56 protein-coding genes (2 of these 56 only partly in view) are annotated in these 56033 nt (G+C 61.4%); 30 read left to right on the top strand and 26 right to left on the bottom strand.

Annotation, left to right across the window (positions count from 1 at the left end):
• The 3 genes from QLQ16_RS05645 to QLQ16_RS05635 form a co-directional block, all read left to right on the top strand.
• Nucleotides 1–56, top strand: partial view of a BaiN/RdsA family NAD(P)/FAD-dependent oxidoreductase gene (locus QLQ16_RS05645; RefSeq protein ID WP_283223717.1) — the end only. 1162 nt of this gene lie to the left of the window's left edge; the window shows 56 of its 1218 coding nt (coding positions 1163–1218); the start codon falls outside the window, past its left edge; the stop codon is at nucleotides 54–56.
• A 162-nt stretch (nucleotides 57–218) separates the two neighbouring features.
• Entirely contained in the window at nucleotides 219–431 is a 213-nt protein-coding gene (rpsU, locus tag QLQ16_RS05640) for a 30S ribosomal protein S21 (RefSeq protein ID WP_092756237.1), read from the top strand.
• A 110-nt stretch (nucleotides 432–541) separates the two neighbouring features.
• Entirely contained in the window at nucleotides 542–988 is a 447-nt protein-coding gene (locus tag QLQ16_RS05635; protein ID WP_283223716.1) for a GatB/YqeY domain-containing protein, read from the top strand.
• 69 nt (nucleotides 989–1057) lie between these two features.
• Here QLQ16_RS05635 and pmbA read toward each other — a convergent pair whose 3' ends face one another.
• A complete protein-coding gene (gene pmbA, locus QLQ16_RS05630) occupies nucleotides 1058–2455 on the bottom strand; it encodes a metalloprotease PmbA (RefSeq protein ID WP_431310383.1) in 1398 nt (465 codons plus the stop codon).
• A 103-nt stretch (nucleotides 2456–2558) separates the two neighbouring features.
• Between pmbA and yjgA the strand changes: the two genes are divergently transcribed.
• The 3 genes from yjgA (at nucleotide 2559) to rpoD (ending at nucleotide 6658) form a co-directional block, all read left to right on the top strand.
• A complete protein-coding gene (gene yjgA / locus QLQ16_RS05625) occupies nucleotides 2559–3215 on the top strand; it encodes a ribosome biogenesis factor YjgA (RefSeq protein WP_283223714.1) in 657 nt (218 codons plus the stop codon).
• Nucleotides 3208–3804 (top strand): molybdopterin adenylyltransferase, encoded by a 597-nt coding sequence (mog, locus tag QLQ16_RS05620; protein ID WP_283223713.1) that lies wholly within the window; start codon nucleotides 3208–3210, stop codon nucleotides 3802–3804. Before yjgA ends, mog begins: the two co-directional genes overlap by 8 nt.
• Before the next feature lie 409 nt (nucleotides 3805–4213).
• Nucleotides 4214–6658, top strand: coding sequence for an RNA polymerase sigma factor RpoD (rpoD, locus tag QLQ16_RS05615; protein WP_283223712.1), 2445 nt, complete (start codon nucleotides 4214–4216; stop codon nucleotides 6656–6658).
• 60 nt (nucleotides 6659–6718) lie between these two features.
• Here rpoD and QLQ16_RS05610 read toward each other — a convergent pair whose 3' ends face one another.
• The 4 genes from QLQ16_RS05610 to paaZ are packed head-to-tail and all read right to left on the bottom strand — an operon-like array spanning nucleotide 6719 to nucleotide 10861.
• On the bottom strand, nucleotides 6719–7123 hold the full coding sequence (locus QLQ16_RS05610; RefSeq protein WP_283223711.1) for a YkgJ family cysteine cluster protein: 405 nt from the start codon (nucleotides 7121–7123) through the stop codon (nucleotides 6719–6721).
• An 8-nt stretch (nucleotides 7124–7131) separates the two neighbouring features.
• Nucleotides 7132–8166, bottom strand: a complete 1035-nt coding sequence (locus QLQ16_RS05605; RefSeq protein WP_283223710.1) for a zinc-binding dehydrogenase — start codon at nucleotides 8164–8166, stop codon at nucleotides 7132–7134.
• Nucleotides 8167–8183: 17 nt separating this feature from the next.
• Nucleotides 8184–8798, bottom strand: a complete 615-nt coding sequence (locus QLQ16_RS05600; protein WP_283223709.1) for a class I SAM-dependent methyltransferase — start codon at nucleotides 8796–8798, stop codon at nucleotides 8184–8186.
• 17 nt (nucleotides 8799–8815) lie between these two features.
• Nucleotides 8816–10861 (bottom strand): phenylacetic acid degradation bifunctional protein PaaZ, encoded by a 2046-nt coding sequence (gene paaZ, locus QLQ16_RS05595; RefSeq protein WP_283223708.1) that lies wholly within the window; start codon nucleotides 10859–10861, stop codon nucleotides 8816–8818.
• 484 nt (nucleotides 10862–11345) lie between these two features.
• Between paaZ and QLQ16_RS05590 the strand changes: the two genes are divergently transcribed.
• The 5 genes from QLQ16_RS05590 to QLQ16_RS05570 all read left to right on the top strand — a co-directional run bounded on the left by QLQ16_RS05590 (nucleotide 11346) and on the right by QLQ16_RS05570 (nucleotide 15408).
• Nucleotides 11346–12557 carry a 3-hydroxybenzoate 6-monooxygenase gene (locus tag QLQ16_RS05590; RefSeq protein ID WP_283223707.1) on the top strand — a complete coding sequence of 404 codons (1212 nt, stop codon included), beginning with the start codon at nucleotides 11346–11348 and terminating at the stop codon, nucleotides 12555–12557.
• Nucleotides 12558–12575: 18 nt separating this feature from the next.
• A complete protein-coding gene (locus QLQ16_RS05585) occupies nucleotides 12576–13613 on the top strand; it encodes a cupin domain-containing protein (protein WP_283223706.1) in 1038 nt (345 codons plus the stop codon).
• Nucleotides 13614–13636: 23 nt separating this feature from the next.
• Complete coding sequence (locus QLQ16_RS05580) at nucleotides 13637–14338, top strand: fumarylacetoacetate hydrolase family protein (protein ID WP_283223705.1); 702 nt, start codon at nucleotides 13637–13639, stop codon at nucleotides 14336–14338.
• A 61-nt stretch (nucleotides 14339–14399) separates the two neighbouring features.
• Nucleotides 14400–15038, top strand: a complete 639-nt coding sequence (gene maiA / locus QLQ16_RS05575) for a maleylacetoacetate isomerase (RefSeq protein WP_283223704.1) — start codon at nucleotides 14400–14402, stop codon at nucleotides 15036–15038.
• Nucleotides 15039–15138: 100 nt separating this feature from the next.
• On the top strand, nucleotides 15139–15408 hold the full coding sequence (locus QLQ16_RS05570) for a BLUF domain-containing protein (protein WP_283223703.1): 270 nt from the start codon (nucleotides 15139–15141) through the stop codon (nucleotides 15406–15408).
• A gap of 115 nt (nucleotides 15409–15523) precedes the next feature.
• On the opposite strand, the gene QLQ16_RS05565 is transcribed toward QLQ16_RS05570, so the two are convergent.
• Nucleotides 15524–16525, bottom strand: coding sequence for an aldo/keto reductase (locus QLQ16_RS05565; protein ID WP_283223702.1), 1002 nt, complete (start codon nucleotides 16523–16525; stop codon nucleotides 15524–15526).
• A gap of 108 nt (nucleotides 16526–16633) precedes the next feature.
• Here QLQ16_RS05565 and QLQ16_RS05560 point away from each other — a divergent pair, with 108 nt between their 5' ends.
• Entirely contained in the window at nucleotides 16634–17410 is a 777-nt protein-coding gene (locus QLQ16_RS05560; protein ID WP_283223701.1) for an IclR family transcriptional regulator domain-containing protein, read from the top strand.
• A 15-nt stretch (nucleotides 17411–17425) separates the two neighbouring features.
• Here QLQ16_RS05560 and QLQ16_RS05555 read toward each other — a convergent pair whose 3' ends face one another.
• A complete protein-coding gene (locus tag QLQ16_RS05555) occupies nucleotides 17426–18787 on the bottom strand; it encodes a helix-turn-helix domain-containing protein (RefSeq protein WP_283223700.1) in 1362 nt (453 codons plus the stop codon).
• Between the two features lie 242 nt (nucleotides 18788–19029).
• Between QLQ16_RS05555 and QLQ16_RS05550 the strand changes: the two genes are divergently transcribed.
• Entirely contained in the window at nucleotides 19030–19779 is a 750-nt protein-coding gene (locus QLQ16_RS05550; protein ID WP_283223699.1) for a class II glutamine amidotransferase domain-containing protein, read from the top strand.
• A gap of 43 nt (nucleotides 19780–19822) precedes the next feature.
• Here QLQ16_RS05550 and QLQ16_RS05545 read toward each other — a convergent pair whose 3' ends face one another.
• The 7 genes from QLQ16_RS05545 to QLQ16_RS05515 form a co-directional block, all read right to left on the bottom strand.
• Nucleotides 19823–20572, bottom strand: coding sequence for an ABC transporter ATP-binding protein (locus QLQ16_RS05545; RefSeq protein WP_283223698.1), 750 nt, complete (start codon nucleotides 20570–20572; stop codon nucleotides 19823–19825).
• Between the two features lies 1 nt (nucleotide 20573).
• The gene (locus QLQ16_RS05540; RefSeq protein WP_283223697.1) at nucleotides 20574–21320 is read right to left on the bottom strand and encodes an ABC transporter ATP-binding protein; all 747 of its coding nucleotides are present in this window, start codon (nucleotides 21318–21320) and stop codon (nucleotides 20574–20576) included.
• Nucleotides 21317–22291: a branched-chain amino acid ABC transporter permease gene (locus tag QLQ16_RS05535; protein ID WP_283223696.1), complete on the bottom strand. Its 975-nt coding sequence runs from the start codon at nucleotides 22289–22291 to the stop codon at nucleotides 21317–21319. The genes QLQ16_RS05540 and QLQ16_RS05535 overlap by 4 nt, the downstream gene beginning before the upstream one ends.
• On the bottom strand, nucleotides 22288–23163 hold the full coding sequence (locus tag QLQ16_RS05530; RefSeq protein WP_283223695.1) for a branched-chain amino acid ABC transporter permease: 876 nt from the start codon (nucleotides 23161–23163) through the stop codon (nucleotides 22288–22290). Before QLQ16_RS05530 ends, QLQ16_RS05535 begins: the two co-directional genes overlap by 4 nt.
• Nucleotides 23164–23283: 120 nt before the next feature.
• Nucleotides 23284–24414 carry an ABC transporter substrate-binding protein gene (locus QLQ16_RS05525; RefSeq protein ID WP_283223694.1) on the bottom strand — a complete coding sequence of 377 codons (1131 nt, stop codon included), beginning with the start codon at nucleotides 24412–24414 and terminating at the stop codon, nucleotides 23284–23286.
• Nucleotides 24415–24586: 172 nt separating this feature from the next.
• Nucleotides 24587–26326, bottom strand: coding sequence for an FAD-dependent oxidoreductase (locus QLQ16_RS05520; RefSeq protein ID WP_283223693.1), 1740 nt, complete (start codon nucleotides 26324–26326; stop codon nucleotides 24587–24589).
• A gap of 1 nt (nucleotide 26327) precedes the next feature.
• Nucleotides 26328–27134, bottom strand: a complete 807-nt coding sequence (locus QLQ16_RS05515; protein WP_283223692.1) for a shikimate dehydrogenase family protein — start codon at nucleotides 27132–27134, stop codon at nucleotides 26328–26330.
• Nucleotides 27135–27242: 108 nt separating this feature from the next.
• Between QLQ16_RS05515 and QLQ16_RS05510 the strand changes: the two genes are divergently transcribed.
• The 6 genes from QLQ16_RS05510 (at nucleotide 27243) to QLQ16_RS05485 (ending at nucleotide 35513) form a co-directional block, all read left to right on the top strand.
• Nucleotides 27243–28304, top strand: a complete 1062-nt coding sequence (locus QLQ16_RS05510) for a Gfo/Idh/MocA family protein (protein ID WP_283223691.1) — start codon at nucleotides 27243–27245, stop codon at nucleotides 28302–28304.
• The gene (locus QLQ16_RS05505; protein ID WP_283223690.1) at nucleotides 28301–29134 is read left to right on the top strand and encodes an IclR family transcriptional regulator; all 834 of its coding nucleotides are present in this window, start codon (nucleotides 28301–28303) and stop codon (nucleotides 29132–29134) included. Before QLQ16_RS05510 ends, QLQ16_RS05505 begins: the two co-directional genes overlap by 4 nt.
• Nucleotides 29135–29147: 13 nt before the next feature.
• The gene (locus tag QLQ16_RS05500) at nucleotides 29148–31583 is read left to right on the top strand and encodes an FAD-dependent oxidoreductase (protein ID WP_431310386.1); all 2436 of its coding nucleotides are present in this window, start codon (nucleotides 29148–29150) and stop codon (nucleotides 31581–31583) included.
• A 5-nt stretch (nucleotides 31584–31588) separates the two neighbouring features.
• Nucleotides 31589–32398, top strand: a complete 810-nt coding sequence (locus QLQ16_RS05495; RefSeq protein WP_283223688.1) for a sugar phosphate isomerase/epimerase family protein — start codon at nucleotides 31589–31591, stop codon at nucleotides 32396–32398.
• A 26-nt stretch (nucleotides 32399–32424) separates the two neighbouring features.
• Nucleotides 32425–33585: an acyl-CoA dehydrogenase family protein gene (locus tag QLQ16_RS05490; RefSeq protein ID WP_283223687.1), complete on the top strand. Its 1161-nt coding sequence runs from the start codon at nucleotides 32425–32427 to the stop codon at nucleotides 33583–33585.
• A 353-nt stretch (nucleotides 33586–33938) separates the two neighbouring features.
• The gene (locus QLQ16_RS05485; RefSeq protein ID WP_283223686.1) at nucleotides 33939–35513 is read left to right on the top strand and encodes an acyl CoA:acetate/3-ketoacid CoA transferase; all 1575 of its coding nucleotides are present in this window, start codon (nucleotides 33939–33941) and stop codon (nucleotides 35511–35513) included.
• Nucleotides 35514–35541: 28 nt separating this feature from the next.
• On the opposite strand, the gene QLQ16_RS05480 is transcribed toward QLQ16_RS05485, so the two are convergent.
• Together QLQ16_RS05480 and QLQ16_RS05475 are read right to left on the bottom strand one after the other, a co-directional pair.
• Nucleotides 35542–35799 (bottom strand): ATP-binding protein, encoded by a 258-nt coding sequence (locus QLQ16_RS05480; RefSeq protein WP_283223685.1) that lies wholly within the window; start codon nucleotides 35797–35799, stop codon nucleotides 35542–35544.
• A 2-nt stretch (nucleotides 35800–35801) separates the two neighbouring features.
• Nucleotides 35802–36554 (bottom strand): TOBE domain-containing protein, encoded by a 753-nt coding sequence (locus tag QLQ16_RS05475; protein ID WP_283223684.1) that lies wholly within the window; start codon nucleotides 36552–36554, stop codon nucleotides 35802–35804.
• Nucleotides 36555–36652: 98 nt separating this feature from the next.
• Here QLQ16_RS05475 and modA point away from each other — a divergent pair, with 98 nt between their 5' ends.
• Genes modA through modC form a run of 3 tightly spaced genes read left to right on the top strand, consistent with a single transcriptional unit; the run spans nucleotide 36653 to nucleotide 39153 of the window.
• The gene (gene modA, locus QLQ16_RS05470) at nucleotides 36653–37396 is read left to right on the top strand and encodes a molybdate ABC transporter substrate-binding protein (RefSeq protein ID WP_283223683.1); all 744 of its coding nucleotides are present in this window, start codon (nucleotides 36653–36655) and stop codon (nucleotides 37394–37396) included.
• 3 nt (nucleotides 37397–37399) lie between these two features.
• Nucleotides 37400–38077, top strand: coding sequence for a molybdate ABC transporter permease subunit (gene modB / locus QLQ16_RS05465; protein ID WP_283223682.1), 678 nt, complete (start codon nucleotides 37400–37402; stop codon nucleotides 38075–38077).
• The gene (gene modC / locus QLQ16_RS05460) at nucleotides 38074–39153 is read left to right on the top strand and encodes a molybdenum ABC transporter ATP-binding protein (protein ID WP_283223681.1); all 1080 of its coding nucleotides are present in this window, start codon (nucleotides 38074–38076) and stop codon (nucleotides 39151–39153) included. The genes modB and modC overlap by 4 nt, the downstream gene beginning before the upstream one ends.
• On the opposite strand, the gene QLQ16_RS05455 is transcribed toward modC, so the two are convergent.
• The 9 genes from QLQ16_RS05455 to QLQ16_RS05415 form a co-directional block, all read right to left on the bottom strand.
• Entirely contained in the window at nucleotides 39147–40031 is an 885-nt protein-coding gene (locus QLQ16_RS05455) for a sugar phosphate isomerase/epimerase family protein (protein WP_283223680.1), read from the bottom strand. The two genes, modC and QLQ16_RS05455, sit on opposite strands and share 7 nt — an antisense overlap.
• An 8-nt stretch (nucleotides 40032–40039) precedes the next feature.
• A complete protein-coding gene (locus tag QLQ16_RS05450; RefSeq protein WP_283223679.1) occupies nucleotides 40040–40915 on the bottom strand; it encodes a 4-hydroxyphenylpyruvate dioxygenase in 876 nt (291 codons plus the stop codon).
• Between the two features lie 31 nt (nucleotides 40916–40946).
• On the bottom strand, nucleotides 40947–41780 hold the full coding sequence (locus tag QLQ16_RS05445; protein WP_283223678.1) for a shikimate dehydrogenase family protein: 834 nt from the start codon (nucleotides 41778–41780) through the stop codon (nucleotides 40947–40949).
• 173 nt (nucleotides 41781–41953) lie between these two features.
• A complete protein-coding gene (aroQ, locus tag QLQ16_RS05440) occupies nucleotides 41954–42397 on the bottom strand; it encodes a type II 3-dehydroquinate dehydratase (RefSeq protein ID WP_283223677.1) in 444 nt (147 codons plus the stop codon).
• A gap of 60 nt (nucleotides 42398–42457) precedes the next feature.
• Nucleotides 42458–43489: a TRAP transporter substrate-binding protein gene (locus QLQ16_RS05435; protein ID WP_283223676.1), complete on the bottom strand. Its 1032-nt coding sequence runs from the start codon at nucleotides 43487–43489 to the stop codon at nucleotides 42458–42460.
• Between the two features lie 87 nt (nucleotides 43490–43576).
• Nucleotides 43577–44854, bottom strand: a complete 1278-nt coding sequence (locus tag QLQ16_RS05430; protein ID WP_283223675.1) for a TRAP transporter large permease subunit — start codon at nucleotides 44852–44854, stop codon at nucleotides 43577–43579.
• Nucleotides 44855–44871: 17 nt separating this feature from the next.
• Entirely contained in the window at nucleotides 44872–45405 is a 534-nt protein-coding gene (locus QLQ16_RS05425) for a TRAP transporter small permease (protein ID WP_283223674.1), read from the bottom strand.
• A gap of 99 nt (nucleotides 45406–45504) precedes the next feature.
• The gene (locus tag QLQ16_RS05420; protein WP_283223673.1) at nucleotides 45505–46197 is read right to left on the bottom strand and encodes a TetR/AcrR family transcriptional regulator; all 693 of its coding nucleotides are present in this window, start codon (nucleotides 46195–46197) and stop codon (nucleotides 45505–45507) included.
• Nucleotides 46198–46245: 48 nt separating this feature from the next.
• The gene (locus tag QLQ16_RS05415) at nucleotides 46246–46743 is read right to left on the bottom strand and encodes a MarR family winged helix-turn-helix transcriptional regulator (protein ID WP_431310382.1); all 498 of its coding nucleotides are present in this window, start codon (nucleotides 46741–46743) and stop codon (nucleotides 46246–46248) included.
• A gap of 133 nt (nucleotides 46744–46876) precedes the next feature.
• On the opposite strand from QLQ16_RS05415, the gene badH reads away from it, so the two are divergent.
• From badH to QLQ16_RS05390, 5 genes are read left to right on the top strand one after another with little or no spacing between them, the layout of a single operon-like run.
• Complete coding sequence (gene badH / locus QLQ16_RS05410) at nucleotides 46877–47644, top strand: 2-hydroxycyclohexanecarboxyl-CoA dehydrogenase (protein ID WP_283223672.1); 768 nt, start codon at nucleotides 46877–46879, stop codon at nucleotides 47642–47644.
• 32 nt (nucleotides 47645–47676) lie between these two features.
• Nucleotides 47677–48459, top strand: coding sequence for a 2-ketocyclohexanecarboxyl-CoA hydrolase (badI, locus tag QLQ16_RS05405; protein ID WP_283223671.1), 783 nt, complete (start codon nucleotides 47677–47679; stop codon nucleotides 48457–48459).
• Nucleotides 48460–48481: 22 nt separating this feature from the next.
• Nucleotides 48482–49639: a cyclohexanecarboxyl-CoA dehydrogenase gene (gene aliB, locus QLQ16_RS05400; RefSeq protein WP_283223670.1), complete on the top strand. Its 1158-nt coding sequence runs from the start codon at nucleotides 48482–48484 to the stop codon at nucleotides 49637–49639.
• 45 nt (nucleotides 49640–49684) lie between these two features.
• Nucleotides 49685–51340 carry a cyclohexanecarboxylate-CoA ligase gene (aliA, locus tag QLQ16_RS05395; RefSeq protein ID WP_283223669.1) on the top strand — a complete coding sequence of 552 codons (1656 nt, stop codon included), beginning with the start codon at nucleotides 49685–49687 and terminating at the stop codon, nucleotides 51338–51340.
• A 19-nt stretch (nucleotides 51341–51359) separates the two neighbouring features.
• On the top strand, nucleotides 51360–52157 hold the full coding sequence (locus tag QLQ16_RS05390) for an enoyl-CoA hydratase (protein WP_431310381.1): 798 nt from the start codon (nucleotides 51360–51362) through the stop codon (nucleotides 52155–52157).
• 180 nt (nucleotides 52158–52337) lie between these two features.
• On the opposite strand, the gene QLQ16_RS05385 is transcribed toward QLQ16_RS05390, so the two are convergent.
• A complete protein-coding gene (locus QLQ16_RS05385) occupies nucleotides 52338–53264 on the bottom strand; it encodes a helix-turn-helix domain-containing protein (RefSeq protein ID WP_283223668.1) in 927 nt (308 codons plus the stop codon).
• 111 nt (nucleotides 53265–53375) lie between these two features.
• On the opposite strand from QLQ16_RS05385, the gene QLQ16_RS05380 reads away from it, so the two are divergent.
• The 3 genes in view from QLQ16_RS05380 to QLQ16_RS05370 are tightly spaced (at most 10 nt apart) and all read left to right on the top strand, a layout consistent with a single transcriptional unit that may run on beyond the window.
• The gene (locus QLQ16_RS05380) at nucleotides 53376–54188 is read left to right on the top strand and encodes an SDR family NAD(P)-dependent oxidoreductase (protein WP_283223667.1); all 813 of its coding nucleotides are present in this window, start codon (nucleotides 53376–53378) and stop codon (nucleotides 54186–54188) included.
• A gap of 10 nt (nucleotides 54189–54198) precedes the next feature.
• The gene (locus QLQ16_RS05375; RefSeq protein ID WP_283223666.1) at nucleotides 54199–55899 is read left to right on the top strand and encodes an FAD-dependent oxidoreductase; all 1701 of its coding nucleotides are present in this window, start codon (nucleotides 54199–54201) and stop codon (nucleotides 55897–55899) included.
• Between the two features lies 1 nt (nucleotide 55900).
• Nucleotides 55901–56033 carry the beginning of an NIPSNAP family protein gene (locus QLQ16_RS05370; RefSeq protein WP_283223665.1) on the top strand. Its footprint extends 206 nt past the window's final position, so only the first 133 of its 339 coding nucleotides appear in the window; its start codon is at nucleotides 55901–55903; its stop codon lies beyond the right edge, outside the window.

Raw genomic sequence — 56033 nt, 5'->3', positions numbered from 1 at the left:
GGGCCAGCGCACATGCATGCGCTCAGGCCTTACCCGTTCCCTCAAATACGGCTTAAAAAGGGCCAAAAAGCATGGTTTTCATGGCTATAATGATGGTCTTTGCTGGCAAACCCCCGTCTGCCAAATACTAGTTCGTGACGGGGAACCGCTGGTATCGGCTTACAAGGCGCGATCTTCCTTGTAAAAGCGACCGGCACACATTTTGGAAATTTGATTCAATGACCACCATCCGCGTGAAAGAAAACGAGCCGTTTGACGTCGCACTGCGTCGCTTCAAGCGCACCATCGAAAAACTCGGCCTGCTGACAGACCTGCGTGCCCGCGAGTTTTACGAGAAGCCCACAACCGAGCGCAAGCGCAAGAAGTCTGCTGCCGTCAAACGCCACTACAAGCGCGTTCGCAGCATGCAATTGCCCAAGAAGCTGTACTAAGCACTTCTTTTGTTGACCCGAAAGGGTCCGCAAACAAGCCCGCAAGAGGACGCTCAGGCGGGCTTTGTTGTTTCTACACCCCTCTTTTTGCCACACTCCAGGAGCCTCTCATGAGCCTGAAAGACCAGATCACCGAAGACATGAAAACCGCGATGCGCGCCAAAGACAGCGAGCGTCTGGGCACCATCCGTTTGCTGTTGGCCGCCATGAAGCAAAAAGAAGTCGATGAGCGCGTGGTGCTCGACGATGTGGCCGTCGTGGCGATCGTGGACAAATTGATCAAGCAACGCAAAGACTCGATTGCGGCGTTTGAGCAAGCCGCTCGGCAAGACTTGGCAGACAAAGAAAAAGCCGAAATGGCCGTGTTGCTGGCTTACCTGCCCGAGCGCATGTCGGCCCACGAAGTGACTGCCGCCGTGCAAGCCATCGTGGCCGAGCTGGGTGCCAAGGGCCCCGGCGACATGGGCAAAGTCATGGGCGCAGTCAAAGCCCAATTGGCAGGCAAGGCCGACATGGGCCAGGTGTCTGCCGCTGTGAAAGCGGCCTTGGCTGGCTGAACACGGCCATCCCTGCAAAAGCAAAACGGGAAGCCTGAGGCTTCCCGTTTTGCTTTGTGCAGCACCTGCTCAGCTGCCCGCAACCTTCATGCGGTTGACCAGCACCGAGCCGATGCTCTTGGCCCCCATGTTGTAGACATCCGAGCCAATCGCCTCGATGCCCATGAACATGTCTTTGAGGTTGCCCGCGATGGTGATTTCATGGACCGGGTAAGCGATCTGGCCGTTTTCGACCCAAAAGCCACTGGCGCCGCGCGAATAATCACCGGTGACGTAGTTCACGCCCTGCCCCATCAGCTCGATCACAAACAGGCCTGTGCCCAACTTTTGCAGCATGGCCTCCAGATCATCGCCTGGCTGCGTCAAGCGCGAGGTCATCGACAAATTGTGCGAGCCACCGGCGTTGCCGGTGGTCTTCATGCCGAGTTTGCGGGCCGAATAGCTCGACAGGAAATAGCCTTCGACGCGGCCACCCTTGACCACTTGACGCGCCGCCGATCGCACGCCTTCATCGTCAAAGGGTGAGCTGCCTTTGCCGCGCAAAACAAAAGGGTCTTCATGGACATCGATGTGCTTGGGAAACACTTTCTTGCCCAGGGAGTCCAGCAAAAAGCTGCTCTTGCGGTACAGCGCCCCGCCGCTGACGGCCTGCACAAAGCCCCCCAACAAGCCTGCTGCCGCAGGCGACTCGAACAGCACCGGGCATTCGGTTGTGGGGATCTTGCGTGCGCCCAAGCGCGACAAGGCCCTCTCTGCGGCATAACGGCCCACCGCCTCGGGCGAGGCCAATTCGTCGGCCGAACGCATGGAGCTGTACCAAGCGTCGCGCTGCATTTCGGCGTTGCGGCCAGGCAGTTTGGCAATCGGCGCGACCGAGATGCTGTGGCGTGAGCTGGCATAACCACCGCGAAAACCATGCGTGTGGGCACTGAAGAAATGGCTTTGCTGCGCGGACACGGCCGCGCCATCACTGTTGGTGATGCGGCGGCTGGTTTTGAGGGCTGCCGCTTCGCATTGCAAGGCCAGCTTGGCCGCTTCTTCGCTGTTGATGGTCCAGGGGTGGAACAGGTCCAGCTCGCGGTATTGGGTCTCGATGTCCGCTTCATCGGGCAAACCGGCCGTGGGGTCTTCGGCGGTGAAGCGGGCAATGTCAAACGCGGCTTGCACGGTGCGCTCAATGGCGGCTTTGGAAAAGTCCGAGGTGCTGGCATTGCCACGGCGATGCCCCACATAGACCGTCACCCCGAGCGATTTGTCGCGGTTGCGCTCCACGTTTTCCAGCTCGCCTTTGCGCACACTGACCGACAGGCCGCATCCTTCTGAAGCTTCGGCGCCTGCATTGGTCGCCCCCAGTTTTTTGGCATGACGCAAGGCGGTGTCAACCAAGGACTCGAAGTGGTCGCGCGAGTAGCTGAAGCCGTCGTGGGGTTCGGAAGTGGAAGCTTTGGCGGGTGCGTTTGGGTTCACGGCATAAGTCTCAAAACAGAGGGTGGACGCGAAGCCCACAGTGGCCGCTATGATACTTGCCACCCAGCACCTGCGCTGCCCTTGAGAACGAGTTCCCCCAGTCATGTCCCGTAAACCCAAAAAAGGCTATTTCGTCCGTGGTCAATTTGTTGCCGAAGGCAGCGAACTGGACCTGGAGTTCAAACGCGAACTCAAGTTTGGACTGGAAGGCCCCAGCCGCACCGAACTCAAGCGCGAGAGCACCGAACTGCAAGAGCTGGGCACGCAGCTGCTGACGCTGCGCGCCGACCTGATGGCCGATCTGCCGCTGACCGACAAGCTCAAAGACGCCCTGGCCGAGGCCAAACGCATCACCAACTTTGAAGGCAAGCGCCGCCAGATGCAGTTCATCGGCAAACAAATGCGCCTGCAAGAGCCCGAAGTGCTGCAAGCCGTGCGCGATGCGCTGGAAATCCAGCGTTTGGGCAGCGCCAAGGACACGCAAGCCCTGCACTTGGCCGAAGCCTGGCGCGACCGCCTGATCGCCGACGACAACGCCGTGGGCGAGTGGATCGCCCAATACCCGCAAACCGATACACAGCAGCTGCGCGCCTTGGTGCGCCAGGCCCGCAAGGACGCGGTGCCCGTGTCCAATGCGGCCGTCTCGCAAGGCCTGGCGCCACGCCAAAGCCGGGCTTACCGCGAAATGTTCAAACTGGTGCGCAGCATTTTGAGTGGCAGCCAAAGCGATGACCGTTCCGAGGAATCCGACGATGAGTGAAACCAGCCATGACGCCGTGAAGATCGGCATCGTCTCCATCAGCGACCGCGCCAGCACCGGTGTTTACGAAGACAAGGGCTTGCCTGCATTGCAAGAGTGGCTCTCACGGGCATTGCTCAACCCCGTCACTTTCGAGCCCCGTCTGATCCCCGACGAAAAAGAGCGCATCAGCGCCACCTTGATCGAGTTGGTCGAAGCAGGCTGCAGCTTGGTGCTGACGACCGGCGGCACCGGCCCAGCCCTGCGCGATGTGACCCCTGAAGCCACCCTGGCCGTGGCCGACAAGGAAATGCCCGGCTTTGGCGAGCAGATGCGTCAAATCAGCTTGAAATTCGTGCCTACAGCCATTTTGTCGCGCCAAGTGGCCGTCATTCGTGGGCAAAGTCTGATCATCAACCTGCCCGGCCAGCCCAAGTCGATTGCGGAAACCCTGGAAGGGCTCAAGGACACCGAAGGCAAGCCCGTGGTGCATGGCATTTTTGCGGCGGTGCCCTATTGCGTGGACCTGATTGGCGGCCCCTACATGGAAACCAACGACGCGGTTTGCAAAGCCTTCCGGCCTAAAACTGCTGTTCGGCCTGCACGCTGAGACCTCTTTGGGTCGGCCACCAACGATCAAAGCAGTGCCCCCGCAGGTCAGCAGTTTCAACTGCGACGCTCTGGGTCCCGGCGCAGGCCTCATGTCGGGACTGAAGCTACCGAGTTACAACCGGGCCCTCAACAGAGGCTCGCCCTCTGTCTTTAGGTATAATCCATTTTTCTCGGCAAGAGCGACAGCAGCACCTCCGGCTAGACCACCGCCATCAGCGCGAAGCCCCCTTTGGGTCGGTCACCGTTCCGCAAGGACTGCATTCCAAATGTTCGCCCCTCCATCTTGCCATTGCAGTTTTGACGCCCATATAGGGCGTTGACGCTGTGTCTTAACAAGCCCGCGCCGGGATGTATTTGGCGCTGACTGTGTCTGTTTCCTTGTCTGTTTTGAAGTCTTGAGGTTGTTCATGCCCGCTCAAAAGCCGAAGAAGCCTGCCCAGGCCCCCGCCAAATCGAAAACCGTGGCCAAAGCCGCACCTGCCCCCAAAGCCCCAGCGCCCGTCGCCAAGGCCAAGGCCAGTGCCAAAGTGACTGTCAAAGCACCGGCCAAGCCGGCCGCCAAAGCAGCCACTCCAGCGGTCAAATCCACGAAGACCCCGGCCACACCTGCCAAGAAAGCCGCCTCCGTGCCTGCCAAGAAATCTGAAGTGACCGAAAAGAAGACGCCTGCCAAGGCCAAAGCCGCCGAAGCCGAAGTGGCGGTGAAGAAGACCAAAGCCGCCAAAGCGGCTGACGTGACCGAAGTACCCGCCAAAAAACCTGCGGCCAAAAAAGCCGTGACCGGTGCCAAGCGTGGCCCCAAGAAAAAAGGCAGCATCGCCGAGCCTTCATTCGATGACGAAATCATCGACATTGAAGAGGAAGTCGAAGCCGAACCCGTCTCGGACACCGCCGAGAAGGTCAAACCCCTGCGCATGAAGATCAGCAAGGCGAAAGAACGCGCCTTGATGAAAGAATTTGGCCTGGACGAAACCGTCCTGACCGAAGCCGAAATGAAGCAACGCCGCGATCGCCTCAAAGCCCTGATCAAACTGGGCAAGACGCGCGGCTACCTCACCAACGGCGAAATCAGCGACCACTTGCCCGACAAGCTGGTCGATGCCGAAACCCTGGAAGTGGTCATCGCCACGCTGAACGATCTGGGTGTGGCGGTGTACGAGCAAACGCCTGACGCCGAAAGCCTGATCATCACGGACAACGCGCCCACAGGCTCGACCGAAGAAGAAGCCGAAGAAGCCGCTGAGGCCGCACTGTCCACCGTGGACAGCGAATTCGGCCGCACCACCGACCCCGTGCGCATGTACATGCGCGAAATGGGCACCGTGGAGTTGCTGACCCGCGAAGGCGAGATCGAGATTGCCAAGCGCATCGAAGGCGGCTTGATGGACATGATGGCTGCGATCAGTGCATCGCCAGCCACCATTGCCGAAATCCTGAACATGGCCAACGACATCCGCGAAGGCAAGGTCGTGATCTCCACCATCGTGGACGGTTTCGCCAACCTGAACGAAGCCGATGACTACGTGGCCGAAGAAGACTTCGACGAATTCGACGAAGCCGACGACGACGATGGCAAAGGCGGCTCCAAAGCGCTGACCAAAAAGCTGGAAGAACTCAAGAACCAAGCGCTGGAGCGTTTTGACCGCATCACCGGCCACTTCGAAAAAGTCCACAAAGCCTATGACAAAGAAGGCTGGGGCACGCCCGCTTATGTGAAGGCTCAAACCGCCTTGTCGGAAGAGCTGATGACCATCCGCTTCACCGCCAAGACGATTGAAAAGTTGTGCGACATGGTGCGTGGCCAGGTTGACGATGTACGCAAAAAAGAGCGCGAACTGCGCCGCATCATCGTGGACAAATGTGGCTACCCGCAAGACAACTTCATTGCCGACTTCAGCGGCCGCGACAAAAACGGCAAGCGCATTGAATCGCACCTGCTGAACCTCAAGTGGATCGAAAAGCAAGCCGCTGCAGGCAAGAGCTGGAGCGCGGTGATGGGCCGCAACATCCCGCCTGTGCAAGACATCCAGCAAAAACTGATGGACCTGCAAAACAAAGTGGTGGTGCCGCTTGATGAGCTCAAGGACATCAACAAGCGCATGAACGCGGGCGAACGCGCCAGTCGCGATGCCAAAAAAGAGATGATCGAAGCCAACTTGCGCCTCGTGATCTCGATCGCCAAGAAGTACACCAACCGTGGTCTGCAGTTCCTCGATTTGATCCAGGAGGGCAACATCGGTTTGATGAAGGCCGTGGACAAGTTCGAATACCGCCGTGGCTACAAGTTCTCGACCTATGCCACCTGGTGGATCCGTCAGGCGATCACCCGCTCGATCGCGGACCAGGCCCGCACGATCCGCATCCCGGTGCACATGATCGAGACCATCAACAAGATGAACCGCATCTCGCGTCAGCACTTGCAGGAATTTGGCTTCGAGCCCGATGCCTCCATCCTGGCCGAGAAGATGGAAATCCCAGAGGACAAGATCCGCAAGATCATGAAGATCGCCAAAGAGCCGATCTCCATGGAAACACCGATCGGTGACGACGACGACAGCCACCTGGGCGATTTCATCGAAGACAGCACACACACCGCGCCCATCGACGCGGCACTGCAAGCCGGTCTGCGCGATGTGGTCAAAGACATTTTGGACAGCCTCACGCCCCGCGAAGCCAAAGTGCTGCGCATGCGTTTCGGCATCGAGATGTCCACCGACCACACGCTGGAAGAAGTGGGCAAACAGTTCGACGTGACCCGCGAGCGCATCCGCCAAATAGAAGCCAAGGCGCTGCGCAAGCTCAAGCACCCCAGCCGCTCAGACAAACTGCGCAGCTTCATCGACTCGATGTAAGCCACACAGCTTTCAAAAGCACCAAGCCTCCCGACTGCGAAGTCGGGAGGCTTTTTCCATTCAGCGCGACTGGGCTTTGTTGCCGTAAGGGCAATGGTTGGGCCGGGGACCGACTTGTGGGTGCAAGCGACAGGTGTTGGGCCGCTTGTCGTACACCGTGCAGCGGCGCGTTTTGGCGTCCAAAAACTGGCAGTCACCGCTGGCGCGACGCGCCAGACTGAAGATGCTGTTCTTGAAGTTGAAGTGCTCGATCAGGCCCGCTTTGGTCAAGCGTTTAGCGATTTGCTTGGGCTCGTCGTGTTCCGCCTCGAACGGGTCCACCAACTCCAGACGCACCAGGTCCGACAACTTGACCTCGACAGGCATGGTGCAGCAGTTGGCTGCACAGGTGTCACACAGGCCGTTTTTGTAACGGGTCCAGGTTTCGCAACGGTCAACGTCGACAACTGCAATGGGGGATCTCATGCCAGGGATTATCCCCGGATGCGCACCGCCAACTTGCCAAACTGCTGACCGCTGGCCAAACGGTCCAGCGCGGTATGAATGTCGTCCATGGCGTAGGTGCGCTCAATGAGCGGCTTGACCCCGTGGCGTTCGCAAAACTGTGTGAGTTGCTGCAACTCGTCCAAATTGCCCAAGGTCGAACCCAGGATCTGCAGCTGGCGAATGAACACGCGGCGCAAATCGGCCCCGGGTTGGTCGCCTGTGGTGGCGCCACAGGTGACGATGCGACCGCCGCGCACAGCCGATCGCAAGGCGCTGTCCCACACGGCTTGACCCACGTTCTCGAACACCACGTCCACCCCGCGCTTGCCTGTCAGGCGCATGACCTCTTGCACCACGTCTTGCGCATGGCTGTGGATGGCCGCGTCGGCCCCCAGCGCCAGCGCACGGTCCAGCTTGTCTGGGTGGGTCGAGGTCACGAAGACCCTGGCGCCCATGGCTTTGGCCAATTGCAAGCCGGCCAAAGACACGCCGCCGCCGATGCCAAAAATCAGCACCGTCTCCCCTGCTTTCAATCGGGCGCGGCTGGTCAGCATGCGCCATGCGGTCAGGTGGTTCACGCCCAGCGCGGCGGCTTCTTCAAATGTCCAGCCCGTGGGCATGGGCACCAGGTTGCGAGCCGGCACGCTGATGAACTCCGACAAAGTGCCGTCGCGGTGCTCGCCCAACAGGCTCATGCGGGTGCACAGCACCTCTTCGCCGCTTTGGCAAAACTCGCAGATGCCGCAAGTCAAAGCGGGGTACACCAGCACCTGTTGCCCGATGTGCAGACCGTGGTCCCCCTCGTCCAACGCTTCGATCACACCCGCGCCATCGAGCCCCATGGTTTGGGGCAGCGTGTGGGTGATGCCCGCGCCGCTGTCACGCATGTACAGATCCACCCGGTTGAGCGTGGCGGCGTGCATGCGCACCAGCACTTGGCCCGCTGGTCGCTCTGGCATGGGCCGGTCACCCACGGCCACCACGTCGTTGCCACCGTGACCGGTGAGGTAAACCGCTTTCATCGGAAATCCTTGCGGGATCAGGCCGCCTTGGCCTGTCCCCAGTAATGGAAGGTCATGGGCCGGGGCCCGGGCAAATAGGCCGATTGTGTGTCGGCTGCAAAGCCTGCTTCTGCCAGCAATTCGGGAATGTCCCTTCCCAACTGGCAGCCACCGGCCAAAGGCCCCCACAGGGGCTGAAGCCGGTCTTGCCACCGGCGCACGTTGGGATCGGGCGCACGGCCATGCTCGCAAAACAGCAGCTGACCGCCCGGCACCAAGACCCGGCGCATCTCGCGCAGGGCCTGCACCGCATCGGGGATGCTGCACAAGGTGTAGGTGCAGACCACGGTGTCAAAGCTGGCATCGGCCGTGGGCAGCTGCTCGGCCGACAAGCCCATCAGCTCGACCGCAATGCCGGCCCTTTGGCTGCGCTTTTGGGCCAAGCGGTGCATCTGAAGGGCTGGGTCCACGCCAACCAAGCGGGTCACGCGGCTGCGGTCGTAAAACGGCAGGTTGCGTCCCGTGCCCATGCCTACTTCAAGCACACGGCCTTGCGCTTGGGGCAGCAATTGCCGACGCTGCTTTTGCACCATCGGCAGGCCGCAGGCCATGTCGATCATGTAGGGGAGCACCACGCGGTCGTACCAGTTCATAGCGCTCCTTGCGGACCTCAGCCCTTTTTGGCCACCAAGGTCAAGATGTCGTAGCTGGCCACGACTTCGCCCAGCTGGTTGGTCACTTCCACATCCCAAGCCACCACGCCTTGGCCCACGCCGTTGGCGTCTTTCTTTTGGCGGTCGATCTTGCGCTTGGCCGTCAAACGGGCCTGGATGGTGTCGCCAATGCCCACAGGCTTGACGAAGCGCAGGGTGTCGAGGCCGTAGTTGGCCAGCACCGGGCCGGGCGCGGGCGAGACAAACAAACCCGCTGCGGCCGACAGCACGAAGTAGCCGTGTGCAATGCGCTTGCCAAACGGCGAGTCCTTGGCGGCGATTTCGTCGAAGTGCATGTAGAAATAGTCGCCCGACAGACCGCCAAAAGCCACGATGTCGGCCTCGCCCACGGTGCGGCGGTGGGTCAGCAGGCTCTCGCCAATTTGCAATTCTTCAAAGTAGCGGCGGAAGGGGTGAACTTCGGTTTCGATCAGCTTGGCGCCGCGCATGTACTCGCCTGTGACGGCGGCGATCATGGTGGGCGAGCCTTGCAACGCAGTGCGCTGCATCAGGTGCTTGACGGCGCGGATGCCGCCGAGTTCTTCACCACCCCCTGCGCGGCCAGGACCGCCGTGCTTGAGGGGTGGCAGCGGCGAGCCGTGACCGGTCGATTCCACAGCGGCTTCGCGGTCCAAGATGTGCAGGCGACCGTGCAAGGCAGCGGCCACAGGGATCACGCGGGCAGCCACTTGCGGGTCCTTGGTCACGAGCGTGCCCACCAAGCTGCCCTGACCGCGTGCGGCCAGTTGCAGCGCTTCGTGGATGCCGTCGTAAGGCATGAGGGTGCTGACGGGGCCAAAGGCTTCCACGTCGTGCACGCTGTCGGTGTGCAAAGGTTTTTGGCACAGCAGCAGCGTGGGCTGGAAGAAGGCACCGCCTTCAACGCCCTGCCCCACCGGCTTGAAATCGGCACCGCCACCAAACACCAGCTCGGCACTTTGGCGCAGCAGGGCCACACGCTCGGCCACGTCGGCCTGCTGGGCGTGCGAGGCCAGTGCCCCCATCTTCACGCCCTCGACCGATGGATCGCCCACCACCACTTTGGCCAGACGCGCTTGGAGCTTCTCGGCTACGGCGTCCAGGTGCTGGCGCGGCACGATGGCACGGCGAATGGCGGTGCATTTTTGCCCCGCCTTGACGGTCATTTCGCGAGCGACTTCTTTCACGAACAAATCAAACTCTTCGTCGTCGGGTGTCACATCAGGCGCGAGGATGGCGCAGTTGAGCGAGTCGGCCTCGGCATTGAAGGGGATGCTGTTTTTCACCACATTGGGGTGCACACGCAGCATGGCGGCGGTGTCGGCCGAGCCGGTGAAAGTGACCACGTCTTGGCCGTTCAAGCGGTCGAGCAAATCACCCGTGGAGCCAATCACCAGCTGCAAAGCGCCTGCGGGCAAGATGCCCGATTGCTCCACCAAGCGCACCATGGCTTCGGTCAGGTAGCTGGTGGACGAAGCGGGTTTGCCGATGCAAGGCATACCAGCCAAAAAGCTGGGCGCGAATTTTTCAAGCAGGCCCCAGATGGGGAAGTTGAAGGCGTTGATGTGCACCGCGATGCCGCCGCGCGGCACCAAGATGTGCGTGCCCGCAAAGCCGCCCTTTTTGCCCAAGGGGAATGCCGGACCTTCGTGAATCAGGTTGCCGCTGGGCAGCTCGTTGCTGCCCATGCTGGCGTACGCGAACAAGGTGCCCGCACCGCCTTCGATGTCCACCCAGCTGTCAGCGCGTGTCGCGCCCGTGTGGGCCGAAATCGCGTACAGCTGCTCTTTGTGCTCACCCAGGTATTTGGCCAGAGCCTTGAGGCGCTGGGCGCGCTCTTGAAAATCCAGCTTGAGCAGATTGGGCAGACCGACGGTGCGTGCGAAGTGCACAGCATCGCCGAAGTCGATCGCTTCCGCATGGGTTTGGGCGACTGTGGCACCGTTGATGGCGCTGCGCAGGGCTTGCGCGCCTTGTTGGCCGATCCATTGGCCACCGATGAAACTTTGCAGGACTTGGGACATGACAATGCGCTTTCCGTATAGGTCAAAACTCGGCCAGAAGGAATTAACCAACCGAGCGGTCGGTTAATTCTAATCGGTTTAAGCGGGCCGCACAGACGCTCGACACAGGGGTTTCCCCTGTGTCGAGCCACATCGGTTCACCTCGAATGCCATCAAAAACTGGGGGCGCTGTGAACAGACCATGGGGCTTTGGGTTTCTCTTTCTTTTGCACCCCACAGACAGGGCACCTGGCCTGTTGTCGCAAAAACCGACGCAAGGCCTGGCCAATGCCAAAAGCCTTGCCCAGACGTGCTGATGTGCATGATTTGGCAACAACACCCCTTTCATCCATCGCGGCATCGGCAAATCGGCGGTGTGGCCAATCCCATGGCAAGCCGAGACCCAGGGTAAATACTAACTCCTGGGTTTCGGATTTGACTTGCGAAATAATATGCGCACATATAATATGCATGCATTCTTTCAACGTGAAATTGAGGAGACCCCATGAGCACAGCGCAATCACAACTCCCCGTCATCGTGGCTGGCGGTGGCATTGGCGGCTTGGCCGCTGCCTTGGCTTTGGTGCGCCAGGGCTTTGAAGTCACCGTGCTGGAGCAAGCCCCCGAGATCGGTGAGATCGGTGCAGGCATCCAGCTGGGCCCCAACGCCTTTCATGCGTTCGACGCATTGGGCATCGGCGACAAAGCGCGTGGCCGTGCGGTTTACACCGATTACATGGTGATGCACGACGCGATCGACGAGTACCAAGTGGGCAAGATCCCGACGGACGAAAAATTCCGCCAACGCTTTGGCAACCCCTACGCCGTGATTCACCGCGCCGATGTCCATTTGTCGCTGCTCGAAGGCGCGCAAGAAACCGGTCAAGTGCAGTTTCACACCAACACCCGCGTCGTGCGCATCGAGCAAGACGACAGCAGCGTGACGGTGTGGGACCAAAACGGCAAGGCTTTCAAGGGCTGCGCTTTGATCGGGGCCGACGGCGTGAAGTCGGTGGTGCGCGAGCAGTTTGTGGGTGATCCGGCCCGCGTGACGGGGCATGTGGTGTACCGCGCTGTGGTGGACAAAAAAGACTTTCCACAAGACCTGCAGTGGAACGCCGCAGCGATTTGGGTCGGCCCCAATTGCCACCTGGTGCACTACCCCCTGCGCGGTGGTGAGCAGTACAACGTGGTCGTGACCTTCCACAGCCGCGAGCAAGAGGAATGGGGCGTCAAGGATGGCAGCAAAGAAGAAGTGCAAAGCTACTTCCAGGGCATCTGCCCCAAAGCACGCCAACTGATCGACCTGCCCAAGACCTGGAAGCGCTGGGCCACGGCCGACCGCGAGCCGATTGGCCAATGGACCTATGGCCGCGTGACCTTGCTGGGCGACGCCGCCCACCCCACCACCCAATACATGGCGCAAGGCGCCTGCATGGCGATGGAAGACGCCGTCACTTTGGGCGAAGCCCTGCGCACCCACCACAACGACTGGCCCAAAGCTTTGGACATGTACCAACGCGCCCGCGTGGCCCGCACGGCCCGCATCGTACTGTCGAGCCGCGAGATGGGCCGCATCTACCATGCCAAGGGCGTGGAGCGCCTGGTGCGCAACGACCTCTGGCGCGGCCGCAGCCCGGAGCGCTTTTATGATGCGATGGCGTGGCTTTACGGCTGGAACGTGAGCAACTGCCTCGATGCCGCACAACACACCTGATTGCACGGAGACCAGAACATGAACGACCTCGGACGACTCGAAGACCTGCCCCCCGACTATGTGCAAGACCTGCGCGAGCTGAACCTGGTGCCGCTGTGGCCCAGCCTGCGCGGCGTGCTGCCGCCCAAGGTGCCCACCCGCCAGACCCAGCCCACCTGCTGGGCTTACAAGGACATCAAGCCGCTCTTGCTCAAAGCGGGCGAACTGACCCCGATTCAAAAAGCCGAGCGCCGCGTGCTGGTGCTGGCCAACCCGGGACACGGCCTGGACAAAATGCAGGCCTCTGCCGCCATGTATTTGGGCATGCAGTTGCTCATGCCCGGCGAGTGGGCCCCCAGCCACCGCCACACGCCCAACGCGGTGCGCATGGTCGTGGAAGGCGAAGGCGCATGGACCACGGTGGACGGCGAGAAATGCCCCATGAGCCGGGGTGATTTGATCTTGACGCCCACCGGCCTGTGGCACGAGCACGGCCACGACGGCACCGACCCGGTCATTTGGCTGGACGTGCTGGACTTGCCTCTGGTCTATTACATGGAGGCCAGCTACCACATCAACGGCGACCGCCAGGCCGTGCAGCCAGGCCGCAGCGACCAGCAATACGCCCGTGGCGGCGTGGTGCCCTCGCATGTGTTTGACCGCAGCAAAAAGGCCTACCCCATGCTGCGCTACGCCTGGAAAGACGCCAAGGCGGCGCTTGAGTCGCTGGCCGCTGACAACGCCGAACTGGAGCAGGTGCAAGTCACTTACACCAACCCCGAAACCGGCAGTGATGCAGAAAACATTTTGGGCTTTTACGCCCTGATGCTGCGCCCCGGCCAGAGCCTGCGCCTGCCTGCGCGCTCACCTGCGCAAGTCTTCCATGTGATCGAAGGCGCGGTGCAAGCCCAAATCGTGGCCAGCACCTTCACATTGGCCGAGGCCGACACATGCTGCGCCCCCGGCTACGAGGCTGTGACGCTGAAGAACCTGAACGCCAACCAACCCGCCTTCATCTTTATGGCCGACGAGTCGCCACTGCACCGCAAACTCGGTGTCTACGAGAACCGCGGCTGATTTTTTTCTTTTCATTGCCAACCATGACCTCCTACCTCTTCACACCACCCGCCGTTCAATCTCTGCCCATCCGTGGCCAAGCAGAGCGCTTCCCGATCAACCGCATCTTCTGCGTGGGCCGCAATTACCATGCGCACGCCGTCGAAATGGGCCGCCCCGTCGACAAGAGCGTGGAGCAGGCCTTCTACTTCACCAAGTCGCCCCAGACCTTGGTGGAAAGCGGCGCGACCGTGTCTTACCCACCCCGCACCAACAACTACCACTTCGAGATGGAGCTGGTGCTGGCCATTGGCAAAGCAGGTTTCCGCGTGAGCGAAGCCAATGCGCACGAACTGGTCTATGGCTACGCCGCCGGTCTGGACATGACGCGCCGTGACCTGCAGCTGGTGGCACGCGACAAAGGCCGCCCTTGGGACACGGGCAAGGACATCGAACAAGGCTCGGTCTGCACCGAGATCGTGCCCATGCCCGGTGTGGTGATCGAGAGCGGCGCGATCGCTTTGGAAGTGAATGGCCAAACCAAGCAGTCATCCAACGTGGACAAGCTGATTTGGAACATCCGCGAAATCATCGCCGACCTGTCCACTTACTACCACCTGCAGCCTGGCGATTTGATCTACACCGGAACGCCCGAAGGCGTGGGCGCCGTGCTGCCTGGCGACAAGATCACCGGCCGGATCGAAGGCCTGGCCGAAGTCGCGCTGACGGTGGGTGCTGCTCAATAATGCCGTCTTGCGCGGCGTGCACTTGCACCCCGCGCAGCCGACCCATCACAGGACTGGACCCATGAAGCTCTACAACTTTTTCCGCAGCAGCACCTCGCACCGCTTGCGCATTGCCCTGAACCTCAAAGGCATCGCCACCGATTACGTGGCCGTGGACTTGCGGGTCGATGAGCAACTGAACGCCCCCTTCAAGGCCGTGAACCCTCAGGGCCTGGTGCCCGCCTTAGACACCGGTGAACAGCTCATGATCCAGTCGCCGGCCATCATCGAATGGCTGGAAGAAAAATACCCCACACCCGCCCTGCTGCCCGCTGACGCCGATGGGCGCGCACGGGTGCGGGCCTTGGCCGCCATCGTGGGGTGCGACATTCACCCCATCAACAACCGCCGCATTTTGCAGACCCTGCGCAAGCAGTTTGGCGCGAGCGAAGACGCCATCAACGCCTGGTGCGGCACCTGGATCAGTGACGGATTTGACGCCTACGAAGCCTTGCTGGCCGCAGACACGCAACGCGGTCGCTTCAGCTATGGCGATGCGCCCAGCATGGCCGATGTCTACTTGATCCCCCAAGTGGAAAGCGCCCTGCGCTTCAAAGTCGACATGAACCGCTGGCCCCTGATCAGCGCGGTGGACAAAGCCTGCGGCGAACTGGCGGCCTTCCAAAAAGCCGCGCCATTGGCGCAACCCGACGCGGGTTGAGCAACCGTGGCGCCCAGCTGACAGCAGAAGTCACGCTGTCAGCTGGGCACAATTTGGCTGCGGATAATGCCAAGGGTTTCAATTTGACCCGAGATCCAAAGTGTTAGAGCGCCTGGTTTACCGTTCCAAAGCCACCCACAAGCTGGGCAGTCTGCATTTGTTCAACCTGCTGAGCCTGTGCCGCGAAAGAAACAAGCGCATGGACATCACCGGCCACCTGCTCTATACCGAAGAAATTTTCGTGCAATGCATCGAAGGGCCCAGCGCATCGATCGAATCCCTTTGGCAAAGCCTCAACCGCGATGAGCGGCACCACGACATCGAATTGCTCGCGCGTGGCCCTTTGCAAGAGCGGCGCTTTGCCGACTGAAGCATGGCGTTTTCCAGTTACGCGCACTTCAACAAGTACAACATCTCCGGCTTTTTCCCCGTCGACCGCGACGGCATGAACGACGCCGCCAAGCGTTGCACAGGCGACTGACTGTTCAGGCAAACACCTCGGTATCGACCTCGCTGTTGGCTTGGTCGTTGTAGCGGTCGCCCACCACGGTATTTGGGTTGATGAGCGCTTCCAGGCGGTTCATCAAGTCCGCACCGAGCTGCACATCCACCGCCGCCAAATCGTCCAGCAAATGGTCCACCGAGGTGGTGCCGGGGATCGGCAAGATGTCTTCGCCCTTGTGCAACAACCAAGCCAGCGCCAGCTGAGATGGGCTGCAGCCGGCCTCTTGTGCCAGCGCGTTGTAGGCGGGCAAGAGCTTCAAATTGGCGGCGTAATTAGCAGGCGCAAAGCGCGGCATGGTGCGGCGAATGTCTTTGGCATCGAGCGCGGCGATGTCCAACGGGCCGCACAAAAAGCCCCGCGCCACCGGACTGAAGGCCACAAAGGCCGTGCCCAGTTCACGGCAAGCTTGCAAGACCGCGATCTCGGGGTTGCGCGTCCACAGGGAGTACTCGGTCTGCACGGCCGCAATCGGGTGCACCGCATGGGCCTTGCGCAACGTGTTGGCCGACACCTCCGACAGGCCAATGGTCTGGATCTTGCCCTGGCGCACCAGGTCGCTCAAAGCGCCCACGCTGTCTTCGATCGGGACTTGCTTGTCCCAGCGGTGCAGGTAGTACAGGTCGATCACATCGGTTTTCAGGCGGCGCAGCGCGTCTTCGCAGGTCTTTTTGATCGTCTCGGGCCGGCCATCGATCACCCGCACCTGGGTGCCATCGCCCCGGTCCACGCCCTGCATGCCGCATTTGCTGGCCAAGGTGAATTTTTGGCGGTGCGGCTTCATCACCTGGCCTACCAGCGTTTCGTTGGCGCCAAAGCCATACAGGGCGGCGGTGTCAAAAAAATCCACGCCTTGGTCGAGCGCGGTGAGCAGGACACGCTCGCCTTGTTCGGCAGACACGGGCGGGCCATACGCGTGGCTGAGGTTCATGCAGCCCAGGCCAATGGCGCTGACGTTGAAGGGGCCTAATTTGCGGTGTTTCATGCAGGCATGGTAGTGGCAAATCGCGCAGGCACCTGCCCGTCTTGATCAGCCCATGCACAAACATCGCACCTCAGTGATCGATAATCGCACGGACACACCGGAGCCCTCATGCCCATAGCAGAACCCACCGAACTCGATGCCCGTGACTGGATCGCTGGCCTGGAAAAAGGCCTGTCCATCATCGAGGCATTTGACGCGGCGCACCCCCGCCTGACGGCCACAGAAGCCGGTGCCCGCTGCCACATGACCCGTACGGCAGCACGGCGGTATTTGAAAACACTGGCGCATTTGGGCTATGTGGGCACCGACGGCAAACTGTTTTGGCTGATGCCGCGCATTTTGCGGCTGGGCCATGCCTACCTCGAGTCGGCCCGCTTGCCGCGCCTGGTGCAACCCTTCTTGCAACGGATCACAGCGGGCACCGAAGAGATCGCCTACCTGGGCGTGGTCGATGGCGACGACACCGTGTTCATCGCCCGCAGCGACAGCCACCGCCACACCTCTTCGGGCTATTTGCCTGGCTCTCGCGTGCAGGTGCAGGTCACAGCTGCAGGCCTTGCGGTGTTGGCCAGTCTGGACACCGAAGCCATGGACCAGTGGCTCGACCGCCATGAACTGCGGGCCTTCACCTCGTACACCCTGTCCAGCAAGGCGGAGTTGCGCAAAGCGCTGCTGCAGTTCAAACGCCAAGGCTGGGCTCTGTCAGAGCAGCAGCTGGAGCTGAACTTTCGCGGCATCGCCGTGCCCTTGCTGGACCGCAACAACGTGCCCCATGGCGCCATCAGCGTGACCATGCCCATCAACCGCGAGGTGACCGACCACGCGCTGCACCGTTTGCTGCCGGTGATGCAAGAGGCTGCACGCAGCCTGCGGCCACTGCTCTGAGTCGGGGCCAAGGCGTCAGGCTTTGGGGCTGGCCGACATGGGCGCAGCATTGGCAAACAGCCACGGCATGCTGTGGGCATCGAGTTTTTCCAGGCCCGCTTCGTTGAGCAAGCCATCGCCGTTTTCAAGCAGTCGGGAGTTGGCCGAAATCAAATGCCCCTGCGGGTCTTTGAACCACAGCATGTAGGGCTGGCGCGCCAGCATCTCTTGCTGCTGGCGTTCTCGCTCCAAGGTTTGCTCGGCCTCACGGCGCTCTTGGGTCACATCGATCAGCACCAACTGACACTCCTGGCCCTCTTCATCCAAAGTGGCTTCGATGCGCAAGATCATTTCGCTGCGCCGCTCGGTACCATGCAGGCTCAACTCGCAATGGCGTCGGCATTTGCCACTCAACACTTCTTGGTGGAATGCGGTGAAAACGCTTCTGTCTTGGGCACTCAAAAAGTCCAGAAAATCATGCGCCTGTGTCTGCGAACGCTGCACCCCGAGCATGATGGCGCCCGCCAAATTGGTTTGAACGATGCGGCAATGCGCATCCAGGCTGACAAAGCCCACAGGTGCAAAGTCGTAGGCGTCTTGGTACTTTTGCAAACGCATGCCATCAACCGAACTTGAAGCCACAGCCGCTGTCACGCCCTGGCTCGCGTGGCCAAAAGAATCGAGCAGACGGTCAAACAGCTTTTGGTTTTCTCGGCTGACCAAGGCATAGCATTCGCACACGCCTTGGGCCAAACCATCGGCATCGCAGATGCCGATTTTTCCGCGCCCACTGGTGACCCAGCCTTCGGCTTGCAGCTTGCCCAGCGCTTGCGTGACCGACTCGCGCCGAACGCCCAGCATGTTGGCGATCATCTCGTGCGTGACCCTCAGCTGATCGCCTGGCAGTGCGTCGTGGTTCATCAAGAGCCAGTAGCACAGCCGTTCGCTCACGCTGTGGTGGCCAATGCACACGATGTTTTGAGACATCTGCATGATCAAAGCTTGGACATAGGCCAATGCCAGTTGTTGCAACTCAACGCTGCGGCCCAACTCTTCCAAAAACACAGGGGCCGGCATGCGGTAGGCCTGCCCCCCGCACTGCACCATGACACGGTGCTTCATGGTCTGACTGCCCAAGGCCAAGGGCACGCCCAGCATGCCATCGCGTCCAATCATGGCCAGCTCAGAAGAGTCACCGTCCTGGGTTTGCGACACCATGGACGCGGTGCAGGTGGTCGGGAAATAAACAAAATCCAGCGGCCCATCCGCTTCAAAAATCACCTGCCCCGAGCTCAACTCCACCGGCTTGAGGTGCGACGACAGCGGGGCATAGCGGCTCATGGGCATGCCGGCCAAGATGCGGTTTTGGCGGGCACCTTCAACGATCGGGTAGTTCATAGCGTTCTTTCAGTGATTCACAGGCTTTCATGGTCCCGTTCTGAGCGCTGGCGCACCATTGGCCCATCGGTGAAAAACGCTATCCATCTGTGTCTATACCGCCCGGACTGGGCCACTACACCCTGCCATCACTGCCCTGCGCGCAATGGTCAGCTGTGCCTGCTTGCGAGAAGATCGCGCCCGGCCCTTACCGCAACAGGCAGGGTCTGAAAATTTTTTGACCACACCACAAGGAGTTCAACATGGGCGGCATCCTCGGGCTGACCAGCGACCGCAACTTGTCGGCGCACATGCTGCACGGCTTGGCGCAATTGGCCGGTGACCCCGCCGATGCTTATGGCGTGGCCCTGCTCACGCCGGCCGCCAACGCCAGCCAAGCGCCACGTTTGCGGCGCTTGGGCAGCACCGAGGGCCTTGATGCGCTGAACCAGCATTTGCGGGTCATGGACCCCCTGTCAGAGGTGAACACGGCGATTGCGCACACCCAAGGACGCGCAGATGGCGCCGTCCCAAACCATTGCCTGCCAAGGTTCAGTCAAGGGCCTCAAGCCCTGATCACCGCGCCCGCACGCACCGCGGTGGTGTTCATGGGTCCGCTGCTCAATGCCCCGGAACTGCGCGCCGTCTTGGCGCAACGTTTTTATGCCTTGCGCAGCCATGCCGAGAGTGAGTGCATGGCCCACATCATCGATGCCACCCATCAAGGCGATGCCGCGCAAGCGGTGCAGCGGGCGCTCGCTCTGGTTCAAGGGCCCTATGCCCTGGCCGTTCTTTTTCAAGGACAAGCGCAGCGCATCATCGGCGCGTGTTCAGGCTTGCCGCTTTGGTTGGGCTTGGGGCCCACTTTTGTGGGTCTGAGCAGCGACCCCGTCGCCTTTCCTGCGGAAACGCAGCAACTGCTGCGGGTGCAAGACGGCAGCTTGGTGGACATCCAAGGCCTGTCGTTTCAGATTTGGGGGTCGCGGGGATCGCCCAGATTCACAGCGCCATGACCCAAGGGGCCCTAACGCCCCTTGTCGCCAACGCCCATTCGCCTCAAACCGCAGCGGCCGAGGTGGTGTGCGCACCGCCCAAGAACAGGCGCTCCATTTGTGGATCGGCCAAGATTTCGGCGGCCGATTTGTAGAGCACCAAGCGGCCCGACTCCAGCGCAATGGCGTTGTCCGAATACTTGAGCGCGCTCTTGACGTTTTGCTCGACCATCAGCACCGTGGTGCCCTGGTCGGCCAGCTTGCGCAGCAGCTTGAACACGTCTTGCACCACGATGGGCGACAGGCCAATCGAGGGCTCGTCGATCAACAGCACTTTGGGGCGCAAGAGCAAAGCGCGGCCGATTTCCAGCTGCTTTTGCTCGCCGCCCGACAAGGCCGAGGCACGCGAGTTCATGCGCTCTTTCACGCGTGGGAAAAACTCCAGCACTTCTGGGATGCGTTCATGCGTGGTTTTCATGCCCAAAGTGATGCCGCCCAGCTCCAAGTTTTCATACACGCTGAGCTGGCCAAACAGGTTGCGGCCCTGGGGCACAAAAGCAATGCCATCGGCCAGCAACGCTTTTTGGGTGGCGCCGGTGATGTCTTTGCCGTTGAGCAAAACCTTGCCTTGGCGAGGCTTGAGCAAGCCGAACAGGGTTTTGAGCACGGTGGATTTGCCCGCGCCGTTGGGGCCGATCAAGAGCGTGATCGAGCCTTTGGGCACTTTGAAAGACAGGTTGTTCAGGATCATGAAATCCTTGTAACCCGCGACCACGTCGTCGAATTCGATGCAGGTGTCGTTTGTTGCGGTCATGTCAGTTCCCCAAATAGGCGTCCAGCACCTGCTTGTTGGCGCGGATTTCGTCGGGCGTGCCGATGGCCAGCACCTGGCCCTCGACCATCACCATGATGCGGTGGCACAGGTCCATCACGAAGTCCATGTTGTGCTCGATCACCACGAAGCTGCCTTTGCGTGTGCGGTTGAGCTCTTTGAGCAAAGTGCTGATGCCGCCCACCAAGGACGGGTTCACACCAGCACAAGGCTCGTCGAGCAAGACCAGATCGGGCTCGCTCATGAAAGCCATGGCGATGTCCACCAGCTTTTGCTGCCCATAGCTCAGCTCGCCGGCCTTTTTGTCGGCCACATGGCGGATGTGGAACTGGTCGATCAGCGCATCGGCCTTGTCGCCCAGACCGGAATCGGTGGGCGCAAACATGCGGCTGAACATGCTGCCTTGGTGCTCTTGCGCGGCCACAATCAGGTTATCGCGCACGGTCATCTTGCCAAACACCTGCAAGGTCTGGAAGGTGCGACCCACGCCCCGGCGGTTCAGCTCCAAGGGGCCCAGTTGCGTGACGTCTTCACCGTTGAGTTCGATCTGGCCTTCGTCAGGGGTGATCTGACCCAGCATGCTGTTGAACAAGGTGGTCTTGCCCGAACCGTTGGGGCCGATCACGCCGAAGATCTCGCCAGGGCGCACTTCGAAGGACACACCGCCCACGGCTTGAATCGCACCGTAAGCCTTCTTCATGTTGGTGACTTTGAGGACGGGCTGGCTCATGCTTTGACTCCTTGGGCAGCGCGAGCAGCCGAAGCCTCTCGCGATTGGCGGCGCGCCTTGAGGCGGTCAGGAATGCTGAGCAAACCATCGGGCAGCCAGATCATGAGCACCACCACGGCCGCACCGAACACGAACAAATACCAAGCTTGCGCAAAGCGCAGCCACTCGGGCAAGACCACGCCAACAGCCGAGCCGAGAACCGGGCCCAAGAAATAACCCGGGCCGCCGACCACCACCATCAGGTACATCATGATGGACGCGCCCACGGTGAACAAAGCCGGGTCAATGAACTGCACTTGCGAGGCATACAGGCCACCGGCCACACCGGCGTACACCGCGCCAATCGCAAAGCTCAGCAGCGTGTAGCTGCGGGTGTCGATGCCCAAGCTCTCAGCGCGGATGGGGTTGTCGCGCAGCGCCGTGAAGGCCTTGCCCCAGGGCGAGCGCAGCAAGCCCCACAAAAGCAGCGCCAGCACGATGGTGAAGCCCAGCACCAGGTAGTAATACGCCAAATTGCCATCGAAGCTGATGCCGCCCAAACTGGGCCGTGCGATGTTGTTGATGCCGAAGGTGCCGCCAGTCAGCCACTCTTCGTTGCGCATCACCAGCCACAAAGCGGTGTTGAAACCCAGTGTGGCAAAGGCCAAGTAAATGGTCTGCACACGCAGCGCCGGAAAGCCCAGGGCCAGACCGACCACAAAGCAAAACAAGGCCGCCACCGGCAGGCCGAGCCAAAAGCTCAAGCCGGCCTTGAGGAAGATGGCCACGGTGTAGGCACCAATGCCAAAGAAGGCGGCGTGGCCCAGCGACTTTTGACCGGCGTACCCCACGGTGAGGTTCAGGCCCATGGTCGCGATGATGAACACCAGCCAGGTGGTGAACATGTGGATGCCGTAGTTCTTGAGGAAATTGGGCACGATGATGAGCGCCGCCAAAACGACCAGCGCAAACAACAGGTTGAGCTTTTTCATACTTTGCGCTCCTCTTTCTTGCCGAGCAGGCCTTGGGGCTTGAACAGGATCACGACCATGAAAATGATCAAGGCCACCGCGTCTTTGTAGGCGGGCGAGATGTAGGCGGCAGCCAGGTTCTCGCACACACCGACCAGCAAGCCGCCCACCAGCGCACCGCGCGAATTGGTGAAGCCGCCGATGATGGCCGCAAAAAAGGCTTTGGTACCCAAGCCCTCACCCATGTCGAACTTGGCGAGGTACGTGGGCGTCACCAGCAAAGCCGCAGCAGCGGCCAAGATCGCGTTGATGGCAAAGGTGTAGAAAATCATGCGCGGCACATTGATGCCCAGCACCGAAGCGCTCTCGGTGTTTTGCGCCACCGCCTGCATGGCGCGGCCCGTCACGGTTTTGCTCAGGAAAGCCTGCGTCACCAGCACCAAGGCCATGGCAAACACAAAGGTGCCCACATCACCGGCCGAGAAGGTCACGCCCATCACCTCAAAAATCACGTCGGGGAACACTTGGGGGAAGGGGTGGGGCTCGGCGCTGTAGCCCGCACGCACACCGTTGCGCATGGCGATCGACAGGCCAATGGTGGCCACGACGATGGGCATCATGCCGTACTTGAACAGGGGGTCCACCAGACCGCGTTTGAACAACCAACCCAAAATCAGCACCGACAGCACGATGGACAAGGCAAAGGCCACATACAGCGACAGGCCTGAGCCCATCAGCATCACCATCATGAAGGCGGGCAGCATCACAAATTCGCCTTGCGCGAAGTTGATCGTGCCAGACGCTTGCCACAGCAAGGTGAAGCCCAAGGCCACCAGCGCATAGATGCTGCCAGTGGCCAAGCCACTGAAAAAGAGTTGTAAAAAGTCGGTCATGGGAGAACTCCGAAAACGGGAGGCGCAGGCATCAAAAGCCGCCTGCGCGGGCTGGATCAGCCCGAATGGCCTGAAAAAAAGCGGACCCCACAGGAGCCCGCCTTGTTTTCAAAACGTCAATTACTTCTTGGCGTTCAGAGGAGGCAAAGTCGCGTTGATCACGGGCTGTCCACCCTTGACTTCGATCAGGAAGCTCTCGCGGTCCAGATCGCCTTTGTCGTCAAAACACACATCCATCAGGATGCCAGGGTGTTGCTTGGCGCTGAAGCAGCTGTTGCGAATCGCCGCAGCGGCCGCTTTGCGGTCGATCTTGCCGGCTTTCTCGATGGCGGCCTTGAGCACGTACATGCCGGTGTAGCCTTTGATGCCGTTGTGGTCCGACTCAGATTTGTATTCGGCCTTGTACTTGGCACCGAAAGCCTTGAACGCTGGGGCATCGACCGTCAGACCTACGTGGGCCAGTGCGCCGTTGGCGGCTTCACCGGCCAACTCGATCACTTTCTGGCCGGTCAGCGTGGTTTCGCCAATCAGCATTTTCTTGACGCCTTGCTTGCGGAACTCGCGCAGGGCACGGGCCGACTCTTCTTCGTTGGTGTACACGAAGATCGCGTCGGCATCGGTCTGCTTGGCCTTCAACACAGCCGCAGAAAAGTCCACTTGACCGGCGTCGGTGGAGATGTCGGCCACGATCTTGGTGGAAGTGCCTTCGAGCAACTTGGTCAGGGTGTCACGACCGCCTTTGCCGAAGTCGTTGTTCACATAAACGATGGCCAAGGTCTTGGCTTTGGAATTGATGAACTTGGCCAACTTAGGGAAAGACACGCTCTGACCGAAGGCGGTACGGAACACATAAGGGTTGCCTTGTGCGGTGACTGCAGCGGCTTCACCGCCGGTGAAGTTGGGTGTTTCGCCTCGCTTGGATTCGGCCATGGAGACCATGATGGAGCCGGAGTACACGGGGCCAAAAATGGCAAACACGTCGTTGTCCACCGCTTTTTGCGTCAGGCCTTTGGCCACGCCAGGGTTGGTCTGGGTGTCTTCGGTGGTGTAGCTGATTTTCTTGCCCAAGATACCGCCAGCGGCATTGATTTCCTTGATGGCCAGTTCGGTACCGTTTTTGAACAATGTGCCGGCGGTGGTGCCAGGGCCCGACAGCTCAACGATGTTGGCGATCTTGATGTCTTGGGCTTGGGCCAGGCCAGACACGGCCAAGGCGGCACAGACGGCCAGGGTTTTCAGGGTAGCTTTCACAGAGGTCTCCTCGTTGGTGGAATCAGGCCAGCTTGCACGGCCAGTGGGTTGAAAAACGTTTTTCCATGCAGGGCAAGGTGTTGAAAATGTAGTGGTCATTTCCATAGGCATCACGGGCAGGCCGGGGTAGATGGGTCAATCACCGAACAAAAACGTGCGATGAACGAACGTATTAGGGGTTAGACCCGAGGGCCATGGGCGAAGCCAAGGCATGACGGGTCGCCAAATAGGCAAACACCAAGCCCGGGCCAATCGTGATGCCGGGGGCGGGGTACACACCGCCCATGATGGAATTCATGTCGTTGCCAACGGCGTACAAGCCCTCGATGACTTGCCCTTGCGCATTGAGCAGCTGTGCGTGCTCGTTGGTCTGCAAGCCTTGCGCCGCGCCAATGTCGCCGGGGTAGAGCTTGACGGCGTAATAAGGCCCTTCGCTGATCGCACCCAAGTTGGGGTTGCGGCCACCGGCTGCGGCGTCGCCAATGTTCTGTTGATAAGCCGTCTCGCCGCGTTGGAACTGTGTATCCACACCGGTTTGGGCAAAGGCGTTGTTGTCGGCCACCGCTTGGGCCAAACCCTGCGCTGAGATGCCCAGCTTGTCGGCCAGCGCTTGCAGGCTGGCGGCTTCGGTCAAGTAGCCGTCGGCCAAGAACGGGGCCAGCCCCTTGCCACCGGGGCGCACCATGCCCATGCCGTACTGGCGCAAGGCTTTGGCATCGGCCACCATGTAAGCGGGAACGGCTTGCCGGGCCGCCTGCATGCCCAGCGCAAACAGGTGGTAAGAGGTGCTCTCGTTGACAAAGCGCTCGCCCGCCTGGTTGACGGTGATCATGCCGGGCTTGGCGCGGTCCATCACGAAATGCGGGAACACCGCGGTGCTGCCATCGGGGCGTTGGCGCAAAGACACGGGCGCCCAGAAGGCCGGGCTTTGTGCGCCCTGCCCTTCGACGGCGCCCAAGCCCCGTGCCAAAGCCAGCGCCTCGCCGGTGTGGCCGGGTGCAGCGGGGCACCAATCGGCGGGAATGCCGGGCAACTTCTGTGCACGCAAGGCCGGGTCGCGGTTGAAGCCGCCACTGGCCAGCACCACGCCATGCTTGGCCACCACACGGGCCTTGCCGGTGGCGCTGCTCAAGCGCACCGCCACCACGCGGCCGCTGGCGTCACGCTCCAGCGCATCGACCGAGGTTTTCAGCGCCAGCGTGGCGTGAGCGTGCTGTGACAAGCCATGCAACAAGCGCCCCACCAAGGCGTTGCCCATCACCAAGCGAGTGCCCCGGGCATGGCTCAAGCGATCGCGCAAGTGACGCCCCAGTATGCTGAGCGCGTGCTTGAGCGATGCCCAAGACTTCGTCATCGCCAGCAAGTGGTTGATGTCGGTGCGGTCCACCATCATGCCGCCGAGCACGGTGAACTCGGGGATGGGTGGACGCAGCAGCGGGAAGAGTTCACCCAGCAAACGGCCATCAAAAGGCACAGGCTCCAAAGCGCGGCCATTCAAGGTCGAGCCGGGCAGGTCGCTGATGTAGTCCGGGTGCTTGGGGTAAGGCCGGTATTTCATGGACGAGTGCGCTTCGATTTTGGCCACGGCGTCGCCGCCGTGCTTCAAAAAGGCTTCGCGCAAAGCGGCAGGCGCTTGCGCGCCCACCGCATGGTTAAGGTAAGTCGTCACGTCGGCCAGCTTGTCGCTGGGGTTGACGGCTGCAGCATGGTGGGTTCCCGGCGCCCAGGTGGTGCCTGCCGACCAGGCGGTGGTGCCGCCCACGAACTCGGTGCGCTCGACCACCAGCACCTTGGCGCCGTCGATGGCGGCAAACACCGCCGCCGACAAGCCCGCGCCACCCGCACCGATGACCACCAGGTCAAATTCGACACCGTCCTTCAAACCATCCAGACCGTTCTTCAGAACTTGCATCTCAGGCCCCCATCAAAAATTCGACCATCAGGTCTTTCACCTGCGCAAACATCTCCGTGCCCGTGAGGGTGTGGCAACCCAGCGCCCGTGCAGCGGCGATCATCGGCGTCACGGCGGGCGCGGTGATCACACAGCCCACCCACATGTCCGGTGTGAAGCGGCTCACATCGATCGGGTGCGGATCACCCGCTTGCATGCCGATCGGTGTGGCGTTGATCGCGATGTCAAAACCTGTAGGGTCGCTGCTACCGGCCACCACGGTGCACTGGCCCAGCGAGGCCAGGCGCTGCACCAGCGCGTCGCGCCGAGCCCTGTCTTCGTCGTGAATGGCCAGCTCGCGCACGCCGCCCGTGGCCAGCGAATACGCAATGGCCGAGCCGGCACCGCCTGCGCCCACCAGCAATGCTTTTTGACCCTGCAGGCTGCAGCCCTTGAGCGCCAAGGCTTTCACATAGCCCAGGCCGTCGAACATGTCACCATGCCAGCGGCCATCGGGGTTGCGGCGCAAGGTGTTGATGGACTTCAAAAACGCGCCCCGGTCCGAAGTCGTGGCGCACAGCTCAAAGTAAGCGAATTTGTGCGGCACGGTGACGATGATGCCGTCCACGTTTTTGCACAGCGACACACCTGCCGTCCAGACCGCCAGATCGGCCGGGGCCACATGGGCCGGGATGCACACCGCATTGAGCCCTGCGGCCTGAAAAGCCTGGCTCACACCCGAGGGCGATTTGACCTGGGCAATCGGGTCGCCCACGATGAAATGGATGCGCGAAGCGCCGTCAAGGTGCAAGGGCTGTGTCGGGTTCATGGCCGCGATGATACATAAAAACGGAATTTGATTCCACTTTTGAATTTATTTCCAAAAATCAATATACTCGGGCCATCGACGCACCCCACTGCACACGCAACAACACCCATGCACAAGTTCCCTCTGGCCGTGATTGGCGCTGGCGTGATTGGCCAGACGCACATCGAACGCATCCTGAAAACACCCGAGTTCGCTCTGGTGGGGGTGGCCGAGCCGGACGAGGCGGCTCGCCAGTGGTGTGCCGAGCGCAACATCCCCACCTTTGAAAACCACCCTGCCCTGCTGGAAGCCACCCGGCCGCAAGGCGTGGTGATCGCCACGCCCAACGCCACCCATGTGGAGGTGGCCGCCGACTGCATGGCGCGCGGCATCGCGGTGCTGATTGAAAAACCGGTGGCCGACACCTTGGCCGCTGCCGAGCGCCTGATCCAGATCGCGCAAGACACCGGCGTGCCGGTGCTGGTGGGGCACCACCGCCGCCACAACCCGATCTTGCAAAGGGCCCGTCAAATCGTTGCCGACGGTCGCCTGGGCCAGGTGCTCAGCGCCAACGTGATGGCCAACTTCTACAAGCCCGAGGCCTACTTCGATGTGCCCTGGCGCCGCCAAGCCGGTGGCGGGCCGGTGCTGATCAACCTGATCCACGACATCGACATGCTGGTGTACCTGCTGGGCGAAGTGCGTGCGGTGCAAGGCAGCCTGTCCAGCGCGGTGCGCGGTTTTGAAGTCGAAGACACCGGTGCGGCCTTGCTCGAATTTGCCAGCGGCACGCAAGCGGTGATGACGGTGTCCGACACCACCGTCTCGCCTTGGTGCTGGGATTTTTGTGCCGGCGAGCAAGGCCAATACCCCCGACAAAATGTGCAGTCGCACTTTTTGTCGGGCACGCAGGGCTCGCTCTCGCTGCCCGATTTGGACTTGTGGCGCTACCCCGGCGAGCGCCATTGGCACCGCGAAATGGTGCGCGAACAAATCCGTGTGCACGACACCGATGTGTACGTTCAACAACTGCGGCACTTTCGCGCGGTGGCCGAGCGGCGCGAAACCCCCATCTGCTCGGCACTGGACGGCTGGCGCACTTTGCAAGCCACATTGGCTTTGCTGAAGGCGGCACGCACCGGTCAACGTCAAACCTGCCCAGCCTTCACGGCGTCAAGGAATCCCACATGAGCGGCGTTCTCGAACGAACTTTGAGCATCCTCGAATTGCTCTCGCAACACGGTGAAGGCCTGGAACTGGCCGCCATTGCCGATCAGCTCGACATCCCGCGCAGCGGCACGCACCGCCTGCTGACCGACCTGGTGCGCCTGGGCTATGTGCGCCAGACACGCGGCCACGGCGACTACCTGCTGACCACCAAACTGGTCTCCATGGGCCTGAGCTACCTGAGCAACAGCGGCATCGTGGACATTGCCCAGCCCCTGCTCAACCGCTTGGCCGAGGTGTCGGGCGAACTGGTGCGCCTCTCAGTGGTCGACGGCGAGCGCCTGACCTGGGTGGCCCGCGCCCAAGGTGCGCGCCAAGGCCTGCGCTACGACCCCGACATGGGCAGCGATGCACGCTTGTCGTGCTCGTCCTCGGGCTGGGCCTTGCTCTCGACGCTGAGCGATGACGCGGCCCTGGCCTTGGTGGCCAAACAAGGTCTGGGCCTGCCTGAACAGTTCGGCCCTGCCGCGCCCACCAGCTTGCAAGCCGTGATGGAGGCCGTGGCCCAAACCCGCGATCGGGGCTACAGCCTGACCACCGACACCTACACCGCAGGCCTGTCGGCCATGTCCGCACCCGTGCGCTTTGCAGGGCAGCCCGCGTTTGGCGTGCTGACCATCGCCGGCCCCACGGTGCGCTTCACCCCCGAAAAAATGCAAGCCTTGGCGCCCGAGTTGCAAAGCATCGCGCAGCAGCTGGCCGCGTCCAGTGGCGCATCGCCCTTCTTCAGCCTCACGGCCGAAACCGGCAGCGCCGCCCCCACCGATGGCCGCAAACCGATCTACGCGGTGTGATGTGCGCGAGCCGATGAACGCTGCAAGGCCCTCCACCGAACACTGCGACCTGCTGGTGGTGGGCTCGGGCGCGGGCGCGCTGTCGGCCGCCGTCACGGCAGCGCACCTGGGCCTGAAGGTCATCGTGGTCGAAAAAGAAGCGCAATACGGTGGCACCACGGCTTGGTCGGGCGGCTGGATGTGGGTGCCGCGCAACCCGCTGGCCATCGAGGCGGGCCTGGTCGAGCGCATCGAAAAACCGCTGTCTTACCTGCGCCGCGAGCTGGGCGAAAAATTCGACGAGTCCCGCGCCCTGGCCTTTCTGAACAACGGCCCGCGCATGGTCGAGTTCTTTCGCCGCCACACCGCGCTGCAGTTCATCGATGGCAACGCGATTCCAGACTTTCATGGCCACACCATCGACGCGGCGCTGGGCGGCCGCTCGATTTGCGCAGCGCCTTTTGATGCCCGCCCACTGGGCGATCGCCTGCACGACCTCAAGCCCCCGCTGCACGAGACCACGCTGTGGGGCATGGGCATCGCCTCGGGTGCGGAGCTGCGGCATTTTTTGAACGCCCTGCACAAGCCAGCATCCTTTTGGCATGTCACGAAGCTGGTGCTGCGCCACTGGCGTGACTTGTTGGTGCACCGCCGGGGCACGCGCCTGGTCAACGGCAATGCCTTGATCGGCGGGCTGGCCCAATCCGCATTCGATCAGGGCGTTCAAATACGCGTGAACAGCCCGGCTGTGCGTTTGCTGCAAAGCGAAGGCCGGGTCACCGGTGCCGTGGTGCAATCACCCAATGGCGAAGTCAGCATCCAAGCCCGCTGCGGCGTGGTGTTGGCCACTGGCGGCTTTCCACACGACCCAGCGCGCAAACTGCAACTGCTGCCGCATGCCCCCACGGGCCACGAACACTGGTCGGCCGGCAACCGGGGCAACACGGGCGACGGCCTGCGTTTGGGCGAGTCCGCAGGTGGCGTGGTGGCGGGCGACTTGGTGCAAGCAGCGGCATTGGCCCCGGTGTCTTTGGTGCCCCGCCCGGACGGCAGCATGGCGCATTTCCCGCACCTGATCGAGCGCGCCAAGCCTGGCCTGATCGCTGTCACGGCGCAAGGCCAACGCTTTGCCAACGAGGCCAACTCGTACCACGACTTCATGCAAGACCTGCTGGCGGCAACACCGGCCGGTCACAAGCCCGAAGCCTGGCTGATTTGCGACCACTTGTTTCTGCGCTACTACGGCCTGGGCGCGGTCAAGCCCGCACCCATGCCGCTCGGCCCTTGGCTGAAAAACGGCTACCTGAAACGCGGTCAAACCTTGAAAGAATTAGCCAACGCTTGCGGCATCGACGCCCCAGCCCTGCAAGCCACGGTGCAGCGCTACAACGCGCTGGCGCAAGACGGCAAAGACCTCGACTTTGGCAAAGGCGAAACGCCCTACAACCGCATCCAGGGCGATGCCATCAACGCCACTCGGCGCGGTCTGCGCAACCCCTGCATGGGCCCCATCGAACGCGGGCCGTTTTATGCCGTCAAAGTCGTGATGGGCAGCTTGGGCACCTTCGCCGGTTTGCGCGTGAACGACCACGCGCAAGTCACCGATGCCCACGGCCTGGCCATCCCCGGTCTGTATGCCGGTGGCAATGACCTCAGCAGCATGATGGGCGGCCACTACCCGGCCGGCGGCATCACGCTGGGTCCGGCCATGACCTTTGGCTTCATCGCCGCACACCACGCCGCAGGCCGCGATCCACCGTCCACCTGCGAATACCCGATCACCCACACGTCAACCGACAACTCGAAAGCCCAGACCATGTATTACGAACTCGCCACCATGACCCTGCCCTTTGGCTCTGCAGGCCAAGCCGCAACGAACGTGCAGGCCTTTGCCACGGCGCCTGAGGCCCAAGGCGAACTGCTGGGCTGCTGGTTCACCGACATCGGCGTGCTCAACCAGATGATCGTGCTGCGCGGCTTTGCCACGCTCGAGGCCTTGCAGGCCGAACGCGAGCGCACCCAGCAAAGCGCCAGACCAGAAACAGGCGACGGCCCTTGGGGTCCGTTTGGCTGCGGCGAGATTTTCCAAACGCTGGAGCAGCACAGCTACAAAGGCTTCCCCTGGATGAAGCCGGTGCGTCCCAGCGCCGAGAGCGGCATCACCGGACCGGTCTACGAAATCCGCACCTACGGCATCCAAACCGGCGGCGTGCAGCCCACCATCGACCTGTGGGAGCAGTACGTGCCCGCCCGCGACAAGCTCTCGCCTTGCGTGGTGGCCATGGTCGCGCTCGACGGCCCACTGCGATTCACCAACATCTGGGCCTACGACAGCCTGAACGCCCGCAGCCAAATCCGCGGCGAAGCCGTGGCCCAAGGCATCTGGCCCCCCAAGGGCGGACCCGCGCACCTGAGCACCAACATGGTCTCGACCATCGCCATGCCCACGGCGGTGTCGCCTTTGAAATAAAGACCATGACCCGCACCTACTCTCTCGCCTACCTGAGCTCGCACCGCTGCACACCAGCCGAGGCGATCGGTGTCGCGGCGAAAACCGGCTACAGCTTTGTCGGCCTGCGCCTGTGGCCCAACGCCGCAGGCGCGCCGCAGCAGCACCTGCTGGGCCAGCCTGCGGCCCTGCGTGAAACCTTGGCAGCTCAAGCCGACACCGGCGTGGGCGTGTTCGATCTGGAAATCATCCGCATTGGCGAGCAGTTCGACCCGCACACCTGGGATGCGCTGTACGACGCAGGCGCGGCACTGAAAGCCAAGGCCATTTTGGTGGCCGGAGACGACACCAACGAAGCGCGCCTGACCGACCACTACGCCCGCCTTTGCGAAGTGATGAAGCCTTTTGGCATGACCGCTGACTTGGAGTTCATGCCCTGGACGGCGGTGAAAGACGCCAACGCTGCGCTGCGCATCGTGCAAGGCGCAGGCAGCCCGGCCAATGCGGGCATCTTGGTCGATGCGCTGCACGTGGGCCGCTCGACCACCACACTCGAAGACATCCGCGCCCTCCCGCGTGAGTTGCTGCACTACGCGCAAATTTGCGATGCCCAAGCCGGTTTGAATTTCACGACCGAGCAAATGGTTCACACCGCCCGCTGCGAGCGCCTGCTGCCCGGTGACGGCACCATCGATGTGCAAGGCCTGTTCGACGCCCTGCCTGCCGACCTGCCCGTGAGCGTGGAGGTGGTCAACTTCGGCCGCGAAGCGAACACCTCGGTGCTGAACTGGGCTGCCGAATGCCTGGCCAAAAGCCGCCCCTTTGTGGAACGCTGAACCCTCACAATGATTTGGAGCACCCCATGGACTTTTCACTCAACGACGAACAAAAAATGATGATCGAAACGGTGCGCCGTTTCATCGCCGAAGAACTGCAGCCCCTCGAAGACGAGGTCGAGAACCAAGGCTTTTTGGACAAGGCCAAAGCGCAAGCCATCCACGACAAGGCCAAGGCCCTGGGCCTGTACGGCATGAACATGCCCGCCGAATTAGGCGGTGGCGGCCTGTCCAACATGGACCGCATCCTGTGCGAAGAGCAATTCGGCCACACCACCGACATCCTGATCCGACGCGCCTTTGGCAATGTGTACGAACCCCTGCTGCACTGCAAGGGCGAGCAGATCGAGCGCTGGCTCAAACCCGCTGTGGCGGGCACGCGCACCTGCGCCATCACCATCACCGAATCGGGCGCGGGCTCGGACGCTGCAGGCATCAAAACCAACGCCAAGAAAAACGGGCAAGGCTGGGTGCTCAACGGCACCAAGCACTTCATCAGCGATGGCGAGTGGAGCGACTTCTTTTTGGTGTCGGCCAAAACCGGCGAGAAAGAAATTTCGATGTTCATGGTCGACAAAGGCTTGACCGGTTTCACCGTGGGCAAGGACCAAAAGATGATGGGCCTGCGCGGCACGCCGCACCTGGAATTGTTTTTTGACAACGTGCAACTTGAAGACGCCGCCTTGCTGGGCGAAGTGGGCCAAGGCTTCAAGCTGGCCATGGGCGCACTCAATGTGGTGCGTCTGGCGCAGGTGGGCGCCCGCGCCGTGGGCAAGGCCACGCATGTGTGCGAGCTGATGCTGAACTGGGCCAACGAGCGCAAGCAGTTCGGCAGCAAGATCGGCGACTTCCAGATGGTGCAGCAGATGCTGGCCGACAGCGTGATCGAGATCAACGCCGCCCGCTGGATGGTCTACCACGCCGCCTGGATGCTGGACCAAGGCCTGGACGCGCGCGAGCAGATCGCCATGGTCAAGGTGCACGCCGCAGAAACTTTGGGCCGCGTGGTGGACCGTGCGGTGCAGGTGTTTGGCGGCATGGGCTTTTGCAAGGAGCTGTCCATTGAGCGCTATTACCGCGATGCCCGCATTTACCGCATCTACGACGGCACCAGCGAGATCCACCGGGGCGTGATTGCCAAGAGCGCGATGAAAAAAGGCGCTGTGCTGTTTGATGTGAACCGCTGACCTTTTGTGTGCGTGTGTTGTGCGCCTTGCGTGGGCCGGACAAAGGGGATGGGCGGCCTCCTCATACTGGGGTACCAGAAATCGTCGGCCGCCCATCCCCTTCATCCGGCTGTGGGTGCATCCGTAGGTCGGAGCTTCAGCTCCGACATGAATGCATCGTTGAAGCACAACGTCGGAGCTGAAGCTCCGACCTACAAAGACAACATCTCTGTGCAAACCAGAACGCCATCGTGATGGGGGGTGAGGGCCTCGGCCGATTTCTGGTACCCCAGTATGAGGCCGAGGCCCTCACCCCTCATCACGATGCAGCACACCACCCTGACACGAACTGAACAACACGAACGAGGCAAAAAATGCAAACCAAATTCATGACCGCCGCACAAGCGGCACAACTCATCCAAGACGGTGACACCGTGGGCCTCATGGGCGGTGGCGGCGGGCTGATGGAAGCGACCCATTTGTTTGAAGCGGTGCAAGAACGCTTCCTGAGCACACAGACACCAACCAACCTCACCGTCATCCACGCGCTGGGCATTGGCGACAAAAAAACCAAAGGCATGAACTGCTTCGCGCACGAAGGCCTGGTCAAACGCGTGATTGGCGGCCACTGGGTTTGGTCGCCCGCCATGCAACAGCTGGCCTTGGCCAACAAAATCGAGGCTTACATCCTGCCTGGCGGCGTGTCGAGCCAGCTCATGCGCGAAATAGGCGCGGGCCGTCCCGGCCTCATCAGCCACGTGGGCCTGGGCACCGTGTGCGACCCACGCCACGGCGGTGGCCGCATGAACGACGCCGCCCAAGACAACCTGGCCGAAGTCATCCAAATCGATGGCCGCGAATACCTGCGCTACAAACCCTTTCCCATCCATGTGGCCATCGTGCGCGCCAGCAGCGCCGACGAAGACGGCAACATCAGCTTCGAGCACGAAGCGGCCAACCTCGACGCGCAGTCGTTGGCCTTGGCCGCACGCAACAGCGGCGGCAAAGTCATCGTGCAAGTCAAAGAGCGCTTGCCCAAGGGCGCCCTGAAAGCCCGCGAAGTGCGCATCCCCTCGGCCTGGGTGGACGCCATCGTGGTGGACCCGCAGCAGTCCACCAGCTACGCCATCCCGTTTGATCCGGCCTTCAGCGGCGAGCTGACGGGCCAAGCGCGCTTGAGCAGCGAAGCCCAAGACCATGCCCGCGAAGTGGCTGCGGCTCAAGAAGCCTTCAGCGAAAGGCAGGCCGTGGCGCGCCGGGCCTACCAAGAATTGTTCAACACCGGCAAAGCCCGCCCGGTCATCAACTACGGCGTGGGCGTGCCCGATGCGGTGGCCAAACTGATCGCGGCGCGCAACGAGCAGCACCGCATTTACCAAACCATCGAGCACGGCACCTATGGCGGCACGCTGATGGACGGCGTCTTGTTCGGCTACGCCCGCAACGCCACCGCCATGCTGGACGCCGCGACGCAGTTCGACTTTTATGGCGGCGGGGGTCTGGACATTGCCTTTCTGGGCTTTGGTGAATTCGACGAAGAGGGCTCGGTCAACGTCTCGCGCTTGGGCGGCGTCACCGTCGGCCCCGGCGGCTTCATCGACATCGCGCAAAACGCCAAGAAAGTGGTGTTCTGCGGCACGCTGGCGGCCAAGGGCGTCAAGCTGGAAACCGGCGACGGACAGATGCGCGTGGCCGCACAAGGTGCGGTGAAAAAACTCGTCCAAAAAGTGGACCAAATCACTTTCTCAGGGCCGCAAGGTTTGGTGCGCAGGCAAGAAGTGCTCTACCTGACCGAACGCGCCAGCTTCAGGCTCACGCCCGAAGGCATCGAACTGTTCGAGATCGCGCCCGGCATCGACCTTCAGCGCGATGTGCTCGACCAAATGGATTTTTCGCCGCGGATAGCCCGTGACCTGAAAGTGATGGACAGCGCGCACTTCACCGCCTGAGGTAGATGCACCCTATCCCCCAACAAGTTCAGCGCCCACCAATACCAGACGCAGCACCCGACTCCTGTGGGTGCTGAGCTGTGTTCGGGGTTGGCTTGACCATGGTGATGACGCCAAAGGGGCATCGGCGGGCACACAGGCTGCAGCCCGTGCAGCCGGCTTGATCGTGCAAGACCGAATGCTTGCGAAAGCCATCGGCTTGCAGACTCAGCACATGGGGTGGGCACGCCGCCACACACCAGCCACAGCCAGTGCAGCGCGGGGTGTCGATGACGGGCAACTTCATCTTCAATCCAAAGCCGCGATGACCATGCCCGCTTCGTCGATTTGGGCGGTGGTGCTTTGCCCTACTTTGCGCGATGGGCCTGAAGAAAAGCCGACCAACTGAACACCCCCAGGCAAGCGCAGAGACACTTCACCGCCCTTGGCCGAGCGTGTGGCCCGCGTCACCACGCCGACCAAAGTGTTCTTGCCTTTGACATCGCCCGCGCTGGGCACCACCTGCACTGCCGTGGCTTTGCACAGCGCCAACACCGCCAAGCCCGGGCGCAGCCCCAGCAGCTGCATGCTTTCTCGGGTGATGCGTGAATACACCGCCGAACCATCGGCCAAGTGCAGCTGCACCCGCACCTGCCCTTGATGGGACTTCACAGCCCCGACCGTGCACGGAAACTGGTTGCGCATGCTGGTGCGCAGGGCAAAGGCCGCGCGGCCGGTGGCCACGTCGCCCCGGTCGATCAATTGCAGCACCTGCTGGCGAGCCTGGGCCATGGCGTCGGCGGCCAGAAGGACCTTTTGGCCGGCAGCGGTCAAGACCGCGCCGCCGCCGCCGCTGCCGCCCACCACCTTTTCCACCAAGGGCGTGCCGGCCAAATTGGCCAAGGTCTCCAGCGCTTGCCAGCCGGCTTTGTAGCTCACGCCTGCGCCCCGTGCGGCCTCCGAGATGGAGCCCACCTGGGCAATGCGGCGCAGGATGTCGATGCGTTTGTCGCTGGCTTCGTGGCCCAGAACGTCGGAAAGTGGCAGTGCTTGGGTTTTCATGGCAATGGTTTTTGGCTTGACCGCTATTCTGAATCAGAACAGCGCCCGGCATCCATGCTAAAGTTTCGCTATTCCATTTCAGAATACCGAAACTTTCCATGAACCGCTTGCTGATCGCGCTGTGTGCCTGCTTGTGGGCCGTGACGGGCCATGCCGACACGGTCTCGGTGGCGGTGGCCGCCAACTTCAGCGCCCCCATGCAAAAGCTCGCAGCCGCATTCGAACAATCGACAGGTCACAAGGTCAAGGTGTCTTTGGGCTCCACAGGTCGGTTTTATGCCCAGATCAAAAACGGCGCCCCCTTTCAGGTGTTTCTGGCGGCCGATGATGAAACGCCGGCCAAGCTCGAACAAGAAGGCTTGGGCGTTCAGGGCACGCGCTTCACCTATGCCGTGGGGCAACTGGCTCTTTGGAGTGCACAAACAGGCCTGGTGGATCCACAAGGCCAGGTGCTGAAAACCGGCGCCTTCCCCAAGATCGCCCTGGCCGAGCCCAAGCTCGCCCCTTATGGGCAGGCGGCGGTGCAAGCCATGACGCAACTGGGCCTGTTGCATGCGCTCCAGCCGCGATGGGTCTTGGGCGAGAACATCGCGCAAACCTACCAATTCGTGGCCACGGGCAACGCGCCCCTGGGCTTTGTCGCGCTGTCCCAGGTCTATGCCGAAGGTCGCTTCACACAAGGCTCTGGCTGGATCGTGCCCGCAGACTTGTACACCCCCATCCGCCAGGGCGCCTTGCTCTTGAACGCGGGCAAGGACCAGCCCGCCGCGCAAGCCTTCATGCGCTTCCTCCAAAGCCCAACCGCCCGCGCCATCATCCGGGCCCACGCCTACAAGAACTGAGCCATGGACACCGAAACCCTGCAAGCCATTGGGCTGACTTTGCAACTGGCCAGCCTGACCACGCTGGTGCTCTTGCTGCTGGCCACGCCCCTGGCTTGGTGGCTGTCGCAGACCCGCTCGCGTTGGCGTACGCCCATCGGAGCGGTGGTCACCTTGCCGCTGGTGCTGCCGCCTTCGGTACTGGGCTTTTACCTCTTGGTGGTCATGGGCCCACAAGGCCCGCTGGGCCAGCTGACGCAGGCGCTGGGCTGGGGCGTGTTGTCCTTCAGCTTCACCGGCTTGCTGATCGGCTCGGTGATTTTTTCGCTGCCCTTTGCGGTGCAACCGATTCAGCACGCCTTCGAGGCACTGGGCCCCCGCCCCATGGAAGTGGCGGCCACCTTGCGGGCCAGCCCCCTCGACGCCTTCTTTTCGGTGGCCCTGCCGCAAGCGCGGTCTGGGCTGATCACCGCCGCCATTTTGAGCTTTGCCCACACCGTGGGTGAGTTCGGGGTGGTGCTGATGATCGGCGGCAACATCCCCGGCCAAACGCGGGTGGTCTCCACCCAAATTTACGGCCACGTGGAAGCCATGGAATACGCCCAAGCGCATGTGCTGGCCGGTGGCATGGTCTTGTTCGCGTTTGCGGTGCTGATGGCCCTGGCCTTGCTGAAAAACCGACACGACCGGGTGCTGCCATGAGCGAGATGATCATTCAACTGCAACTGCCGCGGGCGGACTATGGCTTGCACGTGGACCTGCGCTTGCCCATGCAAGGCATCACCGTGTTGTTTGGCCCCTCGGGGTCGGGCAAGACCAGCGTGCTGCGCTGCGTGGCCGGTCTCGAAAAACCCCACAGCGCCCGCATCGCCTTGGGCGAGGGGGTCTGGCAAGACGATGCCCAAGGCCTCTTTGTGCCCACTCACCAGCGCGCCTTGGGCTATGTGTTCCAAGAAGCGAGCTTGTTCTCGCACCTGAACGTCATGGGCAACCTGCGCTTTGCCGTGCAACGCGCCCAGTCGCCAAAAGCGCAAGCCGCTTTGGACCAGGCGATCGAACTGCTGGGCATTGGCCATCTGCTGGACCGACCCAGCGCACAACTGTCAGGCGGGGAACGCCAGCGCGTGGCCATTGCCAGGGCCCTGGCCACCGAGCCGCGCCTGCTATTGCTGGACGAACCCATGGCCGCGCTCGATCAGGCGCGCAAACAAGAGATCCTGCCTTGGCTGGAGCGTTTGCGCGATGAGCTGCGCATCCCGATGCTCTACGTGACCCACTCGTCCGATGAATTGGCCCGGCTCGCCGATCACCTGGTGGTGATGGCGCAAGGCCGCGTCAAAGCCAGCGGCCCCGCGACCGAGGTCATGAGCTGCATCGCGCCTGCCGTGGTGGTGGGCCAAGATGCAGCGGCCTTGCTACAGGGCCACGTGACCGCGCTCGATGCCCCCTGGCATTTGGCGCAAGTGGCGTTTCAAGGTGGCGCTTTGTGGGTGCGCGACAGCGGCCTGCGTTTGGGGCAGTCGGTGCGTTTGCGGGTACTGGCCCAAGACGTCAGCCTGACCACCCAAGAGCCCCAGCACACCAGCATTCAAAACCACCTGCCCTGCGTGCTGGACGCGATGGCGCCCGATGCGCACCCCTCACAGTGTCTGGTGCGGGTGCGTTGCGGCCAATCGGTGCTGTTGGCCCGTGTGACTCGCCGGGCTTTGGACGCCCTGCAGTTGCAGGCGGGCAACGCCGCCTGGGTGCAGGTCAAATCGGTGGCGATTGTTCAGTGAGCGCCTTGCCGCGCCCAGGCCGGCAATGGGGCTGATTTGTGCAACACGTCCTGGTGCAGCCAGGTCGCACTCTTGCGGGCACGCTCGGCCACCGTCTCCAGCGGCAGTTGCTGGTAGTCGTCGTTGAACACTTCAAAGCTGTAGTCGCCCCGGTACCCGATGCGGTCCAGGCGCAGCACCAAGTCGGCCAGCTGCTCGCTGTGCACGCCCTCGCCTGGGAACACCCTGAAGGTGCGGGCCGTGGTCATGCGCTCTTCAAAGGTGGGGGTTTCTTGCCACATGAAGTCCGACAGCTGCACCAAAAAGATTTTGGACGGGTCCAATTCTTCGATGGCGTCCAGCTCTGTCTTGGCGGCAAAGATGTGGAATGAGTCGAGGCCGATGCCCAAATTGGGGCAATCGGCGCGGCAGACCACGTCCCAACTGGTGGGGAATTCGTTGACGGTGCGGCCCCAGGACAGCGCTTCGTAGGCAATCTTGATGCCCATGGGCACGGCCAGCATGGCCAGTTTTTTCAAGTCGGCCGCGATCTGGTCCAGGTCTTGTGTGGCGTGGCGCGAGGTGGACGAGCACGCCAACAAGACCTTGCTGCCGGTGGCCGCGCACATCTCGAGCATGGACTTGGCGATGTCGAGCTTGTAGCTGTGCAGGTGGCCGGACAGCCCTTCAAAATCGCGCAGCACCTGAAAGCCGGTGGGCCGCATGCCACTTTGGCGCACGGCCTCGACCGCGGCTTGAACACCCCCGGGGTGCGTGACCAGATCGCGGGCCATCAGCATCACCTGAGAAAAACCGGCGCCTTTCATGGCAGCCAGCTTGGCCTCCAGCGTGCCTGCCATGGTGATGGTGTCCATCCCGTAGCCGTCGAGCAAGTTCATGGTTGGCCTCACTTGTGCACCAGCTCGAAAGCCACCGAACCCAGCGCAGCGCGGGTCAACGCCCCCCGGTCTTCGGGATGCAACTGGGTGGACTCGACAAACTCCACACCCCGGGCCTTGAGGGCCGCCACGGCCTCGGCCACGTTGGGCACACCAAAGCCAATGCGCTGCAAGCACTCGGGGCTTTCATCGCTGTCCATCCAGGGCTCGGGCTCGATCAGCTGCCATAAGAAGGTGCCGCAGGGGCTCTTCATCAGCTTGCCCTTGGGCAAAATGCCAAAGCGCTCTTCGTCGGGGATGCTGCTGAAGTCGAACATGTGTTCGTAATAGGTCTGCCAGTCGGCGCTGCGGGCCGCGCCGATGTACTGCACCACACCGAAGTAGCTCATGCCCGCCAAGGCCGGCGGGTTGGGGTCCACCGTGGGGATGGGCTTGAAGTCGATGTCGTAGATCGAGAACTCTTGCCAGCGGTCCACAAAGTAAAAGCGGCTGCCGCCCGGGCCGTGGATGGCCGGGATGTGCAGCTCCATCGCTTGCGCATGGCTGCCCACGCTCCAAGCGCCCAGCTCCATGCAACGGTTGTGCGCCTTGAGGGCATCTTGCACACGAAACGCCACCGCAGAAATCACGGGCTGACCGTCCACCGTGCCGCTCACGCGCGCATCGTCGGGGCTGGCGTTGACCACCAGGTTCATGGTGCCTTGGCGGTACAAAGTCACCTCGCGCGAGCGGTGCCGCGCCACGGGCCGAAAGCCCATGTTCTCCAGCACCTGGCCCAGCGCCTGCGGGCGGCTGGTGGCGTACTCGATGAATTCAATGCCCGCGATGCCCAAACGGTTGGGCATGTCGGGGACGGCTTCGCGATCCACTTTGTTCAAGGTCATCTGTGCACTCCGTAAGGCCATGTGTTCAGGTTCAATAGCGCAACTGGGCACCACGGCGCAGGACTTCTGCGGTGGTGGTGGGCAAGCCGAAATATTCCAGATAAGCCGGGATCTGTTCGTACAGCATATCCGTGCCCACCTGGGTGCGGCAACCGCGTGCTTGTGCAGCGGCCAAAAATGCGGTGGTCTCGGCCTTCATGACCACCTCGCCCACAAAGGTCGCGGGCGACAGGCGCGAGACATCCATGGGCAGAGGGTCGCCTTCGTTCATGCCCATGGGCGTGGCGTTGACGACCAGGTCGTGATCGGCCGGATCGTTCGAGCCGGTGCACACCTCGATTTGGGGGTAATGCGTTTTCAAGCGCTGGGCCAAGGCCTCACAGCTGGCGGTGTTCACATCAAAAAGGCTGATGGCCGCAATGCCTGCGCCCGCCAAGGAAGCGGCAATCGCACAGCCCACGCCGCCGGTGCCCACCACCAGCACGCGTTGGCCCGTCAGGTCAAGGCCCTTGCGCTGCACACCGCGCACAAAGCCTGCGCCGTCGAACATGTCGCCCACCAGGCGGCCATCGGCCAAGCGCTTGACCGCATTGCAGGCGCCGGCCACACGCACGGTGGCGGTGACTTCGTCGAGCAAACCCACGGTGCTGACTTTGTGCGGCATGGTGATCAGTGCGCCACGGATGTTCTCCAGCGTGAACACCGCCCTCAGAAACTGGGGGTAGTTTTCGGGCTTGCAGCCCATGGGCACCACCACGGCGTTGATGCCTGAGGCCTCAAAGTAGGGGTTGTAAATCATCGGCGACTTGAAGGTGTGCGTCGGGTAGCCGATGTGCGCGATGAGCTCTGTGTTGCCGTTGATCATTGCTGTTGCCAATGGGGTTCACTGCTTTCCGGCCGTGATTGTCCTGGCCCGCAAGGCCAATCAGATCATCGATCGGGCAACAGCAATCCGTTGATCGCGCATTCACGTGCGATCATTGAACGTAAAAAGGGTTTTCACCCATGCTTGCCCAGCGGAGCTGAGCAGGCGGGCTGTCAGCCAGCGGCTTGTGCGGCAGACACGCCTGCACGCAGCGCCAGCAAATAGCTGTCAGCGCCAAAGCCACAGATCTGGCCTTTGACGATTTCGGCGAAGACCGACTTGTGACGGAATTCTTCGCGGGCGTGGATGTTGGACATGTGCAGCTCCACGATCGGGCAGGTCAAGACAGCCAGCGCATCGCGGATGGCGTAGCTGTAATGGGTCCATGCACCGGCGTTGATCAGCACCGCGTCCACGTTGTCAAAGTAAGCCTGGTGAATGCGCTCACACATGTCACCTTCATGGTTAGTCTGGTAGCACTCGACCTGGGCACCCAGCTCTTGGCCCAGCTTTTGCAAGTTGGCATTGATTTCATCGAGGGTGATGGTGCCGTACTGCTTGGGGTCGCGTTTGCCGAACATGTTGTGGTTCACGCCGTGCAGCATCAAGACTTTCATGGGACTTCCTTTGGTCAACGGGGGAGGCTTCGCCAGATTTTGGCGAAGCCCGATCCCTGATTATTTACCCGATTTCTTGGCGGGGGCCGCAGCGGCCGAACGCACCTTTTCGATTTCAGCTTGCAGTTCCTTGACCAGGTCTTGACCCACGGTGACACCGTACTTGGCAGTCACAGGGCGCATTTTGTCGCGCAGCTTGGCCATTTCGGCTTCAGGCAACTGGGTCACTTGCATGCCGTTTTTCTTCAGGTTTTCGGTGATGCTGGCTTCCAGCGCACGGGCCTTTTCGCGTTGGAACTTGGCCGATTCGATGGCGGCATCGGCCACGATTTTCTTCTCGGCAGCCGACAGCTTTTCCCAGAACTTCTTGCTGATGATGACCGACTGGGGGTTGTACTGGTGACCGGTCAAAGCCAGGTGTTTTTGCACTTCGTACAACTTGGCGCCGTTGATGGTGGCCACAGGGTTTTCCTGGCCGTCCACGGCTTTTTGTTCCAGCGCCGCGTACAGCTCAGGGAATGGCAGTGGTGTGGGGTTGGCGCCCAAAGCCTTGACCCAATCCACGTTGATCGGGTTGGGGATCACGCGCAGCTTGAGGCCTTCGAGGTCTTCCACCTTGTTGATGGCGCGCTTGCTGTTGGTGATGTTGCGAAAACCCAGCTCGTAATACGCCAGACCAATCATCCCTTTTTCTTCCAGCTTGGCGTGCAGCTTTTTACCGAAAGCGCCGTCCACAGCCGCGTCGGCTTCTTTGCCACTGGCGAACATGAAGGGGAAGTCAAAAATGGCAAATTCCTTGACCTGCGAAGCGAAGATGCCCGAGTTCATCGAGGCCATCTCCAAAGTGCCCCCCTGGATGGCCGACACGTTGGCTTGGTCGCTGCCCAAGGCGCCGCCGGGGAACACGTTGACCTTGATCTTGCCGCCAGAGTTTTTCTCGACGATTTCCTTGAATTTCTCCATGCCCAGCACGATGGGGTGACCCGCTGCGTTCTGGTTAGCGAACTTGATGGTCTTGTCTTGAGCCGATGCCACGCCGGCTGCGGCCAAGGCCACGCTGGCGATCAGGGATTTGATGAATACACGTTTCATGAGTTGTCTCCAGAAAAAAGAAGGACGTACGCTGTGCATCAAGGGGCAGGTCGTCAGGCGTACCCGATCAGACGACCTCACCGAAAATCAATAGAACCAACGCGCCGGCACCATCACCAGCGCAGGGAAGGCCACCATGGCAAACATGATGGTGAACTGGGCGATCATGAAAGGCATCACACCCCGTGTGACTTCATCCATGCTGACTTTGCCCACACCGGCCACCGCGTTGAGCACGGTGCCCACGGGCGGGGTGATCAAACCAATCGCGTTGTTGATGATGAACAAGACGCCGAAGTAAACCGGGTCAATGCCTGCGGCCTTGACCACAGGCATCAGCACCGGGGTCAGCAACAAAATGGTGGGCGTCATGTCGAGCGCCGTGCCCACCACCATGGTGATGACCATGATCGTCAGCATCAGCAAACGAGGGCTGTCGAGCAGGGGCTGCAGCAAAGCGATCAACTCGGCCGGCAAATTGGCGACCGTGATCAACCAGGCCGACACCATGGCGGCGGCCACCAAAAACATCACGATCGCGCTCGTCTTGGCCGAGTTCACAAACAGCGGGTACAGGTCTTTCAGGCTCAACTCGCGGTAAATGAAGGTGGAAATCAGCAAGGCATAGACGGCCGCCACCACCGCCGCTTCCGTCGGGGTGAACACCCCAAACTTCAGGCCAAACACCACGATGAGCGGCAGCACCAAAGCCCAGGTCGCCTCGCGCATGGCCACCATGATTTCACCCATGGATTTGCGCGGGGGCACCTGCACCACTTCGCGCCGCGCCAACCACCACCAGGTGACCCACAGCGATGCACCCAGCATGATGCCGGGCGCGATCCCCGCCATGAACAATTTGGAAATGGACACATTGCCCGCCACGCCAAAGATCACAAAGCCAATGCTGGGGGGAATCACCGGCGCGATGATGCCGGCCGAGGCGATCAGGCCAGCCGATCGGGCCTTGTCATGGCCCGCAGCCACCATCATGGGCAAAAGCAGCGAGGCCAGGGCCGCCGCATCGGCCACGGCCGAGCCGGACAGCGCCGCCATGATCACGGCAGCCATGATGGTCACATAACCCAGACCGCCTTTGATGTGGCCCACGCAGGCCATGGCAAAGTTCACGATACGGCGCGACAAGCCGCCCGCGTTCATGATCTCGCCCGCCAGCATGAAAAACGGCACAGCCAACAAAGGAAAGCTGTTGGAGCCCTCGAGCAGGTTTTGCGCCAGGATCTGGGCGTCGAACATGTCCATGTGCCACATCAGCGCCACACCACAGATCAAGAGAGAAAACGCGATCGGGATGCCAATGGCCATGGCACCGAGCAAGGAAAAAACAAAAATAGCAATCGTCATGTCAGTCTCTCCTGCGCTCAGGCTTTGTGGCTGCCATGCGGCGACTCTTCGGATTCCTGAATCATGACCAGGTCTTCATCGCGCACCTGCCCGGTGAGCAAGCGAAACAACTCGGTCAGCAAAATCAAGCCGCCCAGCACCGCAAACACCACACCGGGTGCATAAATCCAGGCCATGGACACCTCCATCACGGCGCTGGTGCTGCCCAGATTGATCACGGTCTGCTGGTAGGCGCCACTGAACAACAACCAGCAAATGAACAACATGGCCAGGTAAGAAATGGCCAAGCAAACCTTTTTGCCGCTCGGGCCCAGCTTGCCCACCAACATGTCGGTGCCCAGATGGCCGTGCTCTTTGAGGGCAATCACCGCCCCCATGAAAGTCATCCAGACAAACAACCAACGAGACAGCTCTTCGGACAAAGTGATGCCCGAGTTGAAGCCATAGCGCATGACCACATTGCCAAACACCAGCACCACCATCACGGCCAAACACAGGGCAATGACGACATTCAGGGCTTTGCAAAACCCCTCAATGAATTTTTGAACCACCACACATCTCCCAAGAAGCATTGCTCATAATGTACGAACTGGTTAGTTTTTAGAACACAGGGATAACCCGTATGCGCGAAAAATACGTCGCCCTAGCTGTTATGCCGAAACGGAATGGCAGACAAAACGCAAGACCAGCTCGACCACGTGCTCGCGCTTGAGCGTCTCGGCCTTGCCCTGGCTGGCTTTGTCTTTGAAGATCACGCCAAAGGTGTGGCGGTTGGAGACGTTGAAAAACGTGAAGGCTGAAATCGCCGAATGGATGTCCACCGGGTCCAGCCCCGGCCTGAACACGCCCTGCGCCACCCCGCGTGCATAGACCGCCTGCAAAGATTGGATGGCAATCGAATTGAGCGACTGGATGTTTTGGCTCTGGCGCAAATAATCGCCCCGCTGGATGTTCTCGTTCATCACCAAGCGAATGAAGTCTTCGTTGTCGCGGTGGTGGTCGTAGGTGAACTCCACCAGGGTGCGCAGCGCTGCAAGGGGCGCCAGATCGTCCAGATGCAAATCGGCTTCGATCGCGCGCATGCGGCGATAAGCTTCTTCGAGCACCGCCAAATAAAGGCCGTCTTTGCTGCCGAAGTAGTAATAGATCATGCGCTTGCTGGTGCGCGTGGCCGCCGCGATCTCGTCGATGCGGGCACCGGTCAGCCCCTTGTCCGCAAACTCGTGGGTGGCCACCTCCAAAATGCCCGCCATGGTGCGTGCCGGGTCATTGGTGCGCCCCGTCTCACGCGTGATGGGCACCTCGGAGGGCTTGGGTTTGGCGGAATGTACCGGTTGGTTCATTTGGCGGAGTATAGACGCGAACACCGCCGGTGTGCGCCCTTCACGCCATCAATCGGGCGCCGACTCTTCTTCGGGTGCGCTGTGGTCAATTTTTTCCATGTTGTCCAGCAGCTTCAAGAAGTAATGCAGGGTGTGGGCCATGTCGCCCATCGAGAAATCTTGCAGCACCTGTTCGTAATAGGCCTTGATTTTGGGCTGCGCCAAATCGAGCCAGACGTGCCGACCTGACTCGGTCATCACCACCAAGCGCGAGCGGCGATCACGTCCATCGGTGCCCATTTCGATGTGCCCGTCACGCGCCATGCGGGTGATCAAGCCGGACAGGTTTTGCCGACTCACCATCAGGTAACGCGCCAACTCGCCCACGCCCATGCCTTGAGCCGCCTCTGGCCGCGACAAAGCGCCCAGCACCGCCCACTGCTGCGTGGTCAAGCCTTCACTTTGCACCGCCCTGCTGCCTGTTTTATGCAACATGTTGGCACATTGATACAACTTGAAAAAGATGCGATTGGCCATCTCCATCCGAGCGTCAACAGTTTTTTTCATAGGGAAAACGATAGGCTAATGAAAGCCAAAAAATCTTGCAGAGCAGTTTAAACCAAACACATAATAAGTCAACATGTTGTCATATGTTGGACAAAACGCCAAACGCAAACCCTTTATCTCAATAGGAGAAAAAATGAAAAACCTCGAAGGCAAAACAGTGATTGTGACCGGTGGCGGTGGCGGCATCGGCGGGGCGACGTGCCGCCGCCTGGCCGCAGAAGGCGCCAAAGTCGCGGTATTCGACATGAACATGGAAGCCGCCCAAAAAGTGGCCGACGCGATCCAAGCCTCTGGCGGCGTCGCGGCCGCTTTCGCCTGCAACATCACAGACCGCGCCCAAGTCGACGCCGCCGTGGCCGACACCGAAGCCCAGCTGGGCCCGATCGATGTGCTGGTCAACAACGCCGGTTGGGATGTGTTCAAGCCCTTCGTCAAAACCGTGCCCTCAGAGTGGGACAAACTGATCGCCATCAACCTCACGGGCGCATTGCACATGCACCACGCCGTCTTGCCCGGCATGGTGGCGCGCAACTACGGCCGCATCGTCAACATCGCCTCTGACGCCGCACGTGGTGGCTCCTCTGGCGAAGCGGTGTACGCCGCCTGCAAAGGCGGTTTGGTCGCCCTGTCCAAAACCTTGGCCCGCGAACACGCCCGCCACAACATCACCGTCAACGTGGTCTGCCCCGGCCCCACCGACACCGCCTTGCTGGCCGGTGTGGCCGAAGGTGCGCGCGACCCGGCCAAGCTGATCGAAGCTTTCCGCAGCGCCATCCCACTGGGTCGCCTGGGCCAACCCGACGATCTGGCCAGCGCCATCGCTTTCTTTGGCAGCGATGACGCGTCCTTCATCACCGGCCAGGTCATCAGCGTGTCGGGTGGCTTGACCATGCACGGCTGATCGGCCGACCTCAAACTCATTTGGAGCATCCCATGCAATTCGAAGACATCCTGTACGAAAACCGCAACGGCGTGGCCTGGATCACGATCAACCGTCCCGAAAAGATGAACGCCTTTCGCGGCACCACCTGCGACGAGATCATCAAGGCCCTGAACAAAGCCGGCTACGACCGCGACATCGGCTGCATCGTGCTGGCAGGTGCCGGCGAGCGCGCGTTTTGCACCGGCGGCGACCAGTCCGCACACGACGGCAACTACGACGGTCGCGGCACCATTGGCCTACCCATGGAAGAGCTGCACACCGCGATCCGCGACGTGCCCAAGCCTGTCATTGCCCGCGTGCAGGGCTTTGCGATCGGTGGCGGCAACGTGCTGTGCACGATTTGTGACCTGACGATTTGCTCCGAAAAAGCCATCTTCGGCCAGGTCGGCCCCAAGATGGGCTCGGTCGATCCCGGCTACGGCACCGCCTTTTTGGCGCGTGTGGTCGGCGAGAAAAAAGCGCGCGAGATCTGGTACCTCAACAAGCGTTACTCGGGCCAAGAAGCGGTGGACATGGGCCTGGCCAACATCTGCGTGCCGCACGAACAGCTCGACGCCACGGTGCAGGAATGGGCCGAGACGATTTGCGAGCGCAGCCCCACCGCCATTGCCATTGCCAAGCGCAGCTTCAACATGGACACCGCGCACCAGTCGGGCATTGCGGGCATGGGCATGTACGCACTCAAGCTGTATTACGACACCGAAGAGTCGCGCGAAGGCGTGAAGGCCTTGCAGGAAAAGCGCAAGCCCGACTTCCGCAAGTACGCCAAGTAAAAGCACAAACCGAGGACGTCCGATGAACCCGAACCCCTACATCAACGAAGACCTGCAGGCGCTGGCCGAAACCGTGCGCCGCTTTGCCGATGAAAAAATCAAACCCGGCTTTCTGGAGCGCGACAAGACCCGCGAGTTTGACCGCGCCTTGCTGCGCGAGATGGGCGAGTTGGGTTTCATCTGTCCCGAAGTGCCCGAAGCTTTCGGCGGTTTGGGCATGGGCTGTGTGGCCGCAGGTGTGATCCACGAGGAAATCGCCCGCGCCGACCTGAGCTTCTCGTACCTGAACCTGCTGGCCTCGCTCAACAGCCAGATCCTCTACAAGTACGGCCATCCCGAAGTGGTGCGCCCTTGGCTCGACAAGATCCGCGAAGGCCGTGCCATTTGCGCGATTGCGCTGACCGAGCCGCGAGGCGGCTCCGATGCGGCCAACCTGCGACTGAGGGTAGAGCGTGATGGTGATTTTTATGTCATCAACGGCGAAAAAACCTCGATCTCGGCAGCCGACCAGGCCGACATCACCGTGGTCTTTGGCCGCACTGGCACACCCGAGTCGGGCGCGCACGGCGTGACCGCCTTGCTGGTGCCCATGGACACGCCCGGTTTGACCACCAGCCGCTTTGACTGCCATGGCCAGCGCTCGATCGGCCGCGGCTCCATCTTTTTTGAAAACGTGCGCGTGCCCGCGAGCCACCGCCTGGGCGATGAGAACAAAGGCTTTGTCCAGGTCATGCACGGCTTTGACTACTCGCGATCACTGATCGGCTTGCAATGCCTGGCCGTGGCCCGAGCCGCGCTGGACGAAGCCTGGGAATACATCACCCAGCGCCAGGCCTTTGGCCAACCGCTGTCGGCTTTCCAGGGCGTGACGCACCCCTTGGCTCAGTACGACACCGAAGTCGAAGGCGCCCGACTGGTTTGCCTTCAAGGCTTATGGCTCAAGGACCAGGGCCTGCCCCACTCCGCCGAGGCCGGCATGGCCAAGTGGTGGGGCCCCAAGCTGGCCTATGACGTGATCCACCAGTGCCTGCTGTGCTTTGGCCATGGGGGTTACGACCGCGGCCTGATGGAGCAGCGCCTGCGCGATGTGCTGGGTTTCCAGATCGGAGACGGCACAGCGCAGATCATGAAAACCATCATTGCGCGCACCCGTGCAGGCCGCAAAAACGTGCCCGCCTGAGCCCCCCAACAACTAAAAAATTTCATCCACCCCAAGGAGACCCACATGGAATTCGATGCCGTTTTATTGCCCGCCCGACGCGCCACCATGATCGCGCAAGGCTTGTGGCATGACCGCACCATCAACCAGGACCTGGACGCCTGCCTGGCGGCCTGCCCTGACAAGCTGGCTTTGACCGCTTACCGCGTGGATGCGGGCGATGTGCGCCGCTTCACCTATCGCGAACTGGCGCAAATGGCCGACCGCGTGGCCGTGGGCCTGAGCCGCTTGGGCGTGCAAAAGAACGATGTGGTGGCCTGCCAACTGCCCAACTGGTGGCAATTCACCGTGACCTACCTGGCCTGCTCGCGCATCGGTGCGGTGATCAACCCGCTGATGCACATCTTCCGCGAGCGCGAGCTGAACTTCATGCTCCAACATGGCGAAGCCAAGGTCATCATTGCACCCAAAACCTTCCGAGGATTTGACTTCGAACAAATGATCACGGCCATTCAGCCAGGCTTGCCCGATCTGAAGCACATCGTGGCCGTGGACGGGCAAGGCGCCAACAGCTTCGAAGCCCTGCTCAGCGGCCCCGCCTGGGAAAACGAGCCCGATGCCGCCAGCATCTTGAGCGCACACCGCCCCGGCCCCGACGACATCACCCAACTGATCTACACCTCGGGCACCACCGGTGAGCCCAAGGGCGTGATGCACTCGGCCAACACCGTGATGGCCAACATCATCCCCTACGCACAGCGCTTGCAACTCGATGCCGAAGACGTGGTGCTGATGGCCTCGCCCATGGCGCACCAGACCGGCTTCATGTACGGCCTGATGATGCCCATCATGCTCAAAGCCAGCGCCGTGCTGCAAGACATCTGGGAGCCCAAGAAAGCGGTCGAAGTCATCAACACCGAAAAGGCCAGCTTCACCATGGCCTCCACGCCCTTCCTGACCGACTTGACCCGCGCGGTTGCCGAAGGCAAGACCCCTGTGCCCACGCTCAAAACCTTCCTGTGCGCCGGTGCACCGATTCCCGGCCCGCTGGTGGAGCAGGCCCGTGCTGCCCTGGGCACCAAGATCGTGTCCGCCTGGGGCATGAGCGAGAACGGTGCCGTCACGCTGATCGAACTGAACGACCCGGACGAACGCGCTTTCACCACCGATGGTCTGCCCTTGCCCGGTGTAGAACTCAAAGTGGTGGAGATCGATGCCTCTGGCCCCGCCCTGCCGGCCGGTCACGCAGGCAAGTTGTACCTGCGCTCTTGCTCCAACTTTGGCGGATACCTCAAGCGACAGCACCTCAATGGCACCAACGCCGAAGGCTGGTTCGACACGGGCGATCTGGCCCGCATCGACGCGCAAGGCTATGTCCGCATCACCGGCCGCAGCAAGGACGTGATCATCCGTGGCGGTGAAAACATCCCCGTGGTCGAGATCGAGTCGCTGCTCTACAAGCACCCAGCTGTGGCCATGGCCGCCATCGTGGCCTACCCCGACGAGCGCCTGGGCGAACGCGCCTGCGCCGTGGTGGTGACCAAGCCCGGCCAAAGCTTTGACATGCCCACCATGGTCGATTACCTCAAAGCGCAAAAGGTCGCGACGCAGTACATCCCTGAGCGCCTGGATCTGGTGGATGCCATGCCCGCCACCCCCTCGGGGAAGATCCAAAAATTCAAGTTGCGTGAACAACTCAAAGCGATGCTGAGCCCACGCTAAAGCGAAGAAAAAACGCACCATGTCCGAAGCAACTGCCAACCTGGCCCGCGCCACCATCCTGACCGAAATCCATGGCCGGGTGGGCATGATCCGACTGAATCGACCGGCGCAACTGAACGCGCTCAACGATGAATTGATGGACGCCCTGGGCACTGCGCTGCTGGACTTTGACGCCAACACCGAGATCGGTGCCATCCTCATCACCGGCAGCGACAAAGCCTTTGCCGCTGGAGCGGACATTGCCGTGATGGCCAACTGGTCCTACATGGATGTTTACCAGAGGGGCTTCATCACCCGCAACTGGGAAACCATTCGCCAAGTGCGCAAGCCCGTCATTGCGGCGGTGGCCGGTTACGCCATGGGCGGCGGCTGCGAGTTGGCCCTAGCCTGCGACATCATCATCGCGGCCGAATCGGCCCAGTTTGCGCTGCCCGAAATCAAACTGGCCATGCTGCCTGGCGCAGGCGGTACGCAGCGCCTGCCACGCGCCATTGGAAAGGCCAAGGCCATGGACATGTGCCTGTCGGCCCGCATGCTGTCGGCGCAAGAGGCGGACCGTTATGGCCTGGTCTCGCGTGTGGTGCCAGATGCTGAACTGCCAGCGGCCGCGCTGAAGGTCGCGACGCAAATTGCAGGCTACTCACTGCCTGCGCTGATGGCGATCAAGGAAGCGGTCAACCGCGCGCACGAAAGCAGTTTGAGCGAGGGCATTTTGTTTGAACGCCGTGAGCTGCACGCCCGGTTTGCCAGCGAAGACGCCCACGAAGGCATGCATGCCTTTTTGGACAAGCGCAAACCTGTTTTCCAGCACCGTTGATCCAATGTCCGACAAAGCCACTTTTGCTTGGGCTGATTCTTTGAACCTCGACGTTCAACGGGCCCAGAACAAGCGCCAAGTGCATCGCGCCAGCCCAGACCTGCACTGGGGCCAGACCGGACCATCCGTACACCGCATGTACTGCGACCTCAAACTCAAGGCCCACATGGGAAAAGGTGCTCAGAAATGGGTCTGAGCATCGCCGCCCATTTGCGCCAAAGACCTCGCTCGGTAGGCCTTGGGGGTGATGCCGATGTGTTTGCGAAAGAAGCGGCTGAAGTAGGCATCGTCCTCAAAACCGAGTTCAGAAGCCAATTGCTTGATGGGCAATGCGGTGTAAACCAGTTCGCGTTGGGCTTCCTGGATCAAGCGGTCATTGATGACCTGCAGGCTCGATTTGCCCAAGACCTCCCGACACAGGCGCGAGAGTTGCCCCACCGTCACGCCGACTTGGTTGGCGTAGCTTTGCAAGGAGTGCTCGGTGCGGAAATTCTTGTCGATCAGGCTGCGGAACTTTTCGATCTGACGGGCCTTGCGCGAGATGCTGTAGTGGGTGTGGGCGTCCGTCAGCTCGGACAATTTGCAAATGCGGTGGACTTGCACCATCAGGGCCAACAACAAAGACGTGCCTGCAGCCACCTGGCCTTCCGCAGGTGTGTGCGACTCCTGCTCCAGCGCCATGAACAAAGGCATGAGCTGGTCGATGTAGCGCATCTCCGACTGCAAAGAGAGCAAACGCGGCGTGCGTATGGTCTCCAGCAAGGGCGGCATCATCAAAGCCGCTGCCGACTCGAGCGCCTTTTGCATGGCCGTGACCACCGGGCCGTTGGTGTCTTGAGAAAACCTGAACCCGTGCACATGCCCCGCCGGGATCAGCATCACGCAGGGCGCGTGCAATGTTTGTTGCACATGCTCAATTTGCACATCCACATGCCCTTGCGTGAGGTACAGCACCTGGATGAAGGAGTCGTGGCGGTGGGGATGGATGAGCCAGTTGTACAAGGTCGAGCGCTGCGGAATCCATTCGAAATTGAATGCCGCCGATTCTTCATGGCTGCTCGAATCGCCATACAAATCGTAATTCGGGATTACCCTAGAAACCGCCATTTTCACACTCCAGTCCGCACGAATTGTCCTGTTCTTCGTTCGATTCGTCAAAAAATAATTCGCCCCCCATTCCAACAATCTCCAACAGAGATCAGGAACAAGGACAAGAACATGACTGGAGACAAGAGCTGGCTTGAACTGCAAGACCGCGTGTGTGTGGTCACGGGTGCAGCCAGCGGCATCGGGGCCTCGGTGGCCGAGCGCTTGACACAGGTCGGCGCACGCGTGGCGATGCTTGACCGCGACGCACAAGGGCTGCACAAGGTGCAAGTCAAGCTGCAAGACCAGGGCGCTCAGGTCATGGCCCTGAGCTGTGACATCAGCGATGCCCAAGGCGTGCAGGCCGCCGCAGAAAAAGTCCAGGCCACATGGGGTGCCCCCTATGCGCTGATCAACAACGCCGGCCTCTTGCGCTCGGGCGGGTTGGCCGATGTCAGTCTGGATGACTGGAACGCCGTGTTGGCTGTCAACCTGACCGGTTACCTGCTGTGTGCCCGCGCATTTGGCGCGGCCATGCGCGATGCGGGTGAAGGCTGCATCGTCAACATCGCCTCCATCTCAGGCCTGTTCCCACAAAGCCACAGCGGTGCGTACAGCGCCAGCAAAGCTGGGGTGCTGCAGATGTCGCGGCAACTGGCGGTCGAATGGGGTCCACAGGGCGTGCGCAGCAACGCCATTTGCCCCGGCATGATCCGCACCGCTTTGTCGGCCAAGTTTTACGAAGAGCCTGGCTTTGAAGCCAAACGCTCCGCCGTCACGGCCAGTCGCCGCATCGGCGAGCCACACGACATCGCCGATGTGGCGATTTTTTTAGCCAGTCCACGCTCGGGCTACGTCAACGGCGCCGAGTTGGTGGTCGATGGCGGCATGTCCTGCATGTTGATGGACATGGTGCCGCGCCCTGGCTACAACCAAACCGCTTGAGGAAACCAAGATGACAAACCCGATGGCATGTGACCTGTTGGTGGTGGGCTCTGGTGCTGCAGGATTGACCTGCGCCATCACCGCCAAAAAGCGGGGACTGAATGTGGTGGTGATCGAGAAAGAACCCGTGTTTGGCGGCACCACGGCGCTTTCGGGCGGCGTGCTGTGGGTGCCCCTGAACACCCATGGCCGCCAACAAAACCCCCAAGACACGCTGGACGCGGTGCGCACCTACATGATGCAAGAGACCGGCGCGTATTACGACGAAGCGGCGGTGGCGACCTTCTTGGATCAAGGCCCCAAGATGGTCGACTTCCTCGAGCGTGAGACCGCGATGCAGTTCATCCCCACGCTCTACCCGGACTACCACCCCGATGTGCCTGGCGGCGCTGCCATTGGCCGCTCCATCCTGGCCAAGCCTTATGACATCCGGGGTCTGGGCAAAGACATGCCGCGCCTGAAGCCGCCGCTCAAGACCATCACCTTCATCGGCATGATGTTCAACTCGTCCAATGCGGACCTCAAGCATTTTTTCCAGTTCACCCAATCACTGACTTCCTTTGTGTACGTGGCCAAACGGTTGGTCAACCACATCAAGGAACTGGTCCTGTACCAACGCGCCATCAACGTGACCAGCGGCAATGCGCTGGCCGCGCGTCTGGCCCAATCGGCGCTGGACCTGGGCATTCCGATCCTGACCTCGACGCCGGCCAAGCGGGTGTTGACCGAGAACGGCCAGGTGGTCGGCATGCAAGTGGGCGGCGAAGGCGGTGACCGCGACATCCGCGCAAGCCGCGGCGTGGTGCTCGCATGTGGCGGCTTTCCGCAAGACGTGCAGCGCATCGCCAAGGCTTATCCGCACCTGCAAAGTGGCGGGGAACACCTCTCCCCCACCCCCGAAACCAACACGGGTGATGGCGTGCGCATGGCCGAGACCGCCGGTGCCGATGTGGACTTGCGTTTCAAAGACGCCGCCGCGTGGATGCCCGTGTCCAAAGTGCCCTTTGGCAACGGCGAGTTTGGGGTCTTCCCTCACTTGTTGGACCGCTACAAGCCCGGCGTGATCGGCGTGCTGCGCAACGGCAAGCGCTTCACCAACGAATCGAACTCGTACCACGATGTGGGCGTGGCGATGATCGAGGCCTGCAAGGGTCAAAAGGAAACCGTGATGTGGTTGATCTGTGACAAGACCACCCTGGGCAAATACGGGCTGGGCTTTGTCAAACCCGCGCCCATGCCCATTGGCAAATACATCCGCAACGGTTACCTCTTTGAGGGCAAGACCTTGGCCGACCTGGCCCAAGTTACCGGCATCGATGCGGCGGGTCTAGAAGCGACCGTGCGCGAATACAACACGGGTGCCGTCAAAGGTGTGGACGAACAACATGCCCGAGGCACCACCGCCTTCAACCGCTACCTGGCCGACCCCAACCACCAGCCCAACCCCTGCGTGGCACCGGTCGAAAAAGGTCCGTTCTATGCGGTCAAACTGTTGATGGGTGACCTCGGCAGCTTCGATGGCATCCAGACCTCGGTGGTCGGCGAGGTCAAGAAAAACGATGGCTCCGTCATCCCAGGTCTTTACGCCGTGGGCAATGACCGCGCCAGCATCATGGGCGGCAACTACCCGGCTGCGGGCATCACGCATGGACCCAATATGGTGTTTGCCTATGTGACGGCCAACCACATCGCCGACAAGGTGGGCGCCTGACATGAGCACGATCATCAAGCCCTTGGTGGACCACCGCATCTACACGATTGCGCTGCGCAAGATGCCGGAGTTTCTGGACGTCTTCAACCGCTTGGCCATGCCCGTTTTGTTGGAAACCCTGGGCCACCCCATGG

Source organism: Limnohabitans lacus, from assembly GCF_030053395.1.
GTDB lineage: Bacteria > Pseudomonadota > Gammaproteobacteria > Burkholderiales > Burkholderiaceae_C > Limnohabitans_A > Limnohabitans_A lacus.
The sequence above is the reverse complement of the archived record's forward strand: the minus strand, read 5'-3'. Positions and strand labels throughout refer to the sequence as shown.

Coding starts and splice junctions, on each gene's coding strand:
- rpsU (WP_092756237.1), top strand. CDS start 219: ATGACCACCATCCGCGTGAAAGAAAACGAGCCGTTTGACGTCGCACTG.
- QLQ16_RS05635 (WP_283223716.1), top strand. CDS start 542: ATGAGCCTGAAAGACCAGATCACCGAAGACATGAAAACCGCGATGCGC.
- yjgA (WP_283223714.1), top strand. CDS start 2,559: ATGTCCCGTAAACCCAAAAAAGGCTATTTCGTCCGTGGTCAATTTGTT.
- mog (WP_283223713.1), top strand. CDS start 3,208: ATGAGTGAAACCAGCCATGACGCCGTGAAGATCGGCATCGTCTCCATC.
- rpoD (WP_283223712.1), top strand. CDS start 4,214: ATGCCCGCTCAAAAGCCGAAGAAGCCTGCCCAGGCCCCCGCCAAATCG.
- QLQ16_RS05610 (WP_283223711.1), bottom strand. CDS start 7,123: ATGAGATCCCCCATTGCAGTTGTCGACGTTGACCGTTGCGAAACCTGG.
- QLQ16_RS05605 (WP_283223710.1), bottom strand. CDS start 8,166: ATGAAAGCGGTTTACCTCACCGGTCACGGTGGCAACGACGTGGTGGCC.
- QLQ16_RS05600 (WP_283223709.1), bottom strand. CDS start 8,798: ATGAACTGGTACGACCGCGTGGTGCTCCCCTACATGATCGACATGGCC.
- paaZ (WP_283223708.1), bottom strand. CDS start 10,861: ATGTCCCAAGTCCTGCAAAGTTTCATCGGTGGCCAATGGATCGGCCAA.
- QLQ16_RS05590 (WP_283223707.1), top strand. CDS start 11,346: ATGAGCACAGCGCAATCACAACTCCCCGTCATCGTGGCTGGCGGTGGC.
- QLQ16_RS05585 (WP_283223706.1), top strand. CDS start 12,576: ATGAACGACCTCGGACGACTCGAAGACCTGCCCCCCGACTATGTGCAA.
- QLQ16_RS05580 (WP_283223705.1), top strand. CDS start 13,637: ATGACCTCCTACCTCTTCACACCACCCGCCGTTCAATCTCTGCCCATC.
- maiA (WP_283223704.1), top strand. CDS start 14,400: ATGAAGCTCTACAACTTTTTCCGCAGCAGCACCTCGCACCGCTTGCGC.
- QLQ16_RS05565 (WP_283223702.1), bottom strand. CDS start 16,525: ATGAAACACCGCAAATTAGGCCCCTTCAACGTCAGCGCCATTGGCCTG.
- QLQ16_RS05560 (WP_283223701.1), top strand. CDS start 16,634: ATGCCCATAGCAGAACCCACCGAACTCGATGCCCGTGACTGGATCGCT.
- QLQ16_RS05555 (WP_283223700.1), bottom strand. CDS start 18,787: ATGAACTACCCGATCGTTGAAGGTGCCCGCCAAAACCGCATCTTGGCC.
- QLQ16_RS05550 (WP_283223699.1), top strand. CDS start 19,030: ATGGGCGGCATCCTCGGGCTGACCAGCGACCGCAACTTGTCGGCGCAC.
- QLQ16_RS05545 (WP_283223698.1), bottom strand. CDS start 20,572: ATGACCGCAACAAACGACACCTGCATCGAATTCGACGACGTGGTCGCG.
- QLQ16_RS05540 (WP_283223697.1), bottom strand. CDS start 21,320: ATGAGCCAGCCCGTCCTCAAAGTCACCAACATGAAGAAGGCTTACGGT.
- QLQ16_RS05535 (WP_283223696.1), bottom strand. CDS start 22,291: ATGAAAAAGCTCAACCTGTTGTTTGCGCTGGTCGTTTTGGCGGCGCTC.
- QLQ16_RS05530 (WP_283223695.1), bottom strand. CDS start 23,163: ATGACCGACTTTTTACAACTCTTTTTCAGTGGCTTGGCCACTGGCAGC.
- QLQ16_RS05520 (WP_283223693.1), bottom strand. CDS start 26,326: ATGCAAGTTCTGAAGAACGGTCTGGATGGTTTGAAGGACGGTGTCGAA.
- QLQ16_RS05515 (WP_283223692.1), bottom strand. CDS start 27,134: ATGAACCCGACACAGCCCTTGCACCTTGACGGCGCTTCGCGCATCCAT.
- QLQ16_RS05510 (WP_283223691.1), top strand. CDS start 27,243: ATGCACAAGTTCCCTCTGGCCGTGATTGGCGCTGGCGTGATTGGCCAG.
- QLQ16_RS05505 (WP_283223690.1), top strand. CDS start 28,301: ATGAGCGGCGTTCTCGAACGAACTTTGAGCATCCTCGAATTGCTCTCG.
- QLQ16_RS05500 (WP_431310386.1), top strand. CDS start 29,148: ATGAACGCTGCAAGGCCCTCCACCGAACACTGCGACCTGCTGGTGGTG.
- QLQ16_RS05495 (WP_283223688.1), top strand. CDS start 31,589: ATGACCCGCACCTACTCTCTCGCCTACCTGAGCTCGCACCGCTGCACA.
- QLQ16_RS05490 (WP_283223687.1), top strand. CDS start 32,425: ATGGACTTTTCACTCAACGACGAACAAAAAATGATGATCGAAACGGTG.
- QLQ16_RS05485 (WP_283223686.1), top strand. CDS start 33,939: ATGCAAACCAAATTCATGACCGCCGCACAAGCGGCACAACTCATCCAA.
- QLQ16_RS05480 (WP_283223685.1), bottom strand. CDS start 35,799: ATGAAGTTGCCCGTCATCGACACCCCGCGCTGCACTGGCTGTGGCTGG.
- QLQ16_RS05475 (WP_283223684.1), bottom strand. CDS start 36,554: ATGAAAACCCAAGCACTGCCACTTTCCGACGTTCTGGGCCACGAAGCC.
- modA (WP_283223683.1), top strand. CDS start 36,653: ATGAACCGCTTGCTGATCGCGCTGTGTGCCTGCTTGTGGGCCGTGACG.
- modB (WP_283223682.1), top strand. CDS start 37,400: ATGGACACCGAAACCCTGCAAGCCATTGGGCTGACTTTGCAACTGGCC.
- modC (WP_283223681.1), top strand. CDS start 38,074: ATGAGCGAGATGATCATTCAACTGCAACTGCCGCGGGCGGACTATGGC.
- QLQ16_RS05455 (WP_283223680.1), bottom strand. CDS start 40,031: ATGAACTTGCTCGACGGCTACGGGATGGACACCATCACCATGGCAGGC.
- QLQ16_RS05450 (WP_283223679.1), bottom strand. CDS start 40,915: ATGACCTTGAACAAAGTGGATCGCGAAGCCGTCCCCGACATGCCCAAC.
- QLQ16_RS05445 (WP_283223678.1), bottom strand. CDS start 41,780: ATGATCAACGGCAACACAGAGCTCATCGCGCACATCGGCTACCCGACG.
- aroQ (WP_283223677.1), bottom strand. CDS start 42,397: ATGAAAGTCTTGATGCTGCACGGCGTGAACCACAACATGTTCGGCAAA.
- QLQ16_RS05435 (WP_283223676.1), bottom strand. CDS start 43,489: ATGAAACGTGTATTCATCAAATCCCTGATCGCCAGCGTGGCCTTGGCC.
- QLQ16_RS05430 (WP_283223675.1), bottom strand. CDS start 44,854: ATGACGATTGCTATTTTTGTTTTTTCCTTGCTCGGTGCCATGGCCATT.
- QLQ16_RS05420 (WP_283223673.1), bottom strand. CDS start 46,197: ATGAACCAACCGGTACATTCCGCCAAACCCAAGCCCTCCGAGGTGCCC.
- QLQ16_RS05415 (WP_431310382.1), bottom strand. CDS start 46,743: ATGAAAAAAACTGTTGACGCTCGGATGGAGATGGCCAATCGCATCTTT.
- badH (WP_283223672.1), top strand. CDS start 46,877: ATGAAAAACCTCGAAGGCAAAACAGTGATTGTGACCGGTGGCGGTGGC.
- badI (WP_283223671.1), top strand. CDS start 47,677: ATGCAATTCGAAGACATCCTGTACGAAAACCGCAACGGCGTGGCCTGG.
- aliB (WP_283223670.1), top strand. CDS start 48,482: ATGAACCCGAACCCCTACATCAACGAAGACCTGCAGGCGCTGGCCGAA.
- aliA (WP_283223669.1), top strand. CDS start 49,685: ATGGAATTCGATGCCGTTTTATTGCCCGCCCGACGCGCCACCATGATC.
- QLQ16_RS05390 (WP_431310381.1), top strand. CDS start 51,360: ATGTCCGAAGCAACTGCCAACCTGGCCCGCGCCACCATCCTGACCGAA.
- QLQ16_RS05385 (WP_283223668.1), bottom strand. CDS start 53,264: ATGGCGGTTTCTAGGGTAATCCCGAATTACGATTTGTATGGCGATTCG.
- QLQ16_RS05380 (WP_283223667.1), top strand. CDS start 53,376: ATGACTGGAGACAAGAGCTGGCTTGAACTGCAAGACCGCGTGTGTGTG.
- QLQ16_RS05375 (WP_283223666.1), top strand. CDS start 54,199: ATGACAAACCCGATGGCATGTGACCTGTTGGTGGTGGGCTCTGGTGCT.